Below are 54,762 nucleotides of genomic sequence, written 5' to 3' on the forward strand. Positions count from 1 at the left end.
AGGAGGGTGTCCGCGCGGATCGCGAGGCGCAGATCGTACGGGGAGGCGGCGGCCTGCTCCCAGGCCAGGCGGGCCGCCGCGGTGAGGTCGGGGGCAGTCGTGCACGATGCCTTCCTCCAGTTCCTGCCCGCGCAGCAGGAACCAGGCGGCGACCGCCGTGGCGAGGAGGACGGCGGCGCCGACCGCCGAGGCCGTGCCCAGTCCGTCGACGAACGCCTCCTGGGCGGAGGAGACCAGGGTCTGCGCCTCGTGGGCGGGCAGCGCCTCGGCCGATTCGACCGCGCCGCCCAGTGATTCGTGGGCCGCGTCCGCGATGGCGGGCGGGGTTCCGGCGGGGGCGGTGAACCCGGCGTAGACACCGGTGACGATGGAGCCGAGCAGGGCGATGCCGAGGGCGGCGCCCAGTTCGTAGGCCGTCTCGGAGACCGCGGACGCGGAGCCGGCGTGCTCCTTGGGGACGCTGGAGAGGATCACGTCGGAGGTGACGGTGAAGGCGAAGCCGGCGCCCACGCCGACGACGAGCAGGAGCGCGCCGATGAGCGGGTAGGCGGTGTCCTTGTGGACGGCGGCGACGGCGGCCAGGGCGAGACCGATGGCGGCGAGGCCCCCGGAGACCACCGTGCGCACGGAGAAGCGGCGGGCGGCGGTGCCGGCCAGCAGACCGGCCGTGACCGCGCCCACGGCGGCGGGCAGTTCGGCGAGTCCGGCCTCCAGCGGTCCGCGCCCCTGGACCAGTTGCAGGAACTGCGAGAGGAAGAAGACCAGGCCGGACAGGCCGAGGATGGTCAGCAGATCGGCGAGGACCGCGCCGGAGAAGCCCCGGTGGTGGAAGAGCCGCATGTCCAGCAGGGGGGCCGGGAGCCGGAACTGCCTGCGGACGAACCAGACGAGGGCCGCCAGGCCACCGATGCCGGCGAGCGCGACCTCCCAGCCGCCGCCGTGCGCGGCCAGTTCCTTGATGGCGTAGACGACGCCGATCATGCCGACCAGCGAGAGCACCACGCTGAGCAGGTCCCACGGGCCGGGGGCCGGGTTCTTGGACTCCGGGATCATCTTGATGCCGACCGCCACGAGCACGGCCATGACCGGCAGGTTGATGAGGAAGACCGAGCCCCACCAGAAGTGCTCCAGCAGGAACCCGCCGACGACGGGCCCGACGGCCGCTCCGGCCGAGGCCATCGCGCCCCAGATGCCGATGGCGAGGCTGCGCTCACGGGCGTCGTGGAAGAGGTTGCGGATCAGGGCCAGGGTCGAGGGCATCAGGGTGGCCCCGGCGACGCCGAGCAGCGCCCGCGCGAGGATCATCATCTCGGGCGTGCTCGCGTAGGCGTTGAGCACCGAGACCGCGCCGAAGGCGGTGGCGCCGCAGAGCAGCAGCTTCTTGCGGCCGATGCGGTCACCGAGGCTGCCCATCGAGACGAGGAGTCCGGCGATGACGAAGGAGTAGACGTCGCCGATCCACAGGAGCTGGGTGCCGGTCGGCTCCAGGTCCTCGCTGAGGAACGGGGTGGCGAGGCCGAGGACGGTGGCGTCGACCGCCACCAGCAGCACGGCGAGGACGAGCACCGCCAGCGCGATCCACCGTCCCGGCCGGTACGCCTCGGGTGCGGGCTCGGGCCGTTGTTCCAGGGTGCTCATTGCTCCACGCTCCGGCGTGCGCCGCCGAGCAGCAACTCGACGATCATGTGGGAGAAGTCCTGTGCGGCCACCCGGCCGGCCTGGACGGACCAGGCGGCGCTGCTGATCAGCCCGTACAGCGCCTCGGTCAGCCAGGCGGGGGTGAGGTCGACGCGGATCTGGCCGCGCTCCTGGCCGCGGCGGAAGAAGGCGGAGACCCGGGCGTCCAGCCGGTCCCAGCCCTCGTTCTGCCCGTCGCCCTCGAAGAGCTGATTCTCGGTCACCAGGAAGGACAGCAGTCCGGCGCTGGGCTCCACCGCGACGACGAAGCGCCGCAGGGCCTCCTCGACCGTGCCCTCGTCCAGGGCGGCGGCGTCGAGCGCCGCCCCGAACTCCTGGATGCCCAGCTCCTCCAACGCCCTGACCAGGGCGTCCCGTCCGGCGAAATGCCGGTGCAGGGTGGCCCGGCCGATGCCCGCCGCTCGGGCGACCTCGTCCATGGTGGCGGTGGACTTCCGGGTCAGCAGGGCGGCGGCGCTGCGCAGAACCTGCTCACGATCAAGCGTCATGAGACGACACTAACCCATATGAGACATTGACGTCTCACTGGAAAGTGGCTCGCGCCGACGGCGCAGCCCGGAGGACCATGGCGGACATGAAGCCGCTGCTGCTGATCGACGTCGACGGTCCGCTCAATCCGTACGCGGCGCTCGACCGACGCGTGCCGCCCGAGGGCTTCACCCGGCATCTGACCCGTCCGACCGGCTGGACCTCCGGCCCGCCCCTGCCGGTGCTGCTCGACCCGCGCCACGGCGAGGAGCTGCTGGCGCTCGGCGGCCGCTTCGAGCTGGTCTGGGCCACCACCTGGAAGGGGGAGGCGAACGAGTGGATCGGCCCGCGTCTGGGCCTGCCCGAGCTGCCGTACATCGACTGGCCCGAGATGCACGGCAGCGCTCCGGCCGGGACGTACTGGAAGACGCCGTACGTCGTGGAGTACGCGGCCGGGCGGCCGTTCGCCTGGGTCGACGACGAGATCACCGACCGGGACCGGGCCTGGGTCACGGCGCACGGCGGGGGCGTCGCGGCGCTGCTGCGGTGGACGGACCCCCGGGTGGGGCTGGAGCGGGCCGACTTCGAGGCACTGGCCGCGTGGGCGGACGGGCTGCCGGCGCCCGGCTGACCTCCGGGATCAGCTCCAGGGCAGGGCGGCGCGGTGCCGCCAGTACGCCTCCGGCTCCTCCACCAGCTGGTCCAGCCCGGCCCGCACCTCCTCGTCGAGGCCGAGGAGCGGGGCGTGGAGGTTGCCCGCGAGCTGGGTGACGGTCGCCGCGCCCGAGAGCACGACCCCGGCCCACGGCTGGTGCAGCACGAGGGCGAGGGCGACCGCGTCGGCGCCGAGCCCCTCGGCCTCCGCGATCTCCCGCATCACGGCCGGGGCCTCGGTGCCCGCGAGGCGGCCGTTGGCCATGGCCTCCTTGACGATGACGGTGAGCCCGGCGTCATGGGCCTCGGCGAGCGCGGGTCCGGCCGAGGTCTCCAGCGCGTTGTAGGTGGCCTGGACCGTGCGGAACAGCGGCTCGCCGTCCACCGTGACGGCGAGGGCGGCCCGGATCGCGTCGGCCTGGCCCGGTCCGCTGGTGGAGAGCCCGACGCTGACGCCCTCGGCGGCGAGCGCGGCGAGCCGGGCGTGCAGTTCCTTGTCGGTGAGCGCGGGGCTGTCGGCCGTCACCGAGTGGATCTGGTAGAGGTCCAGCCGGTCGCCGAGCAGGGCGGCGGTCTCGGCGCGCTGCCGCTCGAAGGCGGCGAGGGAGTGGTCCTTCACCTCGTGGGCCTCGGCGTCGAGGCTCCAGTCCGCGGTGTAGGTGTAGCCCCATTTGCTTCCGACGACGACGTCGCGGACCTCGGGCCGGTCGGCCAGCCACGCCGCCAGGAACTCCTCGGAGCGGCCGTAGGACCGGGCGGCGTCGAAGTAGCGCACGCCCTGCGCGTAGGCCGCGTCGAGCAGTTCATGGGTCCGGTCGCGCAGGGCGTCCACCGAACGGTCCCCGGGCAGGTCCCGGTCGCGGTGGAGGTTGATGTAGCCGGGCCTGCCGACGGCCGCCAGGCCGAGCCCGATGTGGGCGGTCGGGGTGGTCGCTTCGGCAAGTCGGGCGAACGGCATCGCGGGCTCCTCGGTAGGCGGGGTCCTCACCCCCTACCCCCAACGTAGCCCGCGATGCGCGGACGGCTACTTGCGCGCCGCCGCCCAGGCGTGCTGGACGGCGAGGTCGGCCTTGACCTCCGCGAGCTGGGCCGCGACGGCCGAGGGGGCCGTGCCGCCCCGCCCGCTGCGGGAGGCCAGCGCGCCGGCCACGTTGAGGACCGTGCGGACCTCGGGGGTCAGATGCTCGGAGATCTTCGCGAACTGCTCGTCGGTCAGCTCGTCCAGTTCGATGCCGTGCCGCTCGCACTCCTTGACGCACTCGCCGGCGACCTCGTGCGCCACCCGGAACGGGACGCCCTTCTTGACCAGCCACTCGGCGATGTCGGTGGCGAGCGAGAATCCGGCCGGGGCCAGTTCCTCCATGCGGGCGCGGTTGACGGTCAGGGTGGCCATCATGCCGGTGAAGGCGGGGAGCAGGACCTCGAGCTGGTCGCAGGAGTCGAAGACGGGCTCCTTGTCCTCCTGGAGGTCGCGGTTGTACGCGAGGGGCAGGGCCTTCAGTGTGGCCATCAGCCCGGTCAGGTTGCCGATCAGCCGTCCCGACTTGCCCCGGGCCAGTTCGGCGATGTCCGGGTTCTTCTTCTGCGGCATGATCGAGGAGCCGGTGGAGAAGGCGTCGTGCAGGGTGACGAAGGAGAACTCCTTCGTGTTCCAGATGATGATCTCCTCGGCGATCCGGGAGAGGTTGACGCCGATCATCGCGGTGACGAAGGCGAACTCGGCGACGAAGTCCCGCGAGGCCGTTCCGTCGATGGAGTTGCCGACCGAGCCGCGCTCGAAGCCGAGGTCGGCGGCGACCGCCTCGGGGTCGAGCCCGAGCGACGAGCCGGCGAGCGCGCCCGATCCGTACGGCGAGACGGCCGTCCGCTCGTCCCATTGCCGCAGCCGCTCCGCGTCCCGCGACAGGGCCTGCGCATGCGCCAGGACGTGGTGGGCGAAGAGCACCGGCTGGGCGTGCTGGAGGTGCGTCCGGCCGGGCATCGCCACGTCCGGGTGCGCCTCCGCGAGACCGACCAGGGCGTCCTGCAGTTCGGCCACGAGACCGCCGATGATCCGGGCGTGGTCGCGCAGGTACATCCGGAACAGCGTGGCGATCTGGTCGTTGCGCGAGCGCCCGGCCCGGAGCTTGCCGCCCAGGTCCGGCCCGAGCCGCTCCAGCAGCCCGCGCTCCAGGGCGGTGTGGACGTCCTCGTCGGCGATGGTCCCGGTGAAGGAGCCGTCCGCGACATCCGCCTCCAGTTGGTCGAGCCCGGCGATCATCCGGTTCAGCTCGTCCTCGGTGAGCAGTCCCGCCTTGTTCAGCACACGGGCGTGGGCCCGGGAGCCGGCGATGTCGTACGGGGCGAGCCGCCAGTCGAAGTGGACGGAGGCGGACAGCCGGGCGAGCGCCTCGGCCGGTCCGTCGGCGAAGCGGGCGCCCCAGAGACGTACGTCGCCGTTGCCGTTGGCGTTGCTCACTGCGTGCTCCTCGGAAGAACCAGGGGGATCGGATGCGGGCCGGCCGGTGCCGTCCACGCACGGCCGCCGCCACGATCACTGACAGGCATAACTATGCAGAGGTCTGCATGCCTTGTCAAAGCCGCGTCTCCCCCTCACGCCGCCCCCACCGCCGGGAGCCCCCGTCCCACAGGCTGAAATGCCCCCGGCCGCCCGGGGGTCGGGGCCGATACTCGGCGTATGGGAAAGACATACGAACGCATCGACGGCCGGCTGCGCGCGTTCATCGAGGCGCAGCCCCTCTTCTTCACGGCGACCGCGCCGCTGGACGCGGACGGCACGGTCAACCTCTCTCCCAAGGGGGTCAGCGGCTCGTTCGCGGTGCTGGACGAGCACCGCGTGGCGTATCTGGACTTCGCGGGGAGCAACGCGGAGACGATCGCGCACCTGCGGGAGAACGGGCGGATCACCCTGATGTGGTGCGCCTTCCAGGGCCCGCCGAACATCGTGCGGGTGCACGGCCGGGGCGAGCCGGTCTTCCGCGACGATCCGCGCTTCGCGGACCTCGTCGCCCGGTTCGGCGGGGTGGACGTCGCGCACCACGGGCTGCGCGCGGTCGTGGTGGTGACGGCCGAACTGATCCGGGACACCTGCGGATACGGCGTGCCCTTCATGACCTACGACGAGGACCGCACGCTGCACGGGCAGCGGTTCGCCCGCGAGGACGACGCCTCGCTCAGCGCGTACTTCGAGAAGAAGGAGCACATCGCCACCAGCATCGACGGGCTGCCGGGGCTCCCGCTGCCGCTGCCGGTGATGCCGCCGGCGCCGTGAGCCGTTGGGCCGTACGGAGCAGGTGCGCGGGTGGGCGGCGCGCGCACGGCCTACGGTCCGGGGCATGCGCAGACTTCTGGTGGCCGGTTCCGTTCTGTTCGCCCTCGCCGGACTGGTCGGGGCCCGGCCCCCGGCCGCCGCTCCGCTGCCGTTGCGGCTGGCGGACACCGGCGGGGGCCGTCAGCTGATCACGGCCGTGGCGGCCGGGACGGGTGCGACGACGGGCACGGTCACCTGGTGGAGCCTGCGGGCCGGGCGATGGGTGGCGGAGGGGTCCGCGCCCGCCCGGTTCGGGGCGAACGGGCTGGCCGAGGGCGACTCCCGCGAACAGGGCACCTCCACCACCCCGACCGGTCTGTTCGGCCTGCCGTACGCCTTCGGGGTGCGGGCCCCGCGGCCCGGATCGCGCTACCCGTACCGGCAGGTCACCGAGGACTCCTGGTGGTGCCAGGACAACGCCTCGCGGGCGTACAACCGGTGGACCGAACCGCGTCCGGCCGACTGCCGGGCCGAGGAATCCGAGCATCTGATCGCCTACCGCACGCAGTACGCGCGGGCGCTCGTCGTCGGCTTCAACTACGACCGGCCCGTGCGCGGCCGGGGCGCCGGGATCTTCCTGCATGTGAACGGGCGCGGCGCGACCGCCGGCTGCGTCTCCGTGCCGGCGGCCGCGATGGACCGGATCCTGGCCTGGGCGGATCCGGCCCGCCGTCCGCACATCGCGATCGGCACCCGCTCGGGCCCGACCGCGATCACCCGCTACTGACTCACCGCTCGTTCTGGGCGAGCCGCAGCAGATGGTCGGCGAGGGCCTGCCCGCCGGCCGGGTCGCGGCTGATCAGCATGAGCGTGTCGTCGCCCGCGATGGTGCCGAGGATGTCGTGCAGTTCGGCCTGGTCGATCGCCGAGGCGAGGAACTGGGCGGCGCCCGGAGGGGTGCGCAGCACCACCAGGTTGGCCGACGCCTCCGCGGAGATGAGCAGTTCGGCGGAGAGCCGCCGCATCCGCTCCTCCTTGGCGGAGCCGCCCAGCGGGGCCTGCGGGGTGCGGAACCCGCCCTCGCTGGGCACCGCGTAGATCAGCTCGCCGCCGGTGTTGCGGATCTTCACCGCGCCCAGCTCGTCGAGGTCCCGGGAGAGCGTCGCCTGGGTGACGCTCAGCCCGTCGTCCGCGAGCAGCTTGGCGAGCTGGCTCTGCGAGCGCACCGGCTGCCGGTTCAGGATGTCCACGATCCGGCGGTGGCGCGCCGTGCGGGTCTGCGGCACGGAGGGCCCGCCGTGTTCGGTGTCCTGCGCGTCGGTCATCGTCGTCGCCCCGTTCCCCGGTACGTCATTTCGCGGATTCCCCGTCCTCGTGCGCGGCCGCCGCGTCGAGGATGCCGGGCAGGGCCCGGAGGAACGCGTCGACCTCGGCGTCCGTGACGACCAGCGGGGGCATCAGCCGGACGACGTCGGGGGCGGGCGCGTTCACCAGGATCCCGGCCTCCTGGGCCGCCTGCTGGACCTGGGCGGCGCGGGGCGCGGTGAGCACGATACCGAGGAGCAGTCCGGAGCCCCGGACGTGGTCGACGAGGGGGTGTCCGAGGCCCTCGGCACCCTCGCGGATCCGTTCGCCGAGCCGCTTGACGGTGTCGAGCGCGCCGTCGGCGGCGAGGGTGTCCAGGACCGCGAGACCGGCGGCGCAGGCGACCGGGTTGCCGCCGAACGTGGTGCCGTGCTGCCCGGGGGCTAGCAGGTCGGCGGCCGCGCCGAAGGCGACGGTGGCGCCGATGGGCAGTCCGCCGCCCAGTCCCTTGGCGAGGGTGACCACGTCGGGTTCGACGCCCTGGTGGGCCTGGTGCTCGAACCAGGTGCCGCACCGGCCGATGCCGGTCTGCACCTCGTCGAGGACGAGCAGGGTGCCGGTGGCCCGGGTGATCTCCCGGGCCGCCTCCAGATAGCCCTTGGGCGGGACGACGACGCCGTTCTCGCCCTGGACGGGCTCGATGATCACGAGCGCGGTGTCGGTGGTCACCGCGGCCCGCAGCGCCTCGGCGTCCCCGTACGGGACGTGCGTGACGTCGCCGGGCAGCGGGGTGAACGCCTCGCGCTTCCTGGGCTGGCCGGTGAGCGCGAGGGCGCCCATGGTCCGGCCGTGGAAGCCGCCGTCGGTGGCGACCATGTGGGTGCGCCCGGTGAGCCGGCCGATCTTGAAGGCCGCCTCGTTGGCCTCGGCGCCCGAATTGCAGAAGTAGACCCTGCCGGTGCGGCCGAAGAGCTGGAGGAGCCGTTCGGCGAGCGCGACGGGCGGTTCGGCGACGAAGAGGTTGGAGACGTGGCCGAGGGCGGCGATCTGCCGGGAGACGGCCTCGACGACGGCGGGGTGGCCGTGGCCCAGGGCGTTGACCGCGATCCCGCCGACGAAGTCGAGGTAGCGATTGCCGTCGGCGTCCTCGACGTACGCCCCCTCACCGCGCACCAGGGACAGCTTCGGGGTGCCGTAGTTGTCCATCAGCGACCGCTGCCACCGCTGCGCGAGCTCGGCGTTGCTCATGATTCCCCCTGTCCGTCGGGCACGACCATCGTCCCGATTCCCTCGTCGGTGAAGATCTCCAGCAGGATCGAGTGCTGGACCCGGCCGTCGATGACGCGCGCGGTCTCCACGCCGTTGCGCACGGCGTGCAGGCAGCCCTGCATCTTCGGCACCATGCCGCTGGAGAGTTCCGGAAGGAGCTTCTCCAGTTCGGTGGCGGTGAGGCGGCTGATCACGTCGTCGCTGTTCGGCCAGTCCTCGTAGAGGCCCTCGACGTCGGTGAGGACCATCAGCGTCTCGGCGTTCAGCGCGGCGGCGAGCGCGGCGGCGGCGGTGTCGGCGTTGACGTTGTAGACGTGGGCGTCGTCGGCGGAACGGGCGATCGAGGAGATGACCGGGATCCGGCCGTCGTCGAGCAGCGCCTGGATGGCTCCCGTGTCGATCGCGGTGATCTCACCGACCCGGCCGATGTCGACGGCCTCGCCGTCGATGACGGGCCGGTGCTGGGTGGCGGTGATGGTGTGGGCGTCCTCGCCGGTCATGCCGACGGCCAGCGGGCCGTGCTGGTTGAGCAGGCCGACCAGTTCGCGCTGGACCTGCCCGGCCAGCACCATGCGGACGACGTCCATCGCCTCGGGCGTGGTGACGCGCAGCCCGGCCTTGAACTCGCTGACCAGGCCGTGCTTGTCGAGCTGGGCGCTGATCTGCGGGCCGCCGCCGTGCACGACGACGGGCTTGAGTCCGGCCTGCCGCAGGAAGACGACGTCCTGGGCGAAGGCCGCCTTCAGCTCCTCGTCGATCATGGCGTTGCCGCCGAACTTGATGACGACGGTCCTGCCGTTGTGCCGGGTCAGCCAGGGCAGGGCCTCGATGAGGATCTGCGCCTTCGGGAGTGCGGTGTGCTTCCGCGCCGTGCTCATGAGCTGTACGCGCTGTTCTCGTGGACGTAGTCCGCGGTGAGGTCGTTGGTCCAGATGACGGCCGACGCGGAGCCGGCGGCGAGGTCGGCGGTGATGGTGACCTCCCGGTAGCGCATGTCGACGAGCTCGCGGTCCTCTCCGACGCCGCCGCCCCGGCAGACCCAGACGCCGTTGATCGCGACGTTCAGGGCGTCCGGCTCGAAGGCGGCCTTCGTGGTGCCGATCGCGGACAGCACCCGGCCCCAGTTGGGGTCCTCGCCGTGGATCGCGCACTTGAGGAGGTTGTTGCGGGCGATGGAGCGGCCCACCTCGACGGCGTCGTCCTCGCTCGCCGCGTTGACGACCTCGATACGGATGTCCTTGGACGCGCCCTCGGCGTCGCCGATGAGCTGCCGGGCGAGGTCGTCGCAGACGGTGCGGACGGCCTCGGCGAACTCCTTGCGCTCAGGGGTGATGCCGCTGGCGCCGGAGGCGAGCAGCAGCACGGTGTCGTTGGTGGACATGCATCCGTCGGAGTCGACCCGGTCGAAGGTGGTGCGGGTGGCGTCGCGCAGGGCGGCGTCGAGTCCGGCGGCGTCCACGTCGGCGTCGGTGGTGAGGACCACGAGCATGGTGGCGAGGCCGGGGGCGAGCATGCCCGCGCCCTTGGCCATGCCGCCGACGGTCCAGCCCTCGCCGCCGGCGACGGCGGTCTTGTGCACGGTGTCGGTGGTCTTGATGGCGATGGCGGCCTTCTCGCCGCCGTGCTCGCTGAGCGCGGCGGCGGCCGTCTCGATGCCGGGGAGCAGCTTGTCCATCGGGAGCAGGACGCCGATGAGCCCGGTGGAGGCGACGGCGATCTCGCCGGCGCTGTGGCCCTCCAGCACCTCGGCGGCCTTCTCGGCGGTGGCGTGGGTGTCCTGGAAGCCCTGGGGGCCCGTGCAGGCGTTGGCCCCGCCGGAGTTGAGGACGACGGCGGTGACCTCGCCGCCCTTGAGGACCTGCTCGGACCAGAGGACCGGGGCGGCCTTGACACGGTTGGAGGTGAAGACGCCCGCGGCGGCGCGGCGCGGGCCGTTGTTGACCACGAGGGCCAGGTCCGGGTTACCGCTCTGCTTGATTCCCGCGGCGATGCCCGCCGCGGAGAATCCCTGTGCTGCCGTGACGCTCACGGTGCGACTCCGATCGTGGAAAGTCCGGTGTCCTCGGGGAGCCCGAGGGCGATGTTCATGCTCTGCAGGGCGCCGCCCGCGGTGCCCTTGGCGAGGTTGTCGATGGCGCTGATGACGATGACGCGGCCGGCCGCCTCGTCGTACGCGACCTGGATCTGCACGGCGTTGGAGCCGTACACGGCGGCGGTGGCGGGCCACTGCCCCTCGGGCAGCAGGTCGACGAACGGCTCGTCGGCGAGGGCCTTCTCGTACGTGGCCCGCAGCGACGCGGCGCTCACCCCGGGCTTCGCCCTGGCGCTGCACGTGGCGAGGATGCCGCGCGGCATGGGGGCGAGCGTCGGCGTGAAGGAGACGGAGACCCGCTCGCCCGCGGCGGCGCTCAGGTTCTGGATCATCTCGGGCGTGTGGCGGTGCCCGCCGCCGACGCCGTACGGGGTCATGTTGCCCATCACCTCGGAGCCGAGGAGATGCGGCTTGGCCGCCTTCCCCGCGCCCGAGGTGCCCGAGGCGGCGACGACGACGGCCTCCGGCTCGACGAGCCGGGCCGCGAACGCCGGGAACAGCGCGAGCGAGACGGCCGTCGGGTAGCACCCCGGCACCGCGACCCGCTTGCTCCCGGCCAGCGCCGCCCGTCCCCCGGGCAGCTCGGGCAGCCCGTACGGCCAGGTACCGGCGTGCGGCGAGCCGTAGAATTTCTCCCAGTCCGCGGCGTCCTTCAGCCGGAAGTCGGCCCCCATGTCGACCACCAGCACCTCGTCGCCGAGCTGCTCGGCGACGGCGGCGGACTGCCCGTGCGGCAGCGCGAGAAAGACCACGTCGTGCCCCGCGAGCACCTCCGCGGTGGTCGGCTCCAGCACCCGGTCGGCCAGCGGCCGCAGATGCGGTTGCAGGGCGCCGAGGGTCTGCCCCGCGTTGGAGTTCGCCGTGAGCGCCCCGATCTCGACCCCGGGGTGGACCAGGAGCAGGCGCAGCAGTTCCCCGCCGGCGTATCCGCTCGCTCCTGCCACCGCTGCACGTACCACCATCGGAACCCTCCTCGTCGATGGCATGACTATACGCACGCATGCACTTTTATGCAAAGAGTGGTGATCATTCGGCGGGTGGCGGGGTGTGACGTTGAGCGGTAGTTGGCGGATTTGAGCGATAGTTGGCGAGCTTGCCGTTGCGGGACTTGCTGAAGCACATCTGGAGGAGTCATGGACTTGCTCGCGGTCCTCGATGAGGCGGTGGCCGCTCTCAGAACCCCTCTTGCCGAGGACGACCGGGAGCAGGGCTGGACCGATGAGCTCCGAAGAGAGGTCCAGGAAGAGATTTCCATGAGCCGGTCAGCCCTTCGCCGCCATGGAGCTCACATGGTGCGGTATCTGCGTCCGCGCCTGGACGAGTGGATCGAGAGGGACGGGGTGCGGCCGGGACGACTTCAGAGCCTGGTGTCAGATGTGCAGCGGCGACTCGTCGAAGCACGCGGTACGGCGTGAGACTCCCCCGCGGCAGGTCCGACAGAGGATCCGCCAACTACGGTCGCCCCCTCCACCAACTGCGCATCAACGCGGATCACCGACCGGCAGTTCTTCACCTGCGGCTCGCCGAGTAGCGCTCACAGTCACACGGGTGCGGGGCCGGCCGGGCAGATTTCCGCCCGCTCCCCGCGCGGCCGATGAGTTCCCGGCTCCCGGCCGGTCCAAGCTCATGACACCCGAGGAAAGGACACCGCCATGTCGGAGCTGCTGGTCGACTTCATCACGTCGCTCGACGGATACGCATCGGGAGAGGGGTGGCCGGGGTTCTGGGGACTCGAAGGTCCGGAATACCTCGCATGGCTCGGTGAGCAGCCCGAGGCCACCTATCTGATGGGCGCCCACACCTACCGGTTGATGTCGGGCTTCGCCCAGGGTGAGGTCCCGGGCGGTCAGGACGAGTTCAGGCCGGAGGAGGAGGCGTCCGTGGACGAGCTGACGCGGGCTTCCAAGGTGGTCTTCTCCTCCTCGCTCAAGGAGCCCCTGACCTGGCCCAACTGCACGCTCGTCCGGGGCGACGCCGTCGAGGCGGTCCGGGCCATGAAGACGAACGGTTCGGGCCTCCTCAGCACCATCGGCAGTCTCGCCCTGAGCCGGTCCCTGCTGCGGGCCGGACTGGTCGACCGCTTCCGGGTCGTGATGTTCCCGGTGATCACCGGGGCCACGGGCGAGGAGCGGATCTACGACGGCTACCCGGACGTCGCCCTCGACATGACCGGGCACCGCACGTTCGACAACCGCATCCAACTGGTCGAGTACAAGCCCCGCGTACTCGACCGCCCGCCGCTCGGCACCCCCGCGTGACGGCGGCCGCCCCGCCGCTCCGCCTCCCCCTCTCCGTCTCCATCTCCGTCTCGGTCCCCTGTCAGTGGCTCGCCCTACGCTCTGCGCATGGATGATCAGCAGTGGAGCGGCATCCGCCGGCGGGTGGCCGCGTTGGGCGCCCAGCCGTCGAGCGGCGAGGTGTTCGGCTCGCGCGGGCACATGTGGGTCCTGGAGGACCCGCTGACGCACGAGGAGCTTGCCGAACTCGAGGCGCAGACGGGGGTGCGGCTGCCGGACGACTACCGGAGTTTCCTGACCTCCGTGGCCGCCGGCGGCGCGGGACCCGCCTACGGCCTCTTCCCGGCCCGTCGGGCACAGGGCCGCTGGCGCTGGGAAGGTGACGGCGCGTACCTGGCCGATCTGTCGCTGCTCGCCCGGCCATTTCCCGACCGGGGCCCGGATCCCGAGATCCTCGACGCGCTGCTCGCCGAGCGCCCCGAGGAGGAGGACTTCGAGGAGATCGAGGACTTCGACGACGCCATGGAGGCGTGGGACGAGCGCTGGGAACCCCTGATGTTCGCTCCCGAGCGGACCGCCGGCGCCCTCGTGATCTGCCATCTCGGCTGTGCCCAGCGGGAGTGGCTGATCGTCAGCGGCACCCATCGCGGCACCGTCTGGTCCGACTGCCGGGTGGACGACAGGGACCTCGTCCCGCTCCTCGACCCCGCCGGACGGCCGCTCACCTTCGCCGGCTGGTACACCGGCTGGCTGCGGGAAGCGGAGCTGACCGTACGCCGATCGGCCGCGCGCCCCTGAGCGCAGGAGACACCACAGCGGGCGCACCGCGCCGCCACGTCAAAGGGCCCGGGACTCGCGTCGCCGCTCGTAGCGCTCCGGGGCCTCGCGGATCCAGGACCACCGCGGGCCGGGCGCCTCGGCGGGTGGACGGGCGGTGAGGCAGCGGGGGTCGTCGCGCTCGGCGAGGCCGTAGACGGCCCAGAGGCGTACGGTGCCGTCCTCGTCGGCGAGGCGGCCGGCCAGGAGGTCGGGGCGCGCTGCCAGCGCGGCGAGCGTCGCGACGGTACCCGCATCGCGCCGGCGGACCGCGTCCAGCGACCCGTCGTCCATCCCCGCCCCCGGCTCGTCCGCCACCGGCCCACCCGGGCCGACGCTACAGCGCGTCCGCTTGACCTTGACACCGTGACAAGCACTTCACTGCGGTGCGAGGAGGTGGTCACGATGGCGATCACGGAACGGGACGGCGACGCGGTGGACCGGGCGCTGCGGGGGCTGGAGGACGGGCGGGCGTCCGTGCGGCTGCGGGCGGCGATGGCGGTGGGCTCGGCGCCGGACGTGCGGTACGTCGCGGCGCTGGTCGGGCGGTGCGGGGTGGAGCCGGAGTTCTTCGTGCGGGACATGCTGACGTGGGCGCTGACCCGGCATCCGGTGGAGGCGACGCTGCCGCCGCTGCTGCGGGAGCTGCGTTCGGAGCGGGCGCAGGCGCGGAGTCAGGCCCTGCACACGCTGTCGAAGATCGGGGACAAGAGCGCCTGGCCGGCGATCACCGAGGCGCTGCTGACGGACGCGGACGACGCGGTGGCGCGGAGCGCCTGGCGGGCCGCGGCCGTGCTCGTGCCGGAGGGCGGGCAGCGGGCGGCGGCCGAGGTGATGGCGGGGCAACTGGGGCGCGGCGGGCGGGAGACGCGGCTGAGTCTCAGCCGGTCCCTCGTCGCGCTGGGCGCGGCGGTCGAACCGGTCCTGGAGGCCGCCGCGACGGCCGGCCGGCCCGACGTGCGGGCGCACGCCCTCGCGACCCTGCGACTGTTGAGTGATCCGGACGCCGACTTCGGGTACGCGATCGAGGAGGCCAAGCGCGTCGTCGCGCTGGGCGGGTCCGGTGAGGAGGGACGGTAGGGCGTGCTGATCGGTGAGGTGGCGCGGCGGTCCGGGGTGAGCGCCCGGATGCTCCGGCATTACGAGTCGCTGGGCCTGGTGCGGCCCTCGGGCCGGACGGACTCCGGATACCGGGAGTACTCCGGCGAGGACATCCGCCGGATCTTCCACATCGAGAGCCTGCGCTCGCTCGGGCTGTCGCTGCGCGAGATCGGGCGCGCGCTGGACGATCCCGGCTTCGCGCCCTCCGCCCTGGTCGGCGATCTCGTCCGGCGGACGCGCGAGCGGCTCGCGGCCGAACGGGAGCTGCTGACGCGGCTGCGCCGGATCGACGCCGCCGGGCCGGCCGGCTGGGAGGACGTGCTCCAGGTGGTCGCGATCCTGCGGGCGCTCGGCTCTCCGAGCGCCGACGCCCGCCAGCGCGCCGCGCTCTCGTCGGCCGACGAGGTGCCGGTCCCGGCGGAGGCCCTGGTGGAGGCCGCGCTCGCCGAGTCCGACCCGCTGGTCGCCGGGGCGCTGCGCTGGGCGCTGGCCCGGTCGGAGGACGGCCGGGCCGCGACCCTGCTGGCCGAGGCGCTGAACGCGGCGGACCCCGCCGTACGGGAACGGGCCGTGCTCACCCTCGCCGAGCTGCCCGGCGCGTGTGCCGCCGACCGCTTGGAGGGCGCCCTGGACCACGCCGACCCCGTGGTGCGCGGCCGTGCGGCGCTCACCCTCGGGGCGCGCGGGGCGAGCGCCGCCGTCCCCACGCTCGTCGACATGATCGTGGAGGGCAGGAACGACACCGACGCGGCCGACGCCCTGGCCGTCCTCGCGGCCGACGCCGACGCGGCCGGCCGCATCACCGCGGACCTGGTCGCCCGCCTCTCCCCCGCCGCCACGCCACCGGCCGTCCGGGGCCGGCTGACCCAGGCGCTGGCCGGCATCCCCGGAACGGCGGCCGACCGCGCCCTGGCCGGCCTCGCCCACGACCCGGACCGCGCCGTGGCCCTCACGGCCACGTATCTCCTGCGGCTGAGGGCGGAGAGCGCGGATACGGGGGACGGGGACAGGGATGCGGCGGACGGAGAGACGGCGGGCGGGGGCACTCCGGGGCACGAAGACCCGCGGGGCGCCCCCGACGCTCGCTGACGCTCGCTGAGATCGAGGCGCCCCGGGCGCTCCCTGCCCCCGGGGACACCCCCTTCACGCCCGATCCCCCTCCGTCAGCGCGCCCCCGCCACCCTCCCGTCCGCCAACTCCAGTCGGCTGCCGTCGAACCGGGACCGCATGCGCCGGTCGTGCGTGACCAGCACCAGCGCGCCGCCGTATCCGGCGAGTGCCGCCTCCAGCTCCTCGACCAGCGCGGGGGCGAGGTGGTTGGTGGGCTCGTCCAGCAGGAGGAGGTCCACCGGTTCGCCGACCAGCCGGGCGAGTTCCACGCGACGGCGCTGACCGTACGACAGCTCGCCCATGCGCCGTCCGAGGACCTCGGGTTCGAACAGGCCCAGGGACAGCAGCCGTTCGGCGTGGGTGTCGCGGTCGCCGGGGCGGCCGTGGGCGTAGGCGCCGAGGACGGAGAGCCCCGGGGGCCACGGTGTCTCCTCCTGCCGGAGGTGCCCCACCGTGCCGGAGACCCGGACCGTGCCCGCGTCGGGGCGGAGTTCACCGGCCAGGACGCGCAGCAGGGTGCTCTTGCCGGCGCCGTTGGGACCGGTGACCAGCAGCCGCTCCGTGCGGCCGATCCGCAGTTCCGGCAGGACGAGCCGGCCGTCGACGACCACACCGTCCAGCGCGGCGGCCGGTCCGTCCCCCGGGCCCGGCCCGGCGCCGGTGGTGATCCGGGCCGTGAGGACCAGCGGGTCCGGCGGCGGCGCGACCGGGTGCGCGGTGAGCCGGGCGACGCGCTCCTTCGCGTTGCGGATACGGCTCATCGCTCCGTGGGCCCGGCCGCGGGCGCGGAACGCCCCGGCACCGGAGCCCGGCTTCTCCAGCTTGCGCGGGATGGCGCCCAGCCGGACGGCGTTGGACTGCGCGACCGTACGGCTGCGGTCGAGTGCGGCCCGCCATGCCTCGTACCGCTCCTGGCGCTTGCGGCGCTCCGCGGCCTTGGCGGTGAGGTAGCCCGCGTAGCCGTTGCCGTGCCGGGTGACCCGGCCGGCGTCGATCTCCAGGACCGTGTCCGTGATCCGTTCCAGGAACACCCGGTCATGGGTGACGGCCACGACGGTCCCCCGGTGGGCCCGCAGTTGCTCCTCCAGCCAGCGCACCGCCCGGTCGTCGAGATCGTTCGTCGGTTCGTCCAGGAGGAGCAGTTCGGGCCGGGAGGCGAGTGTCGCGGCGAGCGCCAGCCGGGAGCGTTCACCGCCGGAGAGCGTGCCGAGCCGCCGGTCCCGGGCGAGCCCCGGCAGTCCGAGCGCGTGCAGGGTCGCGTCGACCCGGGCGTCCGCGCCGTAGCCCTCGCGCGCCTCGTACCGCTCGGTCAGACGCGCGTACTCGGCGAGCGCGGCGTCCAGCCCGGGGCCGGGTGCCGCCGTGGCCAGGGCGGTCTCGGTCCGGCGCAGCGCGGTCTCCAGGGCGCGCAGGTCCGCCTGGGCGACGTCCACGGCGTCCTGGACCGTGGCCCGCGCGCCCAGGGAGAGGGCCTGGGCGAGGTAGCCCGTGCCGCCCCGGGCGACGACGGTCACCTCGCCAGCGTCGGGCCGCTCCCGGCCCGCCAGAAGGCGCAGCAGGGTCGATTTGCCGGCCCCGTTGTCCCCGACGACGCCCGCCTTCTCGCCGGGGGCGAGGGTCAGGGAGACCTCGTGGAGGACGGTCCGCCCGTGGTAGCGCTTGGTGACGTCGCGCAGGGCGAGCTGTGAAGGCGCCGCGGAGCGCGAGGAATGCGCTGTGCGGGATGAATGGGGTGCATGGGTATGTGCTGAGTGCATGAGGAAGCCCCTGTTCCCGGCCGTGCCGGCGGAACGGATTCGATACGGACGCGTCGGGCGCCACGACGGCGGAGCGAGGCTCTACGCGGTCGTGGGCGGGGCGATCACAGCGTTCCCATGCTGGCAACTGTAGAAGGGGCCCGGCCGCCCGTCATCCGGTTTTCCGGGCCGGGGCCGTGGCCTTCCCGACCGGGCAGGTGCCGTACGGACGTGGGGGCGGTCTCCGGGCCGCCGGCGGTGAGCGGCGGTGCGGAGACCGCCCCCACGGCGGTTTCGGGACGGAACGGGTTACGAGCGCGCCCGGCGCTCCGCGTCGCGCTCCTTGATGCGCACGGCTTCCTTGCGGACCTCGGCCTGCGTGGCGCGCTCCTTGCGCAGCCACTCGGGGTCCTCCTGCTTCAGCGCCTCGATCTGCTCGGTGGTGAGGGCCTCCGTGACCCCGCCCCGGGCGAGGCCGGAGATGGAGACGCCCAGCTTGGAGGCGACGACGGGGCGGGGGTGCGGACCGGTGCGCCGGAGCTCGCGGAGCCACTCGGGCGGGTCGCTCTGGAGCGCCGCCAGTTCGGCGCGCGAGACGACACCCTCCTGGAACTCGGCGGGGGTGGCCTCGAGGTACACACCCAGTTTCTTCGCCGCGGTCGCGGGCTTCATGGTCTGGGCGGTCTGGTGCGACGTCATGGCTCCAGGGTATCGAGCGTGTGCGCCGGCTCCGACCACGGCCGGTAACCTGGCGGGGTGACAGGCTCGGACGTATCCCCTTCGTTCCGGCTCGCGTATGTCCCGGGGGTGACGCCCACCAAGTGGGTGCGTATCTGGAACGAGCGCCTGCCCGGCATCCCTCTGACCCTCGTCCCGGTGCCCGCCGCCGGGGCGCAGGCGCTGCTGCTCGACGGCGGCGCCGACGCGGGCTTCGTCCGGCTGCCCGTCGACCGTACGGCGCTCAGCGCGATCCCCCTGTACACCGAACAGACGGTGGTCGTGGTGCCCAAGGACCACGTGGCGGCGGCCGTCGACGAGGTCTCCCCGGAGGAGCTGGCCGACGACGTGGTGCTGCACCCGCTCGACGACACCCTCGACTGGGAGCGGCTGCCGGGGAAGCCGGCGATCGAGCGGCCCGCGACGACGGCGGACGCCGTGGAGCTGGTGGCGGCCGGGATCGGGGTGCTCGTCGTCCCCCAGTCTCTGGCCCGGCTGCACCACCGCAAGGACCTCACCTACCGCCCGCTCACCGGGGCGCCCGAGTCGCGCGTCGCGCTGTCCTGGCCCGAGGACCGGACCACCGACCTGGTGGAGGACTTCATCGGGATCGTGCGCGGCCGGACCGTGAACAGTTCCCGGGGCCGTACGCCCGCTTCCCCGGCCGCGGCGAAACCCGCGCGCGGCGACGGCGGCCCGGCCAAGGGCGGCAAGGGGGCCAAGGGGAACAGCCCGCGTGGCGGCGCGGCCAAGGGCGGCAAGGGGGCGAAGGGCGGCGCCCGGGGCGCGAAGGGCGCGGCCCCCGCCAAGCGCGGCAAGGCCCGCAGGCGGCCGTGACGCCGTGCCGTGCGGCGTTGTCAGACCCTGTTGGCATCATCGGTGATCATGACGCACACCGAACGACCGATGCCGCCCCTGAACGCCGATGAGCACACGTCCCTGGCCGCCTGGCTGGACTTCTACCGCGCCACCGTCGCGCTGAAATGCGAAGGACTCTCCGACGAGCAGGCCCGGACGGTGTCGGTCCCTCCCTCCGAGCTGACGCTGCTGGGCCTCGTCCAGCACCTCACGGAGGTGGAGCGGAACTGGTTCCGCCGGGTGCTGGGCGGGGAGGACGTGCCGCCGGTGTATGGGGAGGCGCCCGGTTCCGGCGGTCATGACGGGGGCTTCGACCTGGCGCGGGACGCCACCCTCGCGGGCGCCGTCGCCCGCTGGCAGGAGGAGATCGCCGTGGCGCGGGCCGCCTGCGCCGCGCGTTCGCCCGAGGACACCGCGCCGTTCATGGGCGGCGAGGTGAGCCTGCGGTGGATCTACACGCACATGATCGGCGAGTACGCCCGCCACAGCGGCCACGCCGACCTGCTGCGGGAGCGGATCGACGGCGCCACCGGGGTGTGACGGCGCCCCGCTCCCGGCGGGGTCCGCACCGGTCCGCACCCCGGCGCGTGCGGGCGTGAGCGACGTATCACCGCTCCCGCGCGTCAGGGACGCACCGGGGGATGTCAGGATGGTTGTATGACGAGCCAGGTTTACTTCGACATCACCATCAACGACGAGCCCTCCGGGCGGATCGTCTTCAACCTTTTCGACGACATCGTCCCCAAGACCGCGCAGAACTTCCGCGAGCTGGCGACCGGCCAGCACGGCTTCGGTTACAAGGGTTCGTCGTTCCACCGCGTCATCCCCGACTTCATGCTCCAGGGCGGTGACTTCACCCGCGGTGACGGCACCGGCGGCAAGAGCATCTACGGCGCCAAGTTCGACGACGAGAACTTCAAGCTGGCCCACAGCAAGCCGGGTCTCCTCTCCATGGCGAACAGCGGACCGAACTCCAACGGTTCGCAGTTCTTCGTCACCACGATCGTGACCTCGTGGCTGGACGGCAAGCACGTGGTGTTCGGCGAGGTCGCCGACGAGACGAGCATGGCCCTGGTCAAGAAGATCGAGTCGCTGGGCTCGCAGAGCGGCCGCACCAAGGCGAAGATCACCATCGCCGACTCCGGCGTTCTCTGATCCCCGCTCCCGCAGGGCGCAGCTGACCCGGAAGCGCCGGCCGACGTACATCGTCGGCCGGCGCTTCTGTCGTTCCCGGGGCGCCCCGTCCCGCCCTGTCCGCCCGGCGTTCCGGATGCGCACACACCTTCACTGTCAACTGAAGGTTGACACCGCCCCTACTGTCAACCTACCGTTGACACATGACGCAACCCAAGGGCATGAGCCACCCCGTCCGTCTCGACGACCTCATCGCGGCCATCAAGAAGGTCCACACGGACGCCCTGGACCAGCTCCAGGACGCCGTCATCGCCGCGGACCACCTCGGTGACATCGCCGACCACCTGATCGGCCACTTCGTGGACCAGGCCCGGCGCTCGGGCGCCTCCTGGACGGAGATCGGCAGGAGCATGGGCGTGACCCGCCAGGCCGCCCAGAAGCGCTTCGTCGCCAAGGACCCCGGCGAGGCGTCCGGTCTCGACCCCAACCAGGGCTTCGGCCGCTTCACCACCCGCGCGCGGAACGTCGTGATGGCCTCGCAGAACGAGGCACGGGCCGCGGGCAACACCGAGATCGGCACCGAGCACCTGGTGCTGGGCCTGCTCAGCGAGCCGGAGGCGCTCGCGGCGGTGTTCATCAAGGGCCAGGGCGTGGTGCTGGACACCGTCCGCCAGGCCGCCACCGAGGCGCTTCCGGCGGCCACCGAGGGCGAGGTGCCCGAGCTGGTCCCGTTCAACGCCGACGCGAAGAAGGTCCTGGAGCTGACCTTCCGCGAGGCCCTGCGGATGGGGCACAACTACATCGGCACCGAGCACATCCTGCTGGCCCTGCTGGAGCACGAGGGCGGCGCCGGCCTGCTCACCGGGCTCGGCCTGGACAAGGCCACCGCCGAGGCGGCGATCGCCGAGATGCTCTCGGTCCTCACGGCGGGCACCCCGGGCGCCGGCAAGACGGACTGACCCGGCCGCCCCCAGGGTCCGGCGGTGCGGTGGAAGGCGCACCGCCGGGCCCTCCCCCGCGCCCGGGACCGCCGGTCACAGCGACGCGTACACCGCGTCGATCAGCGCCGTCTTGCGCGGGTCGTTCGCCAGGTGCGGGCCCATCCGGTTCATGACGTACCCGGCGGCGACCCCGTTCTCCGGGTCCGCGAGGCCGAAGGAGCCGCCCGCCCCGTCGTGGCCGACGGCCCTCGGATTGGGTCCGTAGGTGGCGTCGGGCCCGCTCAGCCAGAGGCCCAGGGCGATCTCCGTCTCCTGGGCGAAGCCGCCGCCGAGCACGAGGTCGTGGCAGCGGCCCTGTCCCTCGCGGACCCGTTCGGCGGCCTGCGGCGACAGGATCCGCACCCCGTCGAGGCTGCCGCCTCCGGAGAGGACTCCGTAGAGCGCGGCGACCGCGCGGGCCGTGCCGTGGCCGTTGGCCGCCGGTATCTCGGCGGCGCGCCAGCCGGGGCTGTTGGCGGCCCTCGCGCCGGTCGGCGGGTTGTACAGGGCTGCGACGGCGACCGGTCCCAGCTGTGCGAGCAGCGCGGCCTGCGAACGGCGTCCGGAGGCCGGGGCGACGAGTTCCGCGACCCGGTCCGCCGCCTTCTCTGGCAGCCCGACGAAGAAGTCCGCGCCGAGCGGTTCGGCCAGCTCCCGCCGCAGGAACTCCCCCGGCGCCACCCCGGCGACCCGCCGGATCACCTCGCCGACCAGGAAGCCGTACGTCAGGGCGTGGTAGCCGGAGCGGGTGCCGGGCTCCCACCAGGGGGCGGTCGCCGCGAGCCGGGAGGTGGTCAGCTCCCAGTCGTACAGCTCCTCCAGCGCGTGCGGTTCGCGCAGCCCGGCCAGGCCGGCCCGGTGGGAGAGCAGATGCCGGACGAGGACGCCCCCCTTGCCCGCCGCGGCGAACTCCGGCCAGTAGGCGGCGACCGGGGCGTCGAGGTCGAGGAGCCCCCGGTCCGCCAGCACATGCGCGCAGAGCGCGAGCGGGCCCTTGGTGGTGGACCAGACGTTGACGAGGGTGTCGCGCTCCCAGGGGCGGGTGCGGCCGGCGTCCGCCCAACCGCCCCAGAGGTCGACCGCGGGCCGGCCGTCGACCAGCACGGTGAAGGCCGCGCCCACCTCGTCCCGCGTGGCGAAGTTGGCCTCGAACGCGGCGCGCACCGCGGCGAACCGCTCGTCGCAGTGGCCCTGGATCGGTAGCACTGGGGGTCTCTCCTCGCCCGGTCGCGCCCGGTGGACCCGGTGCCCGCTCAACGTACCGACTGGTCGGACCGGCGGGAAGGGGCGGGCGGCGGTGATCCGTACGGATTCCCGGTCAGCGGACGCCGGTCTCCAGGCGCAGGCTCCAGCGGCGCGGCAGCCCCGTGAGCGTGACCGTGGAGAGCGGGCGGACGTCCACGTTCCAGTACGTCGGGGGCGGGGCCTTCAGCGCGTAGACCAGGGCGGCCCGGACGACGGCCGGTTCGGCGACCGCGACGATCGAGCCCTCGACGGCGGGGCGGGTGTCCAGCCAGCCGCCGATCCGCGAGATGAAGGCGAGGAGGGATTCGCCGCCGTGCGGGGCGGAGCGCGGGTCGGCCAGCCAGGCGTCCACCGCCGCGGGTTCGCACGCGGTGACGTCGGCGAGGGTGCGGCCGCGCCAGCGCCCCATGTCGCAGTCGCGCAGGGCGGGCTGGACCAGCGGGGCGAAGCCGAGCATGTCGCCGGTGGCGCGGCTGCGGGCGGTCGGCGAGCAGTAGCGCAGTTCGGCCGCCCCCAGCGGGACGAGCGCGGGGGCGGCGAACCGGACCTCGTGCCAGCCGGCCTCGTCGAGCGGCCGGTCGTCGTCGAAGCGCTCGCCGAGCAGTGACGAACTGCGTGCCGCGGCGACGAGCGAGACTCGAACACTCATGGCCGAGATCGTGGGTGCGATCGCCCCCCGGGTCAAGAGTGCCTTCGCGGGCCGCTTCAGCCGAGCCGCAGGCTCATCCACTGGTCCGGCTGCTCCAGCGGCCGGAAACCGACCTTCTCGTACACGCCGTGGGCGTCATCCGTGGCGAGCAGCAGCCGGCGGACACCGGCCGCGGCGAGGTGGTCGCGCGCCTCGGTGGCGAGGCGTACGCCGAGCCCGTGGCCCCGGGCCGCGGGGTCGACGTACACATCGCAGAGCCAGGCGAAGGTGGCGGAGTCGGTCACCACGCGGGCGTACCCCACCTGCTCGCCGGAGCCGACCGCGTACGCGCCGAAGTTCAGGGAGCCGGCCATGGCCCGGTCGTGGTGCTCGCGGGTGCGCCCCTCGGCCCAGTAGGTGGTGGAGAGCCAGTCGTGGATCCGGGCGGCGTCCAGCCGGGAGGGGTCGGACGATATCTCGTAGCGTTCCTGGGACGTCTGCGTCATGTCCGGACCCTATCGGTCGGGCCGCCGCCACCCGGCGGACGACGGCCGTCCGGTCATAGACTTGTCGACATGGACGCCATCCCGTGAGGAGGTCACTCCCGATGGAGGCACATACGGGCGACCGGCTGCTGACGCACGGCAGGACCGTGGGAGAGCACGACCGGGAAGCCGAGATCGTCGAAGTGCTCGGGGACGGGGGCACGCCCCCGTACCGGGTCCGTGCCGCGGACGGGCACGAACATCTGATCGCCCCCGGCCCGGACAGCGTCGTGCGGCACGGCGCCTGCCGGGACCGGGATCCGCGGTCCTGACGAGGGGCCGGTCAGCGGGGCGCGCGGGCCCGCGACCGGTAGTGATCGGCCACCAGCCGGTCCATCGCGCCGATCCGGTCCGTGACCACGCTCTTCGCGGAGAAGTAGGCGTGGCCGCGGACCTGGTCGTAGGAGGCCGCGAGATCGAGGTGGCGGGAGAGTTCCGCCGGGTCCTGCCAGGCGGCGGGCTGGGCGGGATCGCCCGCCTTGTACAGGGCCTCGCCGATGAAGAGGTCCACCTCCGTGCCCCGGACCGTGCCGTCCCACCAGGCCACCAGCTCGCGGTAGTCGGCGGCGGCGAGGCCGATGTTCCAGTAGAGCTGCGGGCAGATGTAGTCCACCCAGCCCTTGCGGACCCAGCCCCGGGTGTCGGCGTACAGGTCGTCGTAGGTCTCCACCCCGGCCGACGTCGGTGAGCCGAGCGCGTCGGTGGAGGCGTTGCGCCACACCCCGAAGGGGCTGATCCCGAAGCGCACGCCCGGCTTGAGCGCCTTGATCCGCTGACCGGTCTCGCGCACCAGCCGGTCGATGTTGTCGCGCCGCCAGGCCGCCCGGCTCGAAAAGCCCGCGCCGTACGTCGTGAAGGCTGCGTCGTCCGCGAAGCTCTGGCCGGCGACGGGATACGGGTAGAAGTAGTCGTCCCAGTGCACGGCGTCGATGTCGTAGCGGCGCACCGCGTCCAGCATCGCGTCCTGGACGAAGGACCGGACCTCCGGCAGTCCGGGGTTGTAGTACAGCTTCCCCCCGTACGGCACGACCCAGCCGGGGTTGCGGCGGGCGGGGTGGGAGGCGGTGAGCCGCGAGGGGTCGGTGTGGTTGGCGACGCGGTACGGGTTGAACCAGGCGTGCAGTTCCAGGTCACGGGCGTGGGCCTCCGCGACGGCGGTGCCCAGCGGGTCCCAGCCCGGGTCCTTGCCCTGGGTGCCGGTCAGACAGGCCGCCCACGGTTCGTACGTGGAGGGCCAGAGCGCGTCGGCGCTGGGACGCACCTGGAGGATCACGGTGTTCAGCCGCCGGTCGACGGCCTCGTCCAGATAGGAGACGAGTTCCGCGCGCTGCTTCGCGGCCGTCAGACCGGTCTTCGAGGGCCAGTCGATGTTCGCCACGGTGGCGATCCACATCCCTCTCAGCTCCCGGTGGACCACCTCGCGCACACCGCCGGGCAGAGGGGCCGGTGAGGGCCCGCGCCGCGCCGTCGCCGCGGCGTCGCCGGCGAGGGCCGCGGCGGCCACCACCCCCGCCATCGTGCCGGTCGCCCCGGTCATGAACGTTCTGCGGTCCATCCGTCCCATCGCCCCGCTCCTGCCGTCTCGGTACGCGTCCTGTCCCGGGAATCCGGGCGTGGAACCGAGCATGCCCGCCCCAGCCCCCGATCCCGGGGAGGCGCGGAGTAACGTCGTGGGGTCGTGGTGGAGCCCGGAATCAGACGGAAGCCGCCGAACGTGAACAGCGAAAGGCACGAGGTGACGGACTCTATGGCCGACATTGCACGCGTCGGAGTGGTGGGCTGTGGCCAGATGGGCGCGGGCATCGCGGAGGTGTGCGCCCGCAGCGGCCTCGACGTCAAGGTGGCCGAGACCACCGGCGAGGCGCTGGAGATCGGCCGCACCCGGCTGCACAACTCCCTGTCCAAGGCCGCCGAACGCGGCAAGATCACGGCGGAGGAGCGCGACGAGACGCTCGCCCGCCTCAGCTTCACCACCGACCTCGGGGAGTTCGCCGACCGCGATCTCGTCATCGAGGCCGTCGTGGAGAACGAGCAGGTCAAGACCGAGATCTTCCAGGTGCTCGACCAGGTGGTGACCCGCCCGGACGCCATCCTGGCCTCCAACACCTCCTCCATCCCCCTGGTGAAGCTGGCCGTCGCGACCTCCCGCCCGGACCAGGTCATCGGCATCCACTTCTTCAACCCGGCGCCGGTGCAGCGGCTCGTCGAGCTGATCCCCGCGCTGACCACCTCGGACGAGACCGTCACCCGGGCCGAGGCCCTGGTGCAGGACGTCCTGGGCAAGCACCCGATCCGCGCCCAGGACCGCTCCGGCTTCGTCGTCAACGCGCTGCTGATCCCGTACCTGCTCTCCGCGATCCGGATGTTCGAATCGGGCATCGCCAGCCGCGAGGACATCGACAACGGCATGGAAATGGGCTGCGCCCACCCCATGGGCCCCCTGAAGCTGGCCGACCTGATCGGACTGGACACGGTCGCCTCGGTCGCGGACTCGATGTACGCCGAGTACAAGGAGCCGCTGTACGCCGCTCCCCCGCTGCTCCAGCGCATGGTCGACGCGGGCCGGCTCGGCCGCAAGACCGGGTCCGGGTTCTACCCGTACGCCTGATCCGGCCGTGCGGGCGGGGCCGTGGCCCGGCCCGCACGACGGAGGTTCCTCACAGCGGTACGCGCAACGCCCCGTCGACCAGATCGGCGGCCCGTCCGGCCTCGGCGCTGCCGCTGGCCACCAGATGTCCGCGCACCTCGCGCAGCCGGTCGCGCAGGCGCCGCGACTCCATGCCCCCGGCGCGCTCCGCCATCTCCGCCGCGATGGCCGCCGCCCGGTCGGCCTCGCCCCGGCGCAGTTCGATCGTGGTGAGGATGGCCAGCCGGTGGACGCGGCCCCGGTCGTGCGCCGGGGTGCGCACCGCGGCGGCGGCGTGCTCGGCGGCGGCCGGCAGGTCCCCGAGGCCGAGGAGCGCCTCGGCCACCTGGACGTCGACCAGCCCCGGCTGCACGTACCCGGTCTCGTCCGGCTCCCGGTCGGGGCGGATCCGCGCGGCCTCGGACTCGGCGTGCCGGATGCACCGCCGGGCGTTCGGGCCGTCGCCGAGATGGGCGTACGCCTTGGCCTGCATCGCGTGGAGATCGGCGGCCAGCGCCGGGGTGATCTCTCCTCCGGCGGCCCGCAGCGCGGACTCGGCGAAGGCCACCGACTGCCGGTACTCGGCCAGGAACAGCGACTGGTTGACCAGCAGCGCGATCACATAGCCGCCCAGTCCCCGGTCGCCGCTCGCCTTGGCCAGCCGCAGCGCCTGGTGGAAGTAGCGCTGGGCCAGTCCGTGCGCGTCGGAGTCGTAGGCGCAGATGCCCGCGACCGCCACCAGGGCGCCGGTCGCGCGGTGCAGCTGACGCCCCGTCGCATCGCTGTAGCCGCCGCGCAGCAGCGGGGCCGTCTCGGCGTTGAGGAAGCCGATGATGCGCGAACGCGTCGCGATTCCGCCCGCCTTGCGATACATCAGTTCGTAGTGGGCGCGGGCGGCCCGCAGCATCGCTATGTCGGCCGTACCCACGCGGCGCGGCCCGGTCCGCGACACATCGGTGTCCTCCGGCGGGTTCTCCCACTCCCAGACGGGCATCACCGCCGTGGTCCCCGTGGCGGCCGGGGCGGCGGTCAGTCCGTGGCGCTGCTGTTCGTCCGAGCGCCACAGGGCGGTGGTCCGCTCGACGAAGCCGGTGAGCGAGGAGGCGGGGGCGGCCGGACCGCCGGCGGGGAAGGCCATGCCGATGTCGTCGAGCGAGAGTGCCCTGCTCAGCCGGTGGCCCAGCACCTCGCAGATGAGGTCGGGGACCTGGCCGCGCGGGCGCTGGCCCTTCAGCCAGCGGGCCACGGCAGTGTGCTCGTAGCGCAGGCACAGCCCGCGGTCGCGCCCCGCCCGGTTCACATGGGCCGCGAGTCCGGCCCGGGAGACCCCCGCCTCGTCGATCAGCGCCTCTAGCAAGGTATTGGGCTCCATTGCCCCCATCGCCCCCTCCGGGTGGATCGGCACGCCACGGACGTGTCGCCCCAGTGGAGCACGATTCACACGGGGTGTGAACGGAATGCCCGAACCGTCCCCTCGCGCACGCTGTCGCGGCGGTGCCCGGACGGTTTGAATGGGTCCCCTCGCAAGAGGCGGCCGGGTCGTCTGCTCCCCCTCGTACAGCACGGCGGCCCGCTCCCGCGCCGTCCGCCCTGCCGACCTGCCCGACACTCCGCGGCAGCGCGGGCGGCGCCGGATCGCACGACCCACTGCCCATGGATCGGAGGGTGGCCGCGGGGCCGGTCCACGGCCGGGGCTCACCCGGTGGACCGCGACCCGCGTGCGGTCCGTGCCGCCCCGGCGAGCACGGAGGGGCGTGTCCGGGGTTGTCCGGACACGCCCCTCCCCTTGCGTACGGGTGGTGCTACGCGCCGCGCAGCACCGCGCCGGTGCGCTCGGCGGCCAGCGCGACCGCCGCGTCGCGCGCGGCGCTCGCCTCGTCGACGGTCAGCGTCCGGTCGCCCGCGCGGAAGCGCAGCGCGTACGCCAGGGACTTGCGTCCCCCGCCGATCTGCTCACCGGTGAACACGTCGAACAGCCGCAGCGATTCGAGGAGTTCGCCCGCGCCCTCGCGCAGGGCACGCTCCACGTCGGCCGCCGGGACGGCCTGGTCGACGACGAGCGCGACGTCCTGGGTGGCCACCGGGAAGGTGGAGATCCGGGGCGCCTGGAGCGTGCCGTCGGCGGCCTGCTCCAGCAGGTCGAGCCGGAGTTCCATGGCGCAGGTGCGCGCCGGCAGGTGGAGCTCCTTGATGACGCGCGGGTGCAGCTCGCCCGCGTGCCCGACGAGGGTCTCCGCGCCGTCGGCCGTCACGTACAGCGCGGCGCAGCGGCCCGGGTGCCAGGGCGCGTGCCGGTCGGCGCGGACGGTCAGCTCGACGCCGGCCTCCCGGGCGACGGTGCGGGCGGCCTCGATGGCGTCCGCCCAGTCGGCCGGGCGGCCCTTGCCCCACCAGCCGGCCTGCTCGCGGGCGCCCGCGAGGACCACCGCGACCTGCCGGGGCTGGTGCGGAAGCGCGGCGTCGAGCGTGGCGAGCTCCTCGTCGGAGGGGCGCCGGTCGACGGGCAGCCGGACCGGCTTCGTCTCCCGGCCGGTCGGCCGGAAGACCAGACCGGTCTCGAAGAGCGCGAGGTCGTGGCTGCCCCGGCCGTCGTTGCGCCGCAGCGCGCCGAGGAGGCCCGGCAGCAGCGTGGTGCGCAGCGAGGGCTCCTCGTCGGAGAGCGGGTTGACCAGCTTGACCGTGCGGCGGCGGTCGTCGTCCGCCTCCAGGCCGAGCTGGTCCAGGACCGCCTCGCCGATGAAGGGGTAGTTCAGCGCCTCGACGTATCCGGCGCCGGCCAGGGCGCGGCCGACGCGGCGGTGGAGCCGCTGGCGGTCGGTGAGTCCGCGGCCGGAGGGCGGGGTGGGGAGGGTGGAGGGCAGGTTCTCGTAGCCCTCCAGCCGGATGACCTCTTCGGCCAGGTCGTTCGGCTCGTTCAGGTCGGGGCGCCAGGACGGCGCGGTGACCAGGAGCTCGTCCTGCCCGTAGACGTCGCAGCCGACCTCCTGGAGGCGGCGCACCACGGTCTCGCGGCCGTAGGCGACGCCCGCGACCCTGTCCGGGTGGTCGGCCGCCATGGTGATGGTCCGGGGCGCGGACGGGGCGCTGATCTCGGTGACGCCCGCCTCGGCGGTGCCTCCGGCGAGCAGCACCAGCAGGTCGACGGTGCGCTGGGCCGCGGCGGCCGCGGCCTGCGGGTCGACGCCGCGCTCGAAGCGCTTGGACGCCTCGGAGGACAGCTTGTGGCGGCGCGCGGTGCGGGCGATCGAGATCGCGTCGAAGTGCGCGGCCTCGATGACGACCTCGGTGGTGTGCGCCTCGTCGGAGGAGTCGGCGATCTCGGTGTTCGCCCCGCCCATGACGCCCGCGAGGCCGATGGGGCCGCGGTCGTCGGTGATGACGAGGTCGGCGGCGTCCAGGACGCGCACCTGCCCGTCGAGCGTGGTGAGCTTCTCGCCCTGCTCGGCCCGGCGCACGCCGATCGGGCCCTCGACACGGCTGCGGTCGTAGGCGTGCAGCGGCTGGCCCAGTTCGAGCATCACGTAGTTGGTGACGTCGACGGCGAGCGAGATCGGACGCATGCCGGCCTTCTGGAGGCGGCGCTGCATCCAGATCGGGGACCGGGCCTCGGGCCGGAGGCCGACCACGGTGCGCGCGGTGAAGCGGTCGCAGCCGACCGGGTCGGAGACCCGCACCGGGTAGCCGTACGCGTTGGGCGCGGGCACGTCCAGGAGCGCGGGGTCGCGCAGCGGCAGCCCGTAGGCAGTGGCGGTCTCACGGGCGACACCGCGCATCGACAGGCAGTAGCCCCGGTCCGGGGTGACGGCGATGTCGAGGACCTCGTCGACGAGCTGGAGCAGCTCGATCGCGTCGGTGCCCGCCTCGTGCTCCGGCGGGAGCACGATGATGCCGTGCGTCCCGTCGTCGCCCATGCCCAGCTCGTCGGTGGAGCAGATCATGCCGTGCGAGGTGCGGCCGTACGTCTTGCGCGCGGCGATGGCGAAGTCGCCGGGGAGCACCGCGCCGGGCAGGACCACGACGACCTTGTCGCCGACGGAGAAGTTGCGGGCACCGCAGACGATCTCCTGCGGCTCGCCGGTGCCGTTGGCGGTGCCGACGTCGACCGTGCAGAAGCGGATGGGCTTCTTGAAGCCCTCCAGCTCCTCGATGGTCAGCACCTGTCCGACGACCAGCGGGCCCCGGAGGCCGGCGCCGATCTGCTCGACGGTCTCGACCTCCAGGCCGACGCCGACGAGCTTGGCCTGCACGTCGCGGCCGGTCTCGGTGACCGGCAGGTCGACGTATTCCCGCAGCCAGGAAAGCGGGACGCGCATCAGATCTCCATCCCGAAGGGCCGGGTGAACCGGACGTCTCCCTCGACCATGTCTCGCATGTCTTCAACGTGGTGGCGGAACATCAGCATCCGCTCGATGCCGAAGCCGAAGGCGAATCCGCTGTACTTCTCCGGGTCGACGCCGCAGGCGATGAGCACCTTGGGGTTGACCATGCCGCAGCCGCCCAGCTCGATCCAGCCCTCGCTGCCGCAGGTGCGGCAGGGGCGGTCGGGGTTGCCGACGGACTCGCCGCGGCAGACGTAGCAGACCATGTCCATCTCGGCGGACGGCTCGGTGAACGGGAAGAAGTTCGGCCGCAGCCGGGTCTTCATGTCCGGGCCGAAGAGCGCCTGGACCATGTGGTCGAGGGTGCCCTTCAGATCGGCCATGGTCAGGCCCTCGTCCACGGCGAGCAGCTCGATCTGGTGGAAGACCGGGGTGTGCGTGGCGTCCAGCTCGTCGGTGCGGTAGACCCGCCCCGGGCAGACGACGTAGACCGGGGGCTCCCGGTCGAGCAGGGTGCGGGCCTGGACCGGTGAGGTGTGGGTGCGCAGCACGACACCGGACTCGTCGGTCTTCGCGCCGTCGGCGCCCTCGACGAAGAAGGTGTCCTGCATCTGGCGCGCCGGGTGGTCGGGCACGAAGTTCAGCGCGTCGAAGTTGAACCACTCGGCCTCGGCCTCGGGGCCCTCGGCGATCTCGTAGCCCATGGCCACGAAGACGTCGGCGACGCGCTCCATGATGGTCGTCAGCGGGTGGCGGGCGCCGGCCGGGGTGCGGTCGTAGGGGAGGGTGACGTCCACCGCTTCCTCGACCAGGACGCGGGCGTCGCGCTCGGCCTCCAGCTCCGCCTGGCGCGCGGCCAGGGCCTTGGCCACGGCGCCGCGGGCCTGGCCGACGCGCTTGCCGGCCTCGGCCTTGGCCTGCGGGGGCAGCGCGCCGATCTCGCGGTTGGCGAGGGACAGGGGGGAGGTACCACCGGTGTGCGCGGTCTTCGCCTGGGCGAGCGCGTCGAGGTCACCGGCGGCGGCGAAGGCGGCGAACGCCTCGTCCCGCATGCGCTCGATCTCTTCCGGTTTCAGTGCCTCGACCTCGACTGGGTCGTACGACTTGTTCGGTGCCGACATCTCTTCCCGTACTTCCGATTGGCTGGTGGCGCGACCCCGCTCGACGACCGGAGGACGCAAAGGTGCCAATGGTCGAGTCTAAGGGTCACGGGATGAAGGGGGCGCCCGTGGGCCGCCGGGGCCGCTACTTCAGGTAGGCCGGCGCAGCCACGGGCAGAATAAATCGGAACTCGGCGCCGCCCCCGGGCCCGCGCCCGACCGTGATGGTGCCGCCGTGGGCCTCGACGATGCCCTTGACGATGTAGAGGCCCAGGCCGGTGCCGCCGCGCTTGCTCCCCCGCCAGAAGCGGGTGAAGACACGGCCCATCGACTGCTCGGGAATGCCGGGACCTTCGTCACTCACGGTGACCGCCGTTCCCTTCTCGTCGCTCGTCGCCGTCGCGGGGGCCACCTCAATCGTGACGGTTCCCTCGCCGTGGCGCACCGCGTTTTCCAGGAGGTTGCCGAGGACCTGGTCGACCTTGTCGGGATCGGCCCACACCTGGGGCAGCGGCTGGCAGGTGCGGACGAGGAAGCGGGCGGGGTCCTGGCCGTTGGCGGTGAGCGCCTGGACGTGGCGTTCGACGGCGGCGGAGAGGTCGACGGGCTGGCGGCGCAGCTCCAGGCGGCCGGAGTCGATCCGGGAGATGTCCAGCAGTTCGGCGATCAGCCGGGTGACGCGGTTGGCGTCGGCGTCGACGGTCTCCAGCATCAGCCGCTTCTGGTCGTCCGTGAAGCGCTCCCACTTGGCCAGCAGGGTGGCGGTGAAGCCCTTGACGGAGGTGAGCGGCGAGCGCAGTTCGTGGGCGACGGTGGCGATGAGTTCGGCGTTGCTGCGCTCGTTGCGGCGGCGGGCCTCGGTGCCGCGCAGGCTGATCACCAGCCGGCACACCGGTCCGGTCGGGCTCTCGCGTACGTAGCGCGCCGAGACCAGGACCTCGCGCCCCCCGGGCAGCAGCAGATTGCGTTCGGGCTGGCCGACGCGGGTGGCGAGGCCGCCGTACGGATCGGTCAGCTCCCACCAGCGGCGGCCCTTGAGGTCCTCCAGCGGCAGGACGTGCTGGAGCGGGCGGCCCAGCGCGGCCGCCGGGGACACGGTGGTGATCCGGGCGGCGGCGGCGTTGAAGCAGATGACCCGGCCCGTCTCGTCGGCGACGACGAGTCCGTCGGGGAGGTCGTCCGGGTCCAGCGCGCCGCCGCCGGGACCGACGCCCGCGACGGTCACCACGTCCGGGTCCCCCGCGGGGCGCGCGACGGCCGCCCCGGTCGCCCGCGACCCGCTCATGCCGACAGCCATCTTCCCGTACCCCACCTCTCGAACCGGTGCAGTGGGCCCCCGAGTTCGTCACCCTACTAGCCCGCGGTGACGGAGCGACACCCTGCGGGGCGGGGGTGGGACGGCTGGGTCAGCCCGTGGTACGGCGGGGGCGCTGGGCGCGGGCGGAGGCGTAGAGGCAGACCGCGGCGGCGGTGGCGAGGTTGAGGCTCTCGGCCCTGCCGTGGATGGGCACCCGGACGACGGCGTCGGCCAGGGCGCGGGTCTCCTCGGGCAGGCCCCATGCCTCGTTGCCGAAGACCCAGGCGGTGGGGGTGCCCATGGTGCCGGCGTCGAGTTCGTCGTCCAGGTCCCGCTCGCCCGCCCCGTCGGCGGCGAGGATCCGCACGCCCGCCTCCCGCAGTCCGCTCACCGCCGTCTCGACGGGTACGCCGACGGCGACCGGCAGATGGAAGAGGGAGCCGACGGAGGCGCGGACCGACTTGGGGTTGTACAGGTCGACGGAGGCGTCGGTGAGGACGACCGCGTCGGCGCCCGCGGCGTCGGCGCAGCGCAGCACGGTGCCGGCGTTCCCGGGGTCGCGGACGTTCGCGAGGACGGCGACGAGCTTGGGCCGGGCGGCGAGGACGGCGTCGAAGGGCGAGTCCAGGAAGCGGCAGACGCCGATCAGCCCCTGCGGGGTGACGGTCTGCGACACATCGGCCAGGACCTCGCTGTCGGCGAGGTGCACCCGGGCGCCGGCGGCGTGGGCGGCGTCGACGATGGCGGTGTGGCGCTCGGCGGCCTCGGCGGTGGCGAACAGCTCGATGAGGGTGGGTTCGCCGTCGCTGCCGCGGTGGTCCGCGGCCTCGCGCACGGCCTGCGGCCCCTCGGCGATGAACCTGCGCTCCTTGCCGCGGAAGTTGCGCCGGGCCAGGCGCCTCGCGGCGGCGACCCGTGGCGAACGCGGGGAGATCAGTTCGGGGGTGCCCATGTCGGCGGCGCGCCTCTCTTGCGGTACGAAAAAGGTCCGGACGACGGGGTCCGGGGGTGCAACGCACCGGACCCGCAGACGGCGCGCGCCTGCGGGTCCGGCTCAGAAGCCAAGAAGTGCGGCCTGGATCAGGCGGCCTTCGGGGCGTTGACGTCGCTCGGAAGGGCCTTCTGGGCGACCTCGACGAGGGCGGCGAACGCGTTGGCGTCGTTGACCGCGAGCTCGGCCAGGATCTTGCGGTCCACCTCGATGTTGGCGGCCTTCAGACCCTGGATGAGGCGGTTGTACGTCATGCCGTTCTGGCGGGCAGCGGCGTTGATGCGCTGAATCCACAGCTGACGGAAGTCGCCCTTGCGCTTCTTGCGGTCGTTGTAGTTGTAGACCAGGGAGTGGGTGACCTGCTCCTTGGCCTTGCGGTACAGGCGCGAGCGCTGACCGCGGTAACCGCTGGCGGCCTCGAGGATCGCCCGGCGCTTCTTGTGGGCGTTGACTGCCCGCTTGACGCGTGCCACTTGTTAACTCCTTGTAGCGGGGCCGTGGGTGTCCTCACACGGCCCGGAAACGAATTGGTCCCGGTCGGATCGAGGGCGCGTCCCGGGTGTCACCCGGAACGGCACCTCACTTGCCGAGAAGCTTCTTGATCTTCTTGGCGTCGGCCGGAGCCACGACGACCGTGCCGGTCAGCGAGCGGGTCTTCTTGGACGACTTGTGCTCGAGCAGGTGGCGCTTGCCGGCCCTCTCGCGGAGCACCTTGCCGGAGCCGGTGATCTTGAAGCGCTTGCTGGCACCGCTGTGCGTCTTGTTCTTCGGCATCGCGCCGTTCTCTCCTCGTCAGTGGCGCCCCTCGCGGTGCGGGCACCGGACAGCAGGGGCGTCAGATCTTCATGGGTTCCGGGGTGGACCCGGGGGCGCCTGGATGGCGGCCCCCGGAGGTCACGCCTCGGAAGGTGTCTCGGCCGGAGCCTCGTCCGCTGCCGGGGCGTCGGACGTACCCTGACGCTCGGCCTTGCGGGCGGCCTGGGCCTCGCGGGCCTCGGCCATGGCTTCGGTCTTCTTCTTGTGCGGGCCCAGAACCATGATCATGTTCCGGCCGTCCTGCTTCGGGTTGGACTCGATGAAACCGAGTTCCTCCACGTCCGAAGCCAGACGCTGGAGCAGTCGGAAGCCCAGTTCGGGGCGGGACTGCTCACGACCACGGAACATGATCGTGATCTTGACCTTGTCACCCTGCTTGAGGAACCGAACGACGTGACCCTTCTTGGTGTCGTAGTCGTGCGGGTCGATCTTCGGCCGGAGCTTCATCTCCTTGATGACCGTGTGCGCCTGGTTCTTGCGCGCCTCACGGGCCTTCATGGCCGACTCGTACTTGAACTTCCCGTAGTCCATGAGCTTGCACACGGGCGGACGGGCGGTAGCCGCCACCTCGACCAGGTCGAGGTCGTACTCCTGTGCGAGTTCCAGGGCCTTGGCAAGCGGCACGATTCCGACCTGCTCGCCACTGGGACCGACAAGTCGCACCTCGGGCACGCGAATCCGGTCGTTGATGCGGGGCTCGGCGCTGATGGATCCTCCTCGGTAGCACCACGCGACCGCCTGGCGGACAGCCGCGTAACGTCTGTTTCAGACAGACCAACCGTGCAAGGCCATGAAAAATGCCCCGCCGGGACACATGCGGGGCTCCTGGACAACCGGAACACCGCCACGGTCAACCGCGGGGCGCATCGGGCGGCTCCATCGTCCGTACGGAACGATGGGCACCACCTGACCGGTGACCCGCCGTCCCGGGGGACGGTCAGGTGGGAGATCGGAGCCTCCACTTGTGGGCCGGGCACATAGGCACCCAGCCGGTCGTTACACAAGGTTAGCAGCTCTCCGGGGCGTGCGCGAACCGGTGTGCGCATGTCCGCCCGGGGCGGGAAGGGGCAGGCCGGGGGCCTATCGTAGGGCGCATGAGTGACGCGACCCCCACCAGTGAGACCCCCGGCTTCGACGACATGGCCCGCGACATCGCGGAGGTGCCCGCCGTCGAGGTGATCGTGACGGTCGCCGTCAACCTGATGAGCGCCGCCGCCGTCAAGCTCGGACTGACCGAGGACGGCGACGACCACAAGGACCTGGACGAGGCCCGCAAGCTGGTGCACGCCCTGGCCGGACTGCTGGACGCGAGCACCACGGAGATCAGCTCCTTCCACGCGGCCCCGCTCCGCGACGGTCTGAAGTCGCTCCAGCTGGCGTTCCGCGAGGCGTCCCTGGTCCCGGACGAGCCCGGCCAGGGCCCCGGCGAGAAGTACACCGGCCCCGTCTTCGGCTGAGCCGCCGCCCGTCCTCTTCCCTTTCGCACGTGAGCCCCCGCCGCACACCGGCGGGGGCTCACGTCGTACGGGCCGGCTCAGCGCGTGAACAGGGCCTCGCCCGGCGCCGGTGCGTCGGCCGGGAGCAGCGCGAGGTCCAGACCGCGCACCAGGCGGGCGCGCAGCACCTCGTCGGCGGCCAGGGCGCGCGCGACCCGGCCCGCCGTCTCGGCGGGGTCGGCGCCGGCGGCCAGCACCAGGGCGAGCGTGCCGTCGGCGCGGCCGGGGCCGAGGTGGGCGCGGACCACGGCGGGCTCGGCGGCGACGGCCGCCCGCACGGCGGTGGTGACGGCGGGGTCGTCGAGCGGATCGGCGCTGGTCCGCCCCTCGGCGAGGGCGAGCAGCGCGGAGCCGGTCAGCTCGAAGGCCACCGGCCCCGCGAGGTCGAGCACCACCGTGTCGGCCTTCTCGTGCGCGGCGGCCTGGAGCGCCTGGTGCAGGGGTACGGCGACGGGGCGGGCCTGCGGGTCCCAGAGGGCCAGCGAGGCGGTGGAGGTGAAGGCGGGCAGGGCGCGCCGGTCGCCCGCCTGGAGCGTGGGCACCGCCATGTCACTGGTCTTCTCGCGGCGCAGCCCGCTCTCGTCCTCCTCCACCTCGCCGAGGACGGCGACCACGGGAACCAGCAGCCGGGCCCCCTTGAGGGCGGCGAGCACCGGTCCTATGGCCGTGCGGTCGGCGGACCAGGCGTTCAGGGCCTCGGTCAGGGCGGGGTCGGCCGAGCCGTCGTCGTCGGAGTATCCGGGGTCCGGAATGTTCTTCTGCGCCACAGGGCGAGCGTAGTGCCTGGGTTTTCTCATCCTGTCGACAGGTCGGGCCCAGCCGGGTGCCAGCCTCGGTTCCTAGCGTCCGGGACATGCCCCGCCACGCACTCCGCCGATCCGCCCTGCCCGTCTTCCTGACCGCCGCCGTCGTGCTGACCGCGTCGGCCGCCGGGGGCGCGTACCTGTCCGGCCGGTCGCCGCGTCAGCTGCCCGCCGCCTCGGCCTCCGTATCGTCCGTGTCGCCGACGGCGTCCGCCCCGGCGACGGCGGTGAAGGGCGGGGCAGCGGTGACGAACCGGGACGCGGAGCTGGCGGCGGCCCTGAAGAGCCTGCCGGCGGAAGCGGACGGGGAGGCGGTGTCGGTGGCCGTCCTGGACCGCGACACCGGAATCCGCGCGGTGTACGGCGGCGCGGACGCGACGTACGACACGGCGAGCATCGTCAAGGTCGACATCCTCGCCGCGCTGCTGCTGCGCGCCCAGGACGAGGGGCGCGTGCTGACCGCGGCGGAGCGTGCGCGGGCGGCCGTGATGATCGGGCGCAGCGACAACGACGCGGCGACGGCGCTGCTGGCGGCGGCGGGCGGGGCGGACGGCCTCGACGCGGCCAACGAGCGGTTCGGCCTGACCTCGACGAAGGCCGCGCGGGCGTGGGGGCTGACCCGGACCACGGCGGCCGATCAGCTGACGCTGCTGGAGGCGGTGTTCACCGACGACGAGGGCGCGGTACTGAACCGGGCCTCCCGGACGTACGTGCGCACCCTCATGCGGCAGGTGGAGGCCGACCAGCGGTGGGGCGTCTCGGCGGCGGGCAGCGACTCGGCCCTGAAGAACGGCTGGATGCCGAGGACCGCCACCGGGCTGTGGAACGTCAACAGCATCGGCCGCGTCACCGTGGACGGCCATGCCTGTCTGGTCGCGGTGCTCTCCGCCGGGCAGCGCACCGAGGCGGCGGGCATCGCGCGGGTCGAGTCGGTGGCGGAGGCGGCCGTGGGCGTCGTCCGGACCGGGAACGCCGGCTGAGCCGAGCGAGACGACGGCCGAGGCGCGGGGACGGCCGTCAGCGGCGTCGGACGCGGGGTCCACGGCCGCGCCACAGCAGGACCGCCAGGGCGAGCAGGACCGCGCCGAGGCCGCCCGCCGCCGGGGCGATCCAGCCGGCCGGTCCGTCGTCCGGGCGGGCGGGGGCGGGGCCCGATCCGAAGTACCGCTTGCGGTAGCCGGCGGTGGAGTCGGCGCGCGCGTCCTCGGGGCGCACCGCGGCGCCCGCCTTGATGGCGGCGGCCGGGTCGACGATGCCGTAACCGCGCGCGTCGTCGCGGCCGCCGGACGGGGCGTCGCGCGCGGTGTCGGTGAGGAGCTTTCGGATCTGGGCCGGAGTGAGCCCGGGGTGCGCGGCGCGGACGAGGGCGACGGCGCCGGAGACGAAGGCGGCGGCGGCCGAGGTGCCCCACTCCACGTAGTACTTCCGGTCGGGCGCGGGGACGACGATGTCGACGCCGGGTGCGCTCACGGTGGCGTACCAGCGGCGGGTGGAGAAGGAGGCGTGGGTGCCGTACCGGTCGACGGCGGCGACCGCTATCACGCCGGGGTAGGCGGCCGGGTACGAGATGTGGTCGCCCTTCTCGCCGCCGTTGCCGGAGGAGGCGACGACGACGGCGCCCTTCTTCAGGGCGTACTGGACGGCGGCGTCCTCGCCGGGTTCGGGGTGTGCGGAGGCGCTGTCGTCGCCGAGGGAGAGGTTGATGACGTCGGCACCGTGGTCGGCGGCCCAGCGGATGCCGTCGGCGAGCGCGGTCCCCCGGGTCTTGCGGGCCTTGGCGCGGGCGGGGTCGCCGGCTTCGAGGATGACCCGGACGGGCAGGATCCGCGCCTCGGGCGCCACGCCGAGGACGCCCGCCTCGCGTCCGTCGCCGTGGCCGCGTCCGGCGATGATCCCGGCCATGGCCGTGCCGTGCCGGGCCCAGGAGCGGTCCCCGCGTGCGGCGCCGAAGCCGATCAGGTCCTTGCCGGGGAGGACCTGGCCCGCGAGGTCGGGCAGGGTTCCGTCGACGCCCGTGTCGACGACGGCCACGGTGATTCCCTTGCCCCGGGTGGTCTTCCACGCCTTCTCGGTGTGCAGGGCGTCCAGGCCCCACTGCTGGGCCCGTATGGTGTCGGCGCCCGCGGGCGTCACGGGCAGCAGGGCGAGCGCGGTGGCGGCGCAGACCGTGCCGAGGAGCCGGCCGGAGCGGGCACGGCGGCTCGTCCCGGCTTCTCCGTCACGGCGGCTCGTGCGGGTTCCTCCGTCGCGGCGGCTCATTCGGGCTTCTCCGTGAGGTCGGCGACGGTGCGGCGCAGTCCGCGTTCGATCCGGTCGGCCACGCCCCTGGCCTCGTGCCCGAGTCCGGCCTGGGCGGCGGGGGTCGTCGCGTTCGGCACCATGGCCTTGTCGGCGGGCTGCGGGTCAGCCACCTTCCGCCCGTCGGCGAATCCGGAGACGGAGAACATGACGACGGGCACCTCGGTCAGGACGTGCACGGTCCAGCTGGCCCGCTGCCGGTCGCCGAAGCCGGCGGCCGGGGTGTTCTTCACGGCGTACGGACGGGGCATCAGATCGGCGCGGGTGTCGAGGTGTTCGGCGGTGAAGCGGTTGCTCAGCGTCCGCATGCCTTCGGCGTCGGCCTCGGTGAAGACCATGCCGACGGTGATCACGCTGCTGCGTGTGGCGTCGGTGTACGTGGCGCGCAGCAGCCGGGCGCAGCCGGCCTGCGCCAGGGCCTTGAGGAGGAGGGGGTCGAGCCCTTCCGCGCAGCCGCTGTCCGGCGCGACGGCGATCCGGGTCCAGACCCGGTCGGAGCGGCCGGGCCCGGCTCCGTCGCCCTTGAGCGTGCGCGGGAACAGCGTGTCCACCGGAATGCTGTGCCAGGCGGCGGCGCCCACGGTGTACGCGCTGTGCTCCGCCGGATCGGCCTCCGAGTCGCTGATCAGCCAACTGCCGGTGGCCGCCCCGCCGATCAGCCCGAGCCCGAGGACGACGCAGACGGCGGCGGCCGCCGTCCTGAACGGGTGCCGGTCCCGCACCGGCCGCAGCCGCGCGGTCGTCTCGGCCGGCGTCTCGGGCGGCACCGCGGTGTGCAACGGCCGGTAGGCGTAGGGCGCACCCACCGCCCCGCCCCCGGTGGGCGGCCCTCCGAGATCCACCGCCCCCACGGGCCGCCGCCGGGTCGTCGGCGGGGTGGGCGGCAGCGGCGGAAGACCGGCCGCCGGGCGCCCGCCGGGCGCCGGAGCGTGCGCCGGCGGCACGGGCCGCAACCGCGCGGTGGTCTCGGCGGCCGACGGTCCCCCGGCCCGGGCCGCCTCGGAGGGCCGGGGCGCGGGGGGTGCGTGGGTCCCGCGCGCGGCCGGGGCCGGTCTGGCCTCCGGTTCCCGCTCGGGAGTGCCGGTACGGGGCGGGGCCCCGGGCTCCGGCTGACGCGTGCGGGTGCCGGGTGCGGCCCCCTGCTCCGGGGAGTCGGCGCCCGATGCGGGGCCCGATGCGGCCGGGGGCCGTGGCGTCGGAACCGGCGCGCTCGGGGGCGTGGACGCGGACGGCCCGGAGGGGGCCGGGGCCTGGGTGGGCGACGGTGAGGCGGGTGGTGTGGCGGGGCCGACGGCACGGTCGGGCGTGCGTGGCGGAGGCGCGGTGGGCGGTATGGCCGGGGGTACGGGCTCCCGCCACGCGTTCCCGTCGTCGCCGGTACGGGCGGAGCGCGCTGCGGGGACCGGGGCGGAGGCGGGGTGTGCGGGCGCGGGAGCCTCGGTCGGGGTGGGCGTCGCGGCGGAGGCGGAAGCGTCGTACGCACGGGAAGCGGGCGTCCCCTTCGCGGTGGACGCAGGGGCCGGCGCGGGGGTGGGGGCGGGCGGGGCCAGGGGTGCCGGGGGCGGCACGGCCGGGCCCGGCACGGCGGCGGAGGCCGGGGCGGCGTCCCGGGTCGGCGGTGCGGCAGGCGGTGCCGGTTCCGCGGCGGGTGCGGGGGGAGGTACCGGTGCCGCCTCCCGGGACGGCTGCGCGGAGGCAGGGACCGGTGCCGCCTCCCGGGTCGGCGGCGCGGGCGCGGGCGCGGAGGCAGGCCGAGGGGGCCCCGTCGGAGCGGGGGCGGCGGTCGGGGCGGGTCCCGTGGTGGGTGGTGCCGTGGTCGGCGGGGTCGGTGGTGCGGTGGGGGGCGGAGGGACGCGGGGTGGGGTGGTCGGGCGCGGTGGGACGGGAGCGCGTTGCGCCTCGGTACTCATCCGCCCCCCTGGTCCGTTCCGTACCGCCCGTGTGATCCGCCCGCACGGGCAAGCGCGTCGCTCGCCGCGTGCCCGTCACTCTACGGGCTGCGGTGGCCCCGGTGGGAGCGGACGCCGGGCCGGCCGGGCAGGGGTGGGCCGATCTGCGCGGATCGTCCCCCTACCCAGCGGTACGGTCGTCTGGCAAGCTGCGGCCATGACTGCCCGTGCCGCTGACCGGACCCGCTACAACCGGGCCACCGCCCATCTCGACGCCCCGCTCGCCGTCGTCGATCTCGACGCGTTCGACGCCAACGCCGACGACCTCGTCCGGCGGTCGGCGGGGAAGCCGATCCGGGTGGCCAGCAAGTCGGTGCGGTGCCGGGCGCTGCTGGAACGGGTGCTGGCGCGGCCCGGGTTCGCGGGGATCATGTCGTTCACGCTCGCGGAGTCGCTGTGGCTGGCGCGGGCCGGTTTCGAGGACGTGCTCCTCGCCTATCCGTCGGCGGACCGGGCGGCCTTCGCCGAGCTGGCCGCCGATCCCAAGCTCGCCGCCGCGGTGACCGTCATGGTGGACGACCACGCGCAGCTGGAGCTGATCGACGCGGCGCGGGCCGGGGGCACCGAGGAGATCCGGGTCTGTCTGGAACTGGACACCTCGCTGCGGATGCTCGGCGGCCGGGTGCGCATCGGCGCCCTGCGCTCCCCGCTGCGCACCCCCGGCCAACTGGCGGAGCTGGCCCGGTCGGTGGTGCGCAGGCCGGGGTTCCGGCTGGTGGGGCTGATGGCGTACGAGGGGCACATCGCCGGGGTGGGCGACTCGGTCGCGGGTCGGCCGCTGCGCTCCCGGGCGATCCGGCTGATGCAGGCCACCGCGCGCAAGGAGCTGGCGGCGCGGCGGGCCGAGGTGGTGCGGGCGATCCGTGCCGTGGCGCCGGACCTGGAGTTCGTCAACGGCGGTGGCACCGGGAGTGTGCAGCACACCGCGGCGGAGGACGCGGTCACCGAGATCGCCGCCGGATCGGGCCTCTACGTACCCCGGCTCTTCGACAACTACACCTCGTTCAGCGCCCGTCCGGCGGCCCTGTTCGCTCAGCCCGTGGTGCGGCGGCCCGGGGTGGGCGTGGTGACCGTGCTCGGCGGCGGCTATCCGGCGTCCGGTGCGGCCGGTGCGGACCGGCTGCCGGTCCCGTACCTCCCCGAAGGGCTGCGCTACGACCCGCAGGAGGGCCCCGGCGAGGTGCAGACGCCGCTGCTGGGCGCCCCCGCCGACGATCTGCTGATCGGTGACAAGGTGTGGTTCCGGCACGCGAAGGCCGGAGAGCTGTGCGAGCGGTTCGACACGCTCCAGCTCATCGAGGGCGACCGGGTGACGGCGACCGTGCCGACGTACCGGGGCGAGGGCCTCACGTTCCTGTGATCCGCCGGGCCCTCACGGCGCGATCGAGCTGCCGGCGCCCCCGCCGGTCGCGCTGCCGCCGGGCGGCCTGACACCCCGTCCCGTGTGAGGGTGTGACGCGTCGCCTCACCCCAGGACCTCTCCCGGGTGGGTCAGCGGCCGGTCGCGGGGCGGGAGGCGGCGCTACGGGGAACGGCGTACCGGCCCCGGAACCGGAACCGGGGCCTGGAGGGCACAGTGCCCTTCACGGGCTCCCCGCCCTTCACCGGGGCCACGTCCTTCACCGGCGGCGGCAGTTCCTCGCGGGCGGCCGGCTCGGGGGTGTGCAGGTCGTCGAACCTGCGCCAGCCGTCCCAGGTGCGTATGTCGGCGTCCACCCGTGGTTTGAGCGGGGCGAAGCGACCGAGTTCGAAGTCGTCGCCGGCCAGGTCGAACCAGCGCTCGCCGAACACCTCGGTCCCCAGACCGCCCGCCTTGGCGGTCAGCCGGACGAGCATCCGCACCGATTCGGCGCCCGCCAGGTCCGTGCCCTGTATCCGGGTGATCGGCAGACTCGGCACGGCCGCCTCGACGGGGATCCAGACGGTGAACGGGGAGCCCCGGTCCATGACGAACCAGTTCCGCTCCTCCGCCGGACGGCCCTGCTGGTCCAGCACGCGCAGCGGCTGCTTGTAGAAGACCGGGGTGCCGTCGTGCGGCGAGGTGCGCAGGTACCAGAGGTAGACGCGGGCGGTCAGATCGATGATGGAGAGGTTCTCCATCCGGTTGTAGAACCGCACGGCGATGATCCGCTCGTCGCGCCCCGCGTGCTCCTCGGCGAACTCGCGGGCGTCGGCCTGGTGGGCGTAGCTGAGGCTGACCTTGCGGCGCCAGACGAAGGGCTGTACCGAGAACAGCTTGATGAAGACGACGCCGATGAGGGTGGCGGGCACGACCGCGCCGATGACGGAGGCGATCGTGGAGAGGACCTCGTGGGCGGTGTTGCCCTCCTGCGGGCTGAGGTTGTCCGTGCCCACACAGGCCCTTAACGACTGGAGGGTGAGGATGAGCATCTCGTGCCAGTCGCCGAACCGTTCGGCCGTGCCGAGCGGGGAGCGCAGCGTCAGCGTCAGGCACGCGGCCATCACGGCCGACAGCAGGACCATGCCGCCGATGGCCAGGGCGAACAGCATCGGCACGGTCCGTTCGGCGATCCACCAGCGCAGCGAGGTACGGAACCTCGGATGCCCCCGCCCGCTGATCATCGCCCGTGTCAGCATCATCAAAGAGCCCCCCGTTCACGGTACTTGAGCAGAGAAGAGGCAATTCTAGCCACGCCGGACGGCACTTCCGGGCGGCGCACCTGCGCGTTCGCGGCCATCGCGGGCGGGCTGTGGGAAGCTCGCATCAGTCGACCGTGTCGCCGTAAGGAGAAGCAGGGTGCTGAACCGTTCGCTGCAAGCCCTCGGCCTTGCCACCGTGCCAGCCAAGGCCCCGCTCACCTATCCCGGACGTCCGATCACGGAACCGTCCCTCCTGCACCAGGGGTGTCTGCTGCAACTGGAGGCCGACGACGGCCCCGTCCAGGGCTGGAACGTCCTCACCGGCGACGGGCCGGTCCCCCTCGACGACCACCTCAAGGCGGAAGGTCTCGCTCCGCTCGCCGAGCGGCACCCCGCGGTCTCCGTCGGTTCCAACGCCTCCCCCGCCCAGCTGAACAACAAGCTGGTGAGCCGGGGGCTGTCGGGGACCGTACCGATGGTGCCGGTGAGCACCCGGGGCATCTCGATCGGGATGTGCGCGCACATCTACCCGGCCGGATACGTGGCGACCGCGCCGTTCGCCGACCGCACGGCCGAGCGGACGCTGGCGGTGACCTGGCTGGACGACGACCAGCTGAAGGCGGTCGACGAGACCGAACTGCCTTTCTACACCCGGGTGCTGCTCCCCCGGGAGGCGTACCCGATGCGGCTGCCGAACGGGACGCTGCTGGACGAGGCCCATCTGTACACCAGCGCGATGGGGCTGCTGGCAGGCCCGGACGGGGCGCCGCGCCCCGCCCACGGCGACCAGGCCGCGCTGCTCGGCGAACTGCTCGCCGCCTCGCCCCGGCTGCGGGAGCTGCTGGGTCCCGACCCCCAGACCTGGGTGGAGCGGGCCACGGGGGACCCGGCGGTGCGGGACGAGGGCACCCAGGTCTTCCGTGACGAGGGCTGGGTCGTGATGCTCGACGACTTCACTCCGTACGCCGTCGGCGTCTGAGCGGTGGTCCGGCGGCCGACGCGTGGCGCGGCCTCGGCGGCCCTCGCCCCCGACGGCGGGGCGCGGGCGTGCGTACGGCGGCCCGGTGGTCCCCCGGAAACGGCGGCGGCCCCGGGCGGCCGTCCACGCCCCCGCGGCGTAGCGTGGCGGACAGAAGCGTATCCGTCGCCGTCTCGTCGGGCCGCCCGGCCGTGAGTGCGCCGGCCGCCTGTCCCGCCTCCCTCCCGCGGCCCGGCGGCGAGAGGAGGAGCGATGTCCGTGACAGCACCGGACGAGGTGAAGCAAGAGGCGTTCGCGGGCCGCATGGTTCAGGTCGTCAACGACACCTGCCTGGGACTCATGGCGGGGCTGGGACACCAGACCGGACTGTTCGACACGATGTCCGGCCGGCCGCCGGGCACCAGTGCGCAGATCGCGGAGGCCGCCGGGCTGAACGAGCGCTACGTCCGGGAGTGGCTGGGCGCGATGGTCGTCGGGGGCATCGTCGACTACGACCCCGGGGAGCGGACGTACGCGCTGCCGCCGGAGCACGCGGCTTCGCTGACGCGGGCGGCCGGCCCCGACAACCTGGCCCGGATCGCGCAGGACTTCGGGATGATGGGCGAGGTGGAGCAGCAGGTTCTGGAGGCGTTCCGCACCGGGCGCGGGCTGCCGTACTCCGCCTATCCTCGCTTCCAGTCCCTCCAGGCCGAGGAGTCCGGGGAGGTCTTCGATCTGGCCCTGGTGGACGGGATCGTGCCGCTGGTGCCCGGTCTGCCGGAGCGGCTGCGGGCCGGGATCGAGGTGCTGGACATCGGCACCGGACACGGCCACGCGGTCACCGTGCTGGCCGAGGCGTTCCCCGCGAGCCGCTTCCAGGGGATCGACATGTCCGAGGAGGGCATCGCCGCCGCGCGGGCGGAGGCCGCCGCGCTGGGACTGGCCAACACCGCCTTCGACATCGGTGACTGCGCCGAGGTGGACGGCTCCTACGATCTGATCACCGCGTTCGACGTCGTCCACGATCTGGCCAGGCCGGCCCGTACGCTGGCCGCGGTCCACACCGCCCTGGCCGAGGACGGGGTGTTCCTGATGGGGGACATCGCGGCGTCGAGCCGACTGGAGGAGAACATCGACCATCCGCTCGGCCCGGCGCTCTACACGTTCTCGGTCTTCTACTGCATGAGCGTCTCGCTGGGCGAGGGCGGCGAGGGGCTGGGCACCGTCTGGGGCGAGCAGACGGCCCGCAGGATGCTCGCCGAGGCCGGCTTCGGTGACGTGCGGACGCGCCGGGTCGAGGGCGACATCCTGAACGTGTACTACGTGGCCCGGCGCTGAGCGGCCCCGGATCAGCCGTCGAGGCCGTGGTCCGGCCGGCGCCGCAGCCAGTCCAGCGCGGCCGCGCCCTGCGCGGCCTGGAACGCCCGGACGGTGGGCAGGCCCGGCGGGTCGGGGCGCAGTGAGTGGGCGACGAAGTAGCCGGCCAGTGCGGTGAGGACGGTGGTGACCCCGGCGGGGTCGGCGTCCCGGCCGAGCGGGTGCGCGGTGAAGACGGCCTCCGGGTCGGGGCCGCCCTGGGCCGCGACGCTCGGCAGCATGGCCAGCAGGTCGAACCAGGGCGCGGCGCGCCGGGCGTGCGGCCAGTCGACGAAGACGACGCGGTCCTCGGTGAGGAGGATGTTGTCGGCGCGCAGGTCGGCGTGGACGAGGGTGTCGCCGGTGGCGGGCGCCGCCCAGCCCGCTTCCCGTTCCGCGAGGGCGCCGAGGTGCCGGGCCGCCCAGGGGTCGAGCCGGCCGGTGTCCCCCGCCGCGTGCAGGCTCCGCCAGCCGGTGAACAGCGACGCCTCGCGTACGGCGATCTCCGGCGCGTCGAAGGGGGCGGGGGTGAGGAGCGCGGAGAGCCGGGCGACGGCGTCCAGGACGCGGTCGAGTTCGCCCCGGTCCCAGGGGACGCGCGGCTGGTGCCCGTCGATGTCCTCCAGCACGAGCGCGACCCGGGTCCCGTCGTCGTACGAGCCGAGCAGCGCCGGTACGGGGGCGTGGGGCGGCAGGGCCGCGGTGTGGCGGGCCTCCGCGCGGTGCAGATCGGGGCTCCCCGGGTTGGCCTCGGCGCTCACCGCCTTGACGAAGGCGCGGCGGCCGTCCGCGAGGCGGACCCGGGCGGCCACGCCGGGCGAGAATCCGCCGTTCTGGGTGCGGGCCTCGATGACCGGTGCGCCGAGGATGTCCTGCACGGCCTCGCGGACGACGGCGGGCAGATCGCCCCAGTGGTGGCGGACGCCCTCGGCGGGCGGGGCGGTGACGGTCATGGGGCCATCCTTCCCGTGCCGCGGATGTGCGGGCCAGCGATTTTCGGGGCCCCGGCCGTGTCCGGGCGACCGGCCGTGTCCGGGCGACCGGCCGTCTCCGGGCGACCGGCCGTACGCCCGGGGCGCGGCGTCCGGTGGTTCTCGGCGGAGTCGGGCGGGCTCAGTCGCCGGCCGGGCCGGACCGGGTGAGGGAGAGCAGGTCGCGGGCGGGTCCCGTGGGGCGGTGGCCGGAGGGCCAGACGGCGCGGAGCTGGCGGCGGAGGCGGACCCCGGCGATGGGCACCGCGACCAGGCGGCGGGCGGAGAGCTCCTCGCCGAGGGCCAGCTCGCTCAGGACGCAGGGGCCCGCGCCGCTCTCCGCCGCGCCCTTCACGGCGGTCGTGGAGGAGAGTTCGAGCAGGGGCGGCGCGAGCGGTCCGTGGACGGCGAGGGCGGCGTCCAGGACCTGGCGGGTGCCGGAGCCGTGTTCGCGCAGGATCAGCGGGGTGCCGGCCAGTTCCTCCGGGGTGAGCGCGGTGCGGCGGCGGGCCCAGGCGTGGGCGGGGGCGACGGCGACGACCAGGCGGTCGTGGGCGACGACGGTCCCGTCGAGCCCTTCGGGGACCGACAGCCCCTCGACGAAGCCCAGGTCCGCCTCGCCGCTCCGCAGCCGGCGGGCGACGTCCGCGGAGTTCCCGGCCAGCAGCGAGACGGCGGTGCCGGGCCGGGCGCCGCGCAGCGCGATGAGCCAGCCGGGCAGCAGATACTCCGCGATGGTCATCGAGGCGGCCACCCGCAGCCGGGAGTCGCGGCGGTCGCGCAGCGCCTGGGCGCCCGCGTCGAAGGCCTCGGCGGCCTCCACGACCCGGCGGGCCCAGTCGGTGACGAGCGCGCCCGCGTCGGTGAGCCGGGAGCCGCGCGGCGAGCGGTCCAGGAGGGTGAGGCCCAGCTGCCGTTCCATGGAGCGGATCCGGCTGCTGGCGGCGGGCTGGGTGATGCCGAGGTCCCGGGCGGCGCGGCCGAGGCTGCCGTGGCGGGCGACGGCGAGGAGCAGTTCCAGGGCGCCCAGGTCGGGGACGCGGTGGAACAGCGGTGCGGCGGGCTCACGGGACATAAGCCCACCTTATGACCTCATAGGGCGGGACTCCCTGGTGGGGGACGATCCGGGCACCGAAAATCGATGGCATGGCCATCTTTCCCCGCACCCTCCCCGCTCCCCCGATCTCCGGGACCGTCCGCCGCCCGGCGCTGCGGCACTTCGGGCCCAACTGGTACGCCACGGTGATGGGCACCGCCATCGTGGCGAGCGCGGGAGCCACCCTGCCGGTGGACGTGCCGGGACTGCGTCCGGTCTGCGCCCTGGTGTGGGCGCTGTCCGCGCTGCTGCTGGCCGCGGTGCTCACGGCCCGCGCCGGTCACTGGGCCGCCCACCGCGACCAGGCCCGCGCCCACCTCCTGGACCCGGCCGTGGCGCCGTTCTACGGCTGCCTGTCGATGGCGCTGCTCGCCGTCGGGGGCTCCGGGATGGTGGTGGGCCGGGATCTGATCGGGCACGGGGCGGCCCTGGCGCTGGACGTGGTGCTGTTCACGGCGGGCACGGTGACCGGCCTGGTGGCCGCCGCGGCGATCCCGTACCTGATGATCACGCGTCACCGCACGGAGCCGGGAAGCGCGTCCCCGGTGTGGCTGCTGCCGGTGGTGGCGCCCATGGTGTCGGCCGCGCTGGGGCCGCTGCTGGTGGCTGAGCTGCCGGCCGGCCAGGGCCGGGAGGCACTGCTGCTCGGCTGCTACGCGATGTTCGGACTGAGCCTGCTGGCGACGCTGGTGATGCTGCCACTGGTCTTCGCCCGGCTGGTCCACCACGGTCCGCTGCCACTGGTGCTGACGCCCACGCTCTTCCTGGTGCTCGGTCCGCTGGGCCAGTCGACGACCGCGGTGAACGCGCTGGCGGATGTGGCGCCGGGCGCGGTCGGGGCACCGTACGCGGCGGCCTTCGGGGCCTTCGCGGTGCTGTACGGGGTGCCGGTGATGGGCTTCGCCCTGCTGTGGCTGGCGCTGTCGGCGGCGCTGGTGGTGCGGGCGGTGCGGGGCGGGATGACGTTCGCCATGACCTGGTGGGGCTTCACCTTCCCCGTGGGAACGTGCGTCACGGGGGCCTCGGGGCTCGCCCGGCACACCGGTCTGGTGGCCTTCGAGTGGCTGGCGGTGGCGCTGTACGCGCTGCTGGTGGCGGCCTGGGCCGTGGCCGGGGCGCGGACCGTGCGCGGGCTGCTGGACGGGGCGCTGCTCGCCGCCCCGCGTCCGCCGGCGCCGCTCGCCGCCCGTACGGTCTGATCGGGCGCCGGGCGCTCAGCGCCTCGGGTCGAAGGTGGCGTCGATGTGCTCGGCGACGGCGACGAACAGCAGCCGGGTGCCGGGGACGGCGGCCCGCCAGCGGTGGCGCACCCCGCCGGAGAGGAAGAGCGTGTCGCCGCGCTCCAGCCGGTAGGCCTGGCCCTCGGCCTCGACCTCGGCGGCGCCCTCGACGACGTACAGCACCTCGTCGTTGCGGTGCTGGAACTCCCGGCCGGGGTCGATCTCGCCGGAGAACTCCACGGCGGTGAGCTGGTGGCGCCCGCGCACGACCGGGCGTACGCCCTCCTCCTCCGTGCCGCGCACCACGTCGACGGCGCGGGCCGAGTCCGCCGCCGCCCGCAGCCGGGCGGTGGTGGTCTCCAGTGCCTCGGCGACGCGGTCGAGGGAACGGGGGCTGGGTCTGGCCCGTTCGTTCTCGATCTGGCTGAGGAACGGCACGGACAGGCCGCTGCGGGCGGCGACAGCGGCCAGGGTGAGCCCCAGGGATCTGCGCTGTCGCCGGACCGCGGCACCCACCCGGAGTGTTTCCTTCTCGTCCATGTCCCGTCCCTCCCGACTCGCCATCCTCCCGGCTGCGAGCACCTTACGCACTCCGTTGCGCAAGGACGGCGGGTAATGGTGGGTCCGGACAGGCCGGAAGGGGTGGGTTCCGCCGTCGGCGGTGCCCACCCCTTCCGTCGTTCCGGGGCCTGGTCAGCTCCGCGGCGCCAGGGTGTCCGCGATGCCGGGGTTCTTGTCCATCCAGGCGCGCACCGACTCGGCCTCGTGGCCGGTGCCGCGCTTCTGGATCTCGTTCTCCAGGCCGGCGAGCTGGTCCTCGCTGAGCTTGAAGTCCTTGAACCACTTGGTCAGCCGCGGGTACAGCTCCGGGAACCGCTTGGAGGCGATGGTGTGCAGCCGGTCACCGTCGCCGAAGGCCTTCTTCGGGTCCTTCAGCTTGGTCATGGAGTACTCGCTGTACGCCCAGTGCGGGGTCCACAGCAGGACGGCGATGGGCTCCTTCTTGGCGTACGCGCGCTTCAGCTCGGCGAGCATGGCCGGGGTGGAGCCGTCGAGGACCTTGTACTCGCCGTCCAGTCCGTAGGCCGGGAGCACGTTCTTCTTCAGGTTCTCCATCGTGGCCGTGCCCGGCTCGATCCCGACGATGCGGTTCTTGAACCGCGACCCCTTGCCCTTGAGGTCGGCCAGGGACTTCACGTCCTTGACGTAGTCGGGCACCGCGATCTCCAGCGAGGTCGGGCCGTACCAGGACCCGATGTCGGTCAGCTTCGTGCCGTACGTGTCCCAGTAGTTCTTCTGGGTGTACGGGAGCCAGCCGTCGAACTGCACGTCGATCTGACCGCGGGACATCGCGGCGTACATCGGGCCGACCTCGAACTGCTTCAGGTTGACCTTGTAGCCGCGGTCCTCCAGGACGGCCTTCCACAGGTACGTGGCGGCGATGTCCTCCTCCCAGGGGAACCAGGCCATCTCGATCGGGCGGTCGCGCTCGTCCTTGCCGTTCGCGCCCTTGGGGGCGGCGTCGGCGACCGGGGTCCAGGCGTCGGCGGCATCCGGGTTGGCCTTGAGCCAGGCGCGGACGGCCTCCTGCTCCTTGCCGGAGCCGCTCTTCTGGATCTGCGCCTCCAGGCTGGTGAGCTGGTCCTCGGTCATCTTGAAGTTCTTCAGCCAGGCCCCGACCTCGGGGTTGTCGGCCGAGAAGCCCTTGCGGGCCAGCGTGTGGATGCCGTCGCCCTTGCCCCAGAGGTTCTTGGGGTCCTTGAGCTTGGTCAGCTCGTACTGGTTGTACGCCCAGTGCGGTGACCAGAGCGGAACGACGATCGGCTCCTTCTTGGCGTACGCGCGCTTCAGCTCGGCGAGCATGGACGGCGTGGAACCGTCGACGACCTTGTACTCCTTGTCCAGGCCGTAGCCCGGCAGGATCGTGTCCTTGAGAAGGCCCGTCTCACCGGCGCTCGGCTCGATGCCGACGATCCGGCCCTTGAAGTCGGACGCCTTCCCCTTCAGGTCGGTGAGCGATTCGACGCCCTTCACGTACGAGGGGACGGCCAGCTCCAGCGAGGTGGGGCCGTACCAGGAGCCCATGTCCTCCAGGCGGTCCTTGTACTTCTTCCAGTACGCGGCGTGCGTGACCGGCAGCCAGGAGTCGGTCTCGAAGTCGATCTGGCCGCCCGCCATGCCGGTGTACAGCGCGCCGGCCTCGTACTGCTTGACGTCGACCTCGAAGCCGCGCCGCTCCAGCAGCTCCTTCCACAGGAAGGTGGAGGCGATGCCCTCGTCCCAGGGGATGTAGCCCATGCTGATCTTCTTGCCGGCACCGATCTTCGCCGGGTCGGAGCCCGCGGTGCCGTCCGCGTCGGAGGAGCCGAACAGGCCCATGCCGCCGGCGACGAGGGCGAGGACCACGACGCCGACCACGGCCACGACGGGCTGCGGGCGGTGGTTCCACACCTTGAGTCCGCCGGCCATCGCCTGCGCCTTGGCGACCGCGCGGCGGCCGAGCGGGGAGACCTCGCGGCCCAGGGCTCCGGTCATGCGGTCCAGGTACATCGCCAGGATGACGATGGAGACGCCCGCCTCGAATCCGAGGCCCACGTCCACGTTGCCGATGGCGCGGTAGACGGAGCCGCCGAGGCCGCCGCCGCCGACCATGCCGGCGATGACCACCATGGACAGGCCCAGCATGATCACCTGGTTGACGCCCGCCATGATCGTGGGCAGGGCCAGGGGCAGCTGGACGCGCAGCAGGGTGTTGCGCGAGGTGGTGCCGAAGGCCTCGGCCGCCTCGACGAGTTCGCCGTCGACCTGGCGGATGCCGAGTTCGGTCATCCGCACGCCCGGGGGCAGCGCGAAGATGATGGTGGCGATGATCCCGGGGACCACGCCGACACCGAAGAAGATGACGCCGGGGATCAGGTAGACCATGGCGGGCATGGTCTGCATGAAGTCCAGGACCGGCCGGGTCACCGCGCTGACGGCCCTGGACCGGGAGGCCCAGATGCCGAGGGGGACGGCCAGTACCAGGGTCACGATCGTCGCGACGAGCACCAGGGTGAGGGTGTCCATCGCCTCGTCCCACAGCTCGACGGAGTCGATGAGGGCGAAGCCTGCGAACGCGAGGACCCCGGCGAGCAGACCCCGCAGCCACCAGGCGATGACAGCGACGATGCCCGCGAAGAGCAGGGGGGCGGGGGCGGAGAGCACGGCGGCGATGCCGTCGAACATGCCGCTCACCACGGAGCTGATGGCGTCGAAGAGCCAGGACAGATGGGACTGGAGCCAGTCGACGGCGGAGTCGACCCAGTCGCCGAGGTGGAGCCTAAACACCGGCCACCTTCTTCGCGGAGATCGGGGCGGCCGGCGTGGCGTCGGCGGGGGTCATCGGCTCGCCGAGGACGGCGAGCAGACGCTCCCGGGGGACGACACCGACGAGATCGCCCCGGTCGTCGGTCACGGCCACCGCGACCCTGCTGCGCGAGCAGGGCGTGAACAGCTCGATGATCGGCGTGGACTCGGTGACGGTGGCCGGGGTGGCCCGCAGCACGTCGTCGGCGCTCCGCAGCTCCTTGCCCTGGTCGCACAGGGTGCCCATGACGGTCTGCGTCTCGGCCATGATGGCGCCGGCGGTCAGCACCCGGGTGCGGTCCACGTCCTGGGTGAAGGAGGCGACGTAGTCGTTGGCGGGCGTGACGAGGATGTCCTCGGCGGTGCCGAGCTGGACGATCCGGCCGTCGCGCATCACGGCGATGCGGTCACCGAGGCGCATGGCCTCGTTGAGGTCGTGGGTGATGAAGACGATGGTCTTCTTCAGCCGCTTCTGGAGCTCCAGGAGCTGGTCCTGCATATCGCGGCGGATCAGCGGGTCGAGCGCGCTGAACGACTCGTCCATGAGCAGCAGATCGGCGTCGGTGGCCAATGCGCGGGCCAGGCCGACGCGCTGCTGCATGCCGCCGGACAGCTCGTCGGGCCAGGACTTCTCCCAGCCGGCGAGGCCGGTGAGCTCCAGAGCCTCGGTGGCGCGGCGCTCGCGCTCGGCGCGCGGGACGCCCTGCACCTCCAGGCCGTACCCGGCGTTCTCCAAGACGCTCCGGTGGGGGAAGAGCGCGAAGTGCTGGAACACCATGCTGATCTTGGTGGAGCGGACGTGGCGGAGCTCGGCGGGGCTCAGGGCGGTCAGGTCCTGGCCGTCGAAGAGCACCTGGCCGGCGGTGGGCTCCAGGAGTCCGTTGAGCATGCGCAGCAACGTGGACTTGCCGGACCCCGACAGACCCATCACGACGAAGATCTGGCCGGGCTCCACGGTGAACGAGGCGTCGATCACCGCGGCGGTCGTTCCGTCGGCGCGCAGCTCCTCGCGGTCCGTGCCGCTCTCCAGCATCCGCACGGCTTGATCGGGTCGTCTGCCGAACACTTTGTACAAGTGCTCGGCCTGCAGCCTTGACACATACACCTCACGCGTTGAACCGAAACGGTCCGCCACCCCCTCCGGCAGACCGTGGAGCGGTGCGGGTTCGGCCCGCATGGCACATGCATTAGTTGAAAATGCGACGTGGTTCGCTCCGATGCCGCGCCTGCCCCGGCTTACACGGAGCAAACACAGGAGTGAGTCAGGTCACATAGGAACGGCCACGATCCGGGAACCGCGTCCACGCGGGGCGGTGTCGGTGGGGTGCGGCATCATCGGGGTGTGACGCGACGCCTGATGCTCCTCGACACCGCCTCCCTCTACTTCCGCGCCTACTTCGGCGTCCCCGACTCGGTGCGCGCACCGGACGGGACCCCGGTCAACGCCGTGCGCGGACTCCTGGACTTCATCGGCCGGCTGGTGCAGGACCACCGCCCGGACGACCTCGTGGCCTGCTGGGACGCGGACTGGCGTCCGCAGTGGCGGGTCGACCTGATCCCTTCGTACAAGGCGCACCGCGTCGCGGAGGAGACGGAGCGGGGCGTGCCCGACGAGGAGGAGACGCCCGACACGCTGGCCCCGCAGGTGCCGGTGATCGCCGAGGTGCTGGACGCGCT

Annotated in this window: 54 protein-coding genes (1 of these 54 only partly in view); 21 read left to right on the top strand and 33 right to left on the bottom strand. The window is 73.3% G+C overall.

The annotated features are described in order from the left end of the window. Together ACWCXC_RS30940 and ACWCXC_RS30945 are read right to left on the bottom strand one after the other, a co-directional pair. A partial coding sequence (locus ACWCXC_RS30940) for an MFS transporter (RefSeq protein WP_450891164.1) occupies positions 1-1,638 on the bottom strand: 1,638 nt, incomplete at its 3' end. Next, positions 1,635-2,186, bottom strand: coding sequence for a TetR/AcrR family transcriptional regulator (locus ACWCXC_RS30945; protein ID WP_450684891.1), 552 nt, complete (start codon positions 2,184-2,186; stop codon positions 1,635-1,637). The genes ACWCXC_RS30940 and ACWCXC_RS30945, both read right to left, overlap by 4 nt. Before the next feature lie 86 nt (positions 2,187-2,272). Between ACWCXC_RS30945 and ACWCXC_RS30950 the strand changes: the two genes are divergently transcribed. After that, complete coding sequence (locus ACWCXC_RS30950) at positions 2,273-2,797, top strand: hypothetical protein (protein ID WP_450891194.1); 525 nt, start codon at positions 2,273-2,275, stop codon at positions 2,795-2,797. A gap of 9 nt (positions 2,798-2,806) precedes the next feature. On the opposite strand, the gene ACWCXC_RS30955 is transcribed toward ACWCXC_RS30950, so the two are convergent. Together ACWCXC_RS30955 and argH are read right to left on the bottom strand one after the other, a co-directional pair. Next, entirely contained in the window at positions 2,807-3,778 is a 972-nt protein-coding gene (locus ACWCXC_RS30955) for an aldo/keto reductase (protein WP_450684890.1), read from the bottom strand. 66 nt (positions 3,779-3,844) lie between these two features. Beyond that, complete coding sequence (gene argH, locus ACWCXC_RS30960; protein ID WP_450684889.1) at positions 3,845-5,278, bottom strand: argininosuccinate lyase; 1,434 nt, start codon at positions 5,276-5,278, stop codon at positions 3,845-3,847. A 219-nt stretch (positions 5,279-5,497) separates the two neighbouring features. Between argH and ACWCXC_RS30965 the strand changes: the two genes are divergently transcribed. Continuing rightward, complete coding sequence (locus ACWCXC_RS30965; protein ID WP_450684887.1) at positions 5,498-6,091, top strand: pyridoxamine 5'-phosphate oxidase family protein; 594 nt, start codon at positions 5,498-5,500, stop codon at positions 6,089-6,091. A gap of 64 nt (positions 6,092-6,155) precedes the next feature. Then, a complete protein-coding gene (locus tag ACWCXC_RS30970) occupies positions 6,156-6,857 on the top strand; it encodes a L,D-transpeptidase family protein (RefSeq protein WP_450891165.1) in 702 nt (233 codons plus the stop codon). A gap of 1 nt (position 6,858) precedes the next feature. Here ACWCXC_RS30970 and ACWCXC_RS30975 read toward each other — a convergent pair whose 3' ends face one another. The 5 genes from ACWCXC_RS30975 to argC are packed head-to-tail and all read right to left on the bottom strand — an operon-like array spanning position 6,859 to position 11,698. Further along, positions 6,859-7,395, bottom strand: coding sequence for an arginine repressor (locus ACWCXC_RS30975; RefSeq protein WP_383645741.1), 537 nt, complete (start codon positions 7,393-7,395; stop codon positions 6,859-6,861). A 25-nt stretch (positions 7,396-7,420) separates the two neighbouring features. Next, positions 7,421-8,623, bottom strand: coding sequence for an acetylornithine transaminase (locus ACWCXC_RS30980; RefSeq protein ID WP_450684885.1), 1,203 nt, complete (start codon positions 8,621-8,623; stop codon positions 7,421-7,423). Beyond that, the gene (argB, locus tag ACWCXC_RS30985) at positions 8,620-9,522 is read right to left on the bottom strand and encodes an acetylglutamate kinase (RefSeq protein ID WP_450684884.1); all 903 of its coding nucleotides are present in this window, start codon (positions 9,520-9,522) and stop codon (positions 8,620-8,622) included. Before argB ends, ACWCXC_RS30980 begins: the two co-directional genes overlap by 4 nt. Further along, the gene (gene argJ / locus ACWCXC_RS30990; protein WP_450684883.1) at positions 9,519-10,673 is read right to left on the bottom strand and encodes a bifunctional glutamate N-acetyltransferase/amino-acid acetyltransferase ArgJ; all 1,155 of its coding nucleotides are present in this window, start codon (positions 10,671-10,673) and stop codon (positions 9,519-9,521) included. The genes argB and argJ overlap by 4 nt, the downstream gene beginning before the upstream one ends. After that, complete coding sequence (gene argC / locus ACWCXC_RS30995; RefSeq protein ID WP_450891166.1) at positions 10,670-11,698, bottom strand: N-acetyl-gamma-glutamyl-phosphate reductase; 1,029 nt, start codon at positions 11,696-11,698, stop codon at positions 10,670-10,672. Before argC ends, argJ begins: the two co-directional genes overlap by 4 nt. Before the next feature lie 171 nt (positions 11,699-11,869). Here argC and ACWCXC_RS31000 point away from each other — a divergent pair, with 171 nt between their 5' ends. The 3 genes from ACWCXC_RS31000 to ACWCXC_RS31010 all read left to right on the top strand — a co-directional run bounded on the left by ACWCXC_RS31000 (position 11,870) and on the right by ACWCXC_RS31010 (position 13,771). Next, complete coding sequence (locus ACWCXC_RS31000) at positions 11,870-12,151, top strand: hypothetical protein (RefSeq protein ID WP_450684881.1); 282 nt, start codon at positions 11,870-11,872, stop codon at positions 12,149-12,151. A 237-nt stretch (positions 12,152-12,388) separates the two neighbouring features. Further along, on the top strand, positions 12,389-12,994 hold the full coding sequence (locus ACWCXC_RS31005; RefSeq protein WP_450684880.1) for a dihydrofolate reductase family protein: 606 nt from the start codon (positions 12,389-12,391) through the stop codon (positions 12,992-12,994). Between the two features lie 87 nt (positions 12,995-13,081). Further along, entirely contained in the window at positions 13,082-13,771 is a 690-nt protein-coding gene (locus ACWCXC_RS31010) for an SMI1/KNR4 family protein (protein WP_450891167.1), read from the top strand. A 39-nt stretch (positions 13,772-13,810) separates the two neighbouring features. On the opposite strand, the gene ACWCXC_RS31015 is transcribed toward ACWCXC_RS31010, so the two are convergent. Further along, positions 13,811-14,107: a hypothetical protein gene (locus ACWCXC_RS31015; protein WP_450891168.1), complete on the bottom strand. Its 297-nt coding sequence runs from the start codon at positions 14,105-14,107 to the stop codon at positions 13,811-13,813. 87 nt (positions 14,108-14,194) lie between these two features. On the opposite strand from ACWCXC_RS31015, the gene ACWCXC_RS31020 reads away from it, so the two are divergent. Further along, positions 14,195-14,869, top strand: a complete 675-nt coding sequence (locus tag ACWCXC_RS31020; protein ID WP_450684910.1) for a HEAT repeat domain-containing protein — start codon at positions 14,195-14,197, stop codon at positions 14,867-14,869. Positions 14,870-14,872: 3 nt separating this feature from the next. Beyond that, positions 14,873-15,979, top strand: a complete 1,107-nt coding sequence (locus tag ACWCXC_RS31025) for a MerR family transcriptional regulator (RefSeq protein WP_450891169.1) — start codon at positions 14,873-14,875, stop codon at positions 15,977-15,979. 74 nt (positions 15,980-16,053) lie between these two features. Here ACWCXC_RS31025 and ACWCXC_RS31030 read toward each other — a convergent pair whose 3' ends face one another. Together ACWCXC_RS31030 and ACWCXC_RS31035 are read right to left on the bottom strand one after the other, a co-directional pair. Next, complete coding sequence (locus ACWCXC_RS31030; RefSeq protein ID WP_450891170.1) at positions 16,054-17,757, bottom strand: TlrC/CarA/OleB/SrmB family ABC-F type ribosomal protection protein; 1,704 nt, start codon at positions 17,755-17,757, stop codon at positions 16,054-16,056. A 288-nt stretch (positions 17,758-18,045) separates the two neighbouring features. Next, positions 18,046-18,435 (bottom strand): DUF5997 family protein, encoded by a 390-nt coding sequence (locus tag ACWCXC_RS31035; protein WP_450684875.1) that lies wholly within the window; start codon positions 18,433-18,435, stop codon positions 18,046-18,048. Positions 18,436-18,492: 57 nt separating this feature from the next. Between ACWCXC_RS31035 and ACWCXC_RS31040 the strand changes: the two genes are divergently transcribed. From ACWCXC_RS31040 to ACWCXC_RS31055, 4 genes are all read left to right on the top strand, one after another. Beyond that, the gene (locus ACWCXC_RS31040; RefSeq protein ID WP_450684874.1) at positions 18,493-19,290 is read left to right on the top strand and encodes a LysR family substrate-binding domain-containing protein; all 798 of its coding nucleotides are present in this window, start codon (positions 18,493-18,495) and stop codon (positions 19,288-19,290) included. A gap of 48 nt (positions 19,291-19,338) precedes the next feature. Beyond that, positions 19,339-19,851, top strand: a complete 513-nt coding sequence (locus ACWCXC_RS31045) for a DinB family protein (protein WP_450891171.1) — start codon at positions 19,339-19,341, stop codon at positions 19,849-19,851. A gap of 117 nt (positions 19,852-19,968) precedes the next feature. Further along, complete coding sequence (locus ACWCXC_RS31050; RefSeq protein WP_450684872.1) at positions 19,969-20,466, top strand: peptidylprolyl isomerase; 498 nt, start codon at positions 19,969-19,971, stop codon at positions 20,464-20,466. 182 nt (positions 20,467-20,648) lie between these two features. Then, a complete protein-coding gene (locus ACWCXC_RS31055; protein ID WP_450891172.1) occupies positions 20,649-21,404 on the top strand; it encodes a Clp protease N-terminal domain-containing protein in 756 nt (251 codons plus the stop codon). Positions 21,405-21,479: 75 nt separating this feature from the next. On the opposite strand, the gene ACWCXC_RS31060 is transcribed toward ACWCXC_RS31055, so the two are convergent. The 3 genes from ACWCXC_RS31060 to ACWCXC_RS31070 all read right to left on the bottom strand — a co-directional run bounded on the left by ACWCXC_RS31060 (position 21,480) and on the right by ACWCXC_RS31070 (position 23,804). After that, on the bottom strand, positions 21,480-22,631 hold the full coding sequence (locus ACWCXC_RS31060) for a serine hydrolase domain-containing protein (RefSeq protein WP_450891173.1): 1,152 nt from the start codon (positions 22,629-22,631) through the stop codon (positions 21,480-21,482). Positions 22,632-22,743: 112 nt separating this feature from the next. After that, positions 22,744-23,319 carry a histidine phosphatase family protein gene (locus ACWCXC_RS31065; RefSeq protein ID WP_450683307.1) on the bottom strand — a complete coding sequence of 192 codons (576 nt, stop codon included), beginning with the start codon at positions 23,317-23,319 and terminating at the stop codon, positions 22,744-22,746. Positions 23,320-23,375: 56 nt separating this feature from the next. Further along, a complete protein-coding gene (locus ACWCXC_RS31070; RefSeq protein ID WP_450683308.1) occupies positions 23,376-23,804 on the bottom strand; it encodes a GNAT family N-acetyltransferase in 429 nt (142 codons plus the stop codon). 101 nt (positions 23,805-23,905) lie between these two features. On the opposite strand from ACWCXC_RS31070, the gene ACWCXC_RS31075 reads away from it, so the two are divergent. Further along, positions 23,906-24,115 (top strand): DUF1918 domain-containing protein, encoded by a 210-nt coding sequence (locus ACWCXC_RS31075; RefSeq protein WP_450683309.1) that lies wholly within the window; start codon positions 23,906-23,908, stop codon positions 24,113-24,115. A gap of 11 nt (positions 24,116-24,126) precedes the next feature. Here the strand turns inward: ACWCXC_RS31075 and ACWCXC_RS31080 are convergent, their stop codons facing one another. Then, a complete protein-coding gene (locus ACWCXC_RS31080; RefSeq protein WP_450683310.1) occupies positions 24,127-25,407 on the bottom strand; it encodes a glycoside hydrolase family 10 protein in 1,281 nt (426 codons plus the stop codon). Positions 25,408-25,590: 183 nt separating this feature from the next. On the opposite strand from ACWCXC_RS31080, the gene ACWCXC_RS31085 reads away from it, so the two are divergent. Continuing rightward, complete coding sequence (locus ACWCXC_RS31085) at positions 25,591-26,451, top strand: 3-hydroxybutyryl-CoA dehydrogenase (protein ID WP_450683311.1); 861 nt, start codon at positions 25,591-25,593, stop codon at positions 26,449-26,451. A gap of 49 nt (positions 26,452-26,500) precedes the next feature. Here the strand turns inward: ACWCXC_RS31085 and ACWCXC_RS31090 are convergent, their stop codons facing one another. The 8 genes from ACWCXC_RS31090 to infC all read right to left on the bottom strand — a co-directional run bounded on the left by ACWCXC_RS31090 (position 26,501) and on the right by infC (position 35,700). Continuing rightward, a complete protein-coding gene (locus ACWCXC_RS31090) occupies positions 26,501-27,841 on the bottom strand; it encodes a transcriptional regulator (protein ID WP_450891174.1) in 1,341 nt (446 codons plus the stop codon). Between the two features lie 430 nt (positions 27,842-28,271). Beyond that, complete coding sequence (gene pheT / locus ACWCXC_RS31095) at positions 28,272-30,782, bottom strand: phenylalanine--tRNA ligase subunit beta (protein WP_450683313.1); 2,511 nt, start codon at positions 30,780-30,782, stop codon at positions 28,272-28,274. Then, a complete protein-coding gene (gene pheS, locus ACWCXC_RS31100; protein WP_385104177.1) occupies positions 30,782-31,909 on the bottom strand; it encodes a phenylalanine--tRNA ligase subunit alpha in 1,128 nt (375 codons plus the stop codon). The genes pheT and pheS overlap by 1 nt, the downstream gene beginning before the upstream one ends. A 124-nt stretch (positions 31,910-32,033) precedes the next feature. Beyond that, entirely contained in the window at positions 32,034-33,185 is a 1,152-nt protein-coding gene (locus ACWCXC_RS31105) for an ATP-binding protein (protein ID WP_450891175.1), read from the bottom strand. 109 nt (positions 33,186-33,294) lie between these two features. Further along, on the bottom strand, positions 33,295-34,137 hold the full coding sequence (locus tag ACWCXC_RS31110) for a TrmH family RNA methyltransferase (protein WP_450891176.1): 843 nt from the start codon (positions 34,135-34,137) through the stop codon (positions 33,295-33,297). 128 nt (positions 34,138-34,265) lie between these two features. After that, a complete protein-coding gene (gene rplT / locus ACWCXC_RS31115; protein ID WP_003970214.1) occupies positions 34,266-34,649 on the bottom strand; it encodes a 50S ribosomal protein L20 in 384 nt (127 codons plus the stop codon). A 106-nt stretch (positions 34,650-34,755) separates the two neighbouring features. Then, the gene (gene rpmI, locus ACWCXC_RS31120; protein WP_003970213.1) at positions 34,756-34,950 is read right to left on the bottom strand and encodes a 50S ribosomal protein L35; all 195 of its coding nucleotides are present in this window, start codon (positions 34,948-34,950) and stop codon (positions 34,756-34,758) included. A gap of 120 nt (positions 34,951-35,070) precedes the next feature. Next, complete coding sequence (gene infC / locus ACWCXC_RS31125; protein WP_383646147.1) at positions 35,071-35,700, bottom strand: translation initiation factor IF-3; 630 nt, start codon at positions 35,698-35,700, stop codon at positions 35,071-35,073. 386 nt (positions 35,701-36,086) lie between these two features. Here infC and ACWCXC_RS31130 point away from each other — a divergent pair, with 386 nt between their 5' ends. Then, positions 36,087-36,449, top strand: coding sequence for a DUF1844 domain-containing protein (locus tag ACWCXC_RS31130; RefSeq protein ID WP_450683317.1), 363 nt, complete (start codon positions 36,087-36,089; stop codon positions 36,447-36,449). Positions 36,450-36,526: 77 nt separating this feature from the next. Here ACWCXC_RS31130 and ACWCXC_RS31135 read toward each other — a convergent pair whose 3' ends face one another. Further along, the gene (locus tag ACWCXC_RS31135) at positions 36,527-37,255 is read right to left on the bottom strand and encodes an SseB family protein (protein WP_450891177.1); all 729 of its coding nucleotides are present in this window, start codon (positions 37,253-37,255) and stop codon (positions 36,527-36,529) included. Positions 37,256-37,341: 86 nt separating this feature from the next. On the opposite strand from ACWCXC_RS31135, the gene ACWCXC_RS31140 reads away from it, so the two are divergent. Further along, positions 37,342-38,271, top strand: a complete 930-nt coding sequence (locus tag ACWCXC_RS31140) for a serine hydrolase (RefSeq protein ID WP_450891178.1) — start codon at positions 37,342-37,344, stop codon at positions 38,269-38,271. Positions 38,272-38,308: 37 nt separating this feature from the next. On the opposite strand, the gene mycP is transcribed toward ACWCXC_RS31140, so the two are convergent. Next, entirely contained in the window at positions 38,309-39,550 is a 1,242-nt protein-coding gene (gene mycP / locus ACWCXC_RS31145; RefSeq protein ID WP_450683320.1) for a type VII secretion-associated serine protease mycosin, read from the bottom strand. Then, a complete protein-coding gene (locus tag ACWCXC_RS31150) occupies positions 39,547-40,431 on the bottom strand; it encodes a hypothetical protein (RefSeq protein WP_450891179.1) in 885 nt (294 codons plus the stop codon). Before ACWCXC_RS31150 ends, mycP begins: the two co-directional genes overlap by 4 nt. A gap of 1,264 nt (positions 40,432-41,695) precedes the next feature. On the opposite strand from ACWCXC_RS31150, the gene ACWCXC_RS31155 reads away from it, so the two are divergent. Beyond that, on the top strand, positions 41,696-42,898 hold the full coding sequence (locus ACWCXC_RS31155) for an amino acid deaminase/aldolase (RefSeq protein ID WP_450683322.1): 1,203 nt from the start codon (positions 41,696-41,698) through the stop codon (positions 42,896-42,898). 131 nt (positions 42,899-43,029) lie between these two features. Here ACWCXC_RS31155 and ACWCXC_RS31160 read toward each other — a convergent pair whose 3' ends face one another. Continuing rightward, a complete protein-coding gene (locus tag ACWCXC_RS31160) occupies positions 43,030-44,139 on the bottom strand; it encodes a hypothetical protein (RefSeq protein ID WP_450683323.1) in 1,110 nt (369 codons plus the stop codon). A 157-nt stretch (positions 44,140-44,296) separates the two neighbouring features. On the opposite strand from ACWCXC_RS31160, the gene ACWCXC_RS31165 reads away from it, so the two are divergent. Beyond that, on the top strand, positions 44,297-45,118 hold the full coding sequence (locus ACWCXC_RS31165) for a hypothetical protein (RefSeq protein ID WP_450891180.1): 822 nt from the start codon (positions 44,297-44,299) through the stop codon (positions 45,116-45,118). 252 nt (positions 45,119-45,370) lie between these two features. Further along, positions 45,371-46,435 (top strand): class I SAM-dependent methyltransferase, encoded by a 1,065-nt coding sequence (locus ACWCXC_RS31170; RefSeq protein ID WP_450891181.1) that lies wholly within the window; start codon positions 45,371-45,373, stop codon positions 46,433-46,435. A gap of 11 nt (positions 46,436-46,446) precedes the next feature. On the opposite strand, the gene ACWCXC_RS31175 is transcribed toward ACWCXC_RS31170, so the two are convergent. Beyond that, positions 46,447-47,406 carry an aminoglycoside phosphotransferase family protein gene (locus ACWCXC_RS31175; protein WP_450891182.1) on the bottom strand — a complete coding sequence of 320 codons (960 nt, stop codon included), beginning with the start codon at positions 47,404-47,406 and terminating at the stop codon, positions 46,447-46,449. 160 nt (positions 47,407-47,566) lie between these two features. Next, entirely contained in the window at positions 47,567-48,499 is a 933-nt protein-coding gene (locus ACWCXC_RS31180; RefSeq protein ID WP_450683327.1) for a LysR family transcriptional regulator, read from the bottom strand. 71 nt (positions 48,500-48,570) lie between these two features. Here ACWCXC_RS31180 and ACWCXC_RS31185 point away from each other — a divergent pair, with 71 nt between their 5' ends. Further along, positions 48,571-49,719 carry a TDT family transporter gene (locus tag ACWCXC_RS31185; RefSeq protein WP_450891183.1) on the top strand — a complete coding sequence of 383 codons (1,149 nt, stop codon included), beginning with the start codon at positions 48,571-48,573 and terminating at the stop codon, positions 49,717-49,719. Between the two features lie 15 nt (positions 49,720-49,734). Here ACWCXC_RS31185 and ACWCXC_RS31190 read toward each other — a convergent pair whose 3' ends face one another. The 3 genes from ACWCXC_RS31190 to ACWCXC_RS31200 all read right to left on the bottom strand — a co-directional run bounded on the left by ACWCXC_RS31190 (position 49,735) and on the right by ACWCXC_RS31200 (position 54,124). Next, the gene (locus ACWCXC_RS31190; RefSeq protein ID WP_450683329.1) at positions 49,735-50,280 is read right to left on the bottom strand and encodes a helix-turn-helix domain-containing protein; all 546 of its coding nucleotides are present in this window, start codon (positions 50,278-50,280) and stop codon (positions 49,735-49,737) included. Positions 50,281-50,433: 153 nt separating this feature from the next. Continuing rightward, complete coding sequence (locus tag ACWCXC_RS31195) at positions 50,434-53,067, bottom strand: ABC transporter permease/substrate binding protein (protein WP_450891184.1); 2,634 nt, start codon at positions 53,065-53,067, stop codon at positions 50,434-50,436. Beyond that, a complete protein-coding gene (locus ACWCXC_RS31200) occupies positions 53,060-54,124 on the bottom strand; it encodes a quaternary amine ABC transporter ATP-binding protein (protein ID WP_450683331.1) in 1,065 nt (354 codons plus the stop codon). Before ACWCXC_RS31200 ends, ACWCXC_RS31195 begins: the two co-directional genes overlap by 8 nt. A gap of 318 nt (positions 54,125-54,442) precedes the next feature. Between ACWCXC_RS31200 and ACWCXC_RS31205 the strand changes: the two genes are divergently transcribed. Continuing rightward, positions 54,443-54,762 carry the beginning of a 5'-3' exonuclease gene (locus ACWCXC_RS31205; RefSeq protein ID WP_450683368.1) on the top strand. Its footprint extends 589 nt past the window's final position, so the window shows 320 of its 909 coding nt (coding positions 1-320); it begins with the start codon at positions 54,443-54,445; its stop codon lies off the right edge, out of view.

It is taken from the genome of Streptomyces sp. NPDC001515 (assembly GCF_053597115.1).

Excerpts from the sequence above, each read along its gene's own strand:
- ACWCXC_RS30975 (WP_383645741.1), bottom strand. The coding sequence starts at position 7,395 with ATGACCGACGCGCAGGACACCGAACACGGCGGGCCCTCCGTGCCGCAG.
- argB (WP_450684884.1), bottom strand. The coding sequence starts at position 9,522 with ATGAGCACGGCGCGGAAGCACACCGCACTCCCGAAGGCGCAGATCCTC.
- ACWCXC_RS31085 (WP_450683311.1), top strand. The coding sequence starts at position 25,591 with ATGGCCGACATTGCACGCGTCGGAGTGGTGGGCTGTGGCCAGATGGGC.
- argC (WP_450891166.1), bottom strand. The coding sequence starts at position 11,698 with ATGGTGGTACGTGCAGCGGTGGCAGGAGCGAGCGGATACGCCGGCGGG.
- ACWCXC_RS31190 (WP_450683329.1), bottom strand. The coding sequence starts at position 50,280 with ATGGACGAGAAGGAAACACTCCGGGTGGGTGCCGCGGTCCGGCGACAG.
- ACWCXC_RS30980 (WP_450684885.1), bottom strand. The coding sequence starts at position 8,623 with ATGAGCAACGCCGAGCTCGCGCAGCGGTGGCAGCGGTCGCTGATGGAC.
- ACWCXC_RS31105 (WP_450891175.1), bottom strand. The coding sequence starts at position 33,185 with ATGGCTGTCGGCATGAGCGGGTCGCGGGCGACCGGGGCGGCCGTCGCG.
- ACWCXC_RS31090 (WP_450891174.1), bottom strand. The coding sequence starts at position 27,841 with ATGGAGCCCAATACCTTGCTAGAGGCGCTGATCGACGAGGCGGGGGTC.
- ACWCXC_RS30970 (WP_450891165.1), top strand. The coding sequence starts at position 6,156 with ATGCGCAGACTTCTGGTGGCCGGTTCCGTTCTGTTCGCCCTCGCCGGA.
- ACWCXC_RS31180 (WP_450683327.1), bottom strand. The coding sequence starts at position 48,499 with ATGTCCCGTGAGCCCGCCGCACCGCTGTTCCACCGCGTCCCCGACCTG.
- ACWCXC_RS30945 (WP_450684891.1), bottom strand. The coding sequence starts at position 2,186 with ATGACGCTTGATCGTGAGCAGGTTCTGCGCAGCGCCGCCGCCCTGCTG.
- ACWCXC_RS31070 (WP_450683308.1), bottom strand. The coding sequence starts at position 23,804 with ATGACGCAGACGTCCCAGGAACGCTACGAGATATCGTCCGACCCCTCC.
- ACWCXC_RS31045 (WP_450891171.1), top strand. The coding sequence starts at position 19,339 with ATGACGCACACCGAACGACCGATGCCGCCCCTGAACGCCGATGAGCAC.
- ACWCXC_RS31130 (WP_450683317.1), top strand. The coding sequence starts at position 36,087 with ATGAGTGACGCGACCCCCACCAGTGAGACCCCCGGCTTCGACGACATG.
- ACWCXC_RS31155 (WP_450683322.1), top strand. The coding sequence starts at position 41,696 with ATGACTGCCCGTGCCGCTGACCGGACCCGCTACAACCGGGCCACCGCC.
- ACWCXC_RS30965 (WP_450684887.1), top strand. The coding sequence starts at position 5,498 with ATGGGAAAGACATACGAACGCATCGACGGCCGGCTGCGCGCGTTCATC.
- ACWCXC_RS31005 (WP_450684880.1), top strand. The coding sequence starts at position 12,389 with ATGTCGGAGCTGCTGGTCGACTTCATCACGTCGCTCGACGGATACGCA.
- ACWCXC_RS31000 (WP_450684881.1), top strand. The coding sequence starts at position 11,870 with ATGGACTTGCTCGCGGTCCTCGATGAGGCGGTGGCCGCTCTCAGAACC.
- ACWCXC_RS31035 (WP_450684875.1), bottom strand. The coding sequence starts at position 18,435 with ATGACGTCGCACCAGACCGCCCAGACCATGAAGCCCGCGACCGCGGCG.
- pheS (WP_385104177.1), bottom strand. The coding sequence starts at position 31,909 with ATGTCGGCACCGAACAAGTCGTACGACCCAGTCGAGGTCGAGGCACTG.
- pheT (WP_450683313.1), bottom strand. The coding sequence starts at position 30,782 with ATGCGCGTCCCGCTTTCCTGGCTGCGGGAATACGTCGACCTGCCGGTC.
- rpmI (WP_003970213.1), bottom strand. The coding sequence starts at position 34,950 with ATGCCGAAGAACAAGACGCACAGCGGTGCCAGCAAGCGCTTCAAGATC.
- ACWCXC_RS31175 (WP_450891182.1), bottom strand. The coding sequence starts at position 47,406 with ATGACCGTCACCGCCCCGCCCGCCGAGGGCGTCCGCCACCACTGGGGC.
- mycP (WP_450683320.1), bottom strand. The coding sequence starts at position 39,550 with ATGAGCCGCCGCGACGGAGGAACCCGCACGAGCCGCCGTGACGGAGAA.
- ACWCXC_RS31020 (WP_450684910.1), top strand. The coding sequence starts at position 14,195 with ATGGCGATCACGGAACGGGACGGCGACGCGGTGGACCGGGCGCTGCGG.
- ACWCXC_RS31075 (WP_450683309.1), top strand. The coding sequence starts at position 23,906 with ATGGAGGCACATACGGGCGACCGGCTGCTGACGCACGGCAGGACCGTG.
- ACWCXC_RS31010 (WP_450891167.1), top strand. The coding sequence starts at position 13,082 with ATGGATGATCAGCAGTGGAGCGGCATCCGCCGGCGGGTGGCCGCGTTG.
- ACWCXC_RS31080 (WP_450683310.1), bottom strand. The coding sequence starts at position 25,407 with ATGGGACGGATGGACCGCAGAACGTTCATGACCGGGGCGACCGGCACG.
- ACWCXC_RS31065 (WP_450683307.1), bottom strand. The coding sequence starts at position 23,319 with ATGAGTGTTCGAGTCTCGCTCGTCGCCGCGGCACGCAGTTCGTCACTG.
- ACWCXC_RS31160 (WP_450683323.1), bottom strand. The coding sequence starts at position 44,139 with ATGATGCTGACACGGGCGATGATCAGCGGGCGGGGGCATCCGAGGTTC.
- ACWCXC_RS30955 (WP_450684890.1), bottom strand. The coding sequence starts at position 3,778 with ATGCCGTTCGCCCGACTTGCCGAAGCGACCACCCCGACCGCCCACATC.
- ACWCXC_RS31140 (WP_450891178.1), top strand. The coding sequence starts at position 37,342 with ATGCCCCGCCACGCACTCCGCCGATCCGCCCTGCCCGTCTTCCTGACC.
- ACWCXC_RS31185 (WP_450891183.1), top strand. The coding sequence starts at position 48,571 with ATGGCCATCTTTCCCCGCACCCTCCCCGCTCCCCCGATCTCCGGGACC.
- ACWCXC_RS31110 (WP_450891176.1), bottom strand. The coding sequence starts at position 34,137 with ATGGGCACCCCCGAACTGATCTCCCCGCGTTCGCCACGGGTCGCCGCC.
- ACWCXC_RS31050 (WP_450684872.1), top strand. The coding sequence starts at position 19,969 with ATGACGAGCCAGGTTTACTTCGACATCACCATCAACGACGAGCCCTCC.
- ACWCXC_RS31055 (WP_450891172.1), top strand. The coding sequence starts at position 20,649 with ATGACGCAACCCAAGGGCATGAGCCACCCCGTCCGTCTCGACGACCTC.
- ACWCXC_RS31030 (WP_450891170.1), bottom strand. The coding sequence starts at position 17,757 with ATGCACTCAGCACATACCCATGCACCCCATTCATCCCGCACAGCGCAT.
- ACWCXC_RS30950 (WP_450891194.1), top strand. The coding sequence starts at position 2,273 with ATGAAGCCGCTGCTGCTGATCGACGTCGACGGTCCGCTCAATCCGTAC.
- ACWCXC_RS31170 (WP_450891181.1), top strand. The coding sequence starts at position 45,371 with ATGTCCGTGACAGCACCGGACGAGGTGAAGCAAGAGGCGTTCGCGGGC.